The sequence below is a fragment of the Bacillus sp. bc15 genome, assembly GCF_900142585.1.
Lineage (GTDB): Bacteria > Bacillota > Bacilli > Bacillales > Bacillaceae_G > Bacillus_A > Bacillus_A cereus.
In genome coordinates this window covers 173,014-230,684 of the sequence record NZ_FRBJ01000007.1, presented here as the reverse complement: position 1 = coordinate 230,684, position 57,671 = coordinate 173,014, and the positions used below count along the sequence as shown (strand labels likewise).

The following is a 57,671-nucleotide window of genomic DNA, read 5'->3' as shown; positions in this document are numbered from 1 at the left end:
ATTTTAAATTATTTATATAAAAATACAGATTTGCAAATTCCATATAACTTTAATATGGTAGCGATTAATAATCGTCGTCCAACACTTATGACATTACCAAAAATTTTGGATGCTTATATTGGACATCAAAAAGAGGTTATTACGAGACGTTCGCAATATGAATTAAGAAAAGCAGAAAATCGTCAACATATTGTAGAAGGTTTAAAGAAAGCATTATCGATTTTAGATCAAGTAATCGAGACAATTCGAGCTTCAAAAGATAAACGTAATGCGAAAGATAATTTAAGTGCAAAATTTGGCTTTACAGAAGCACAGGCGGAAGCAATTGTTTCCTTGCAATTATATCGCTTAACGAATACAGACATTACGGCGTTACAAGAAGAAGCAGATGAGCTTAATAAGAAAATTCTAGAGCTACAGTCAATTTTACAAAGTGAAAAAAGATTACTTCAAGTCATTAAAACTGATTTGAAGAGAGTTAAGAAAACATATAGTGATGATCGCCGTGCTATTATTGAAGAACAAATTGAAGAAATTAAAATAGACGTAGAAGTGATGATTCCACAAGAAGATGTCATCGTTACTGTAACGAAAGAAGGATATGTGAAACGTACTGGATGGCGCTCACATAATGCATCAAACGGCAAAGACTTCGGTATGAAAGAGGGTGACATCTTACTTGAACGATTCGATACGAATACGACTGAAACAGTTCTTTTATTCACAAGTAAAGGGAACTATATATATCTTCCAGTATACGAAATGCCAGATATTCGTTGGAAAGATTTAGGTCAGCACGTTGCAAATATCGTTTCACTCGACCGAGATGAAACGATCATTTGGGCAACGGTTGTACCGAACTTTGAGGAAGAAAAACGATTTATCGTATTTGTAACACGAAATGGTATGATAAAGAAAACAGAATTAAATCAATATAAAGTTCAGCGTTATTCAAGGGCATTCGTTGCTGTAAACTTGAAAAAAGATGATGAAGTTGTCGATATATTTGCGACAGATGGAACGAGTGATATCGTTCTTGCTACACATGGTGCATATGCACTTATTTTCCATGAAGATGAAGTAAGTCCAGTCGGTGTAAGAGCTGCTGGTGTGAAAGCAATTAATTTAAAAGAAGATGACTATGTCGCTTCTGGTAAACCGTTAAATGGTGATAAAGATCAACTTATTCTCGTAACGCAGCGTGGTGCTGTAAAACGTCTAAAAGCATCAGAAATTGAAAAATCAACGAGGGCGAAGCGAGGTCTTGTTATTTTCAAAGAGTTAAAACGTAATCCGTACCGCATTGTCGGTATTGAAATTGTTCGGGACGATGAATTAGTTTACATGAAGACAGAGAAAAACATTGTAGAAGAGATTGATCCGAAAGCGTATCGAAATAAAGACCGGTATAGTAATGGTAGCCTAGTGCTAGATGTAAATGATACTGGTGAAGTAGTAGAAACGTGGACGAAAAAACGACCGGAGTAAAAAAAGCATCTTGCTATGAATAGTAGCAAGATGCTTTTTTCTAGGCAATTTATTATGTAAATAATAATAATCTTGTTATAATAACTGAATGAAATCGTTCTCATAAAGTGAAACTTTAATCAATGGGGATTTTCTTCATCCTCACTGATTATTAGTTGAACTAATCGGGCTTTAACAAGCAGTTGATTCCTCACCTAATTCCTTAGCTTTCACTGAATTTTGGGTTAGGAATCTTACTGCCCATTAAAGCGGCACAAATGGAGGGGCAACATGAAAAAAATAGGTGTAGGGATTGTAGGATTTGGTTTTTCTAGTACGACATTTCATATCCCACTATTACAAACAATAGAAGAATATAATATTCGAGCTGTATTATCCTCAAAAGAAGAGGTAGTAAAAGAAACATTACCAAACGCTAATGTTGTTAGTACAATTGATGAATTGGTGAAGCGAGCTGATGTTGACTTAGTTGTTATTACCTCACCTAATACAACTCATTTTCCATATGTAAAAGAAGCAATTTTAAACGGTAAGCATGTTGTTGTAGAAAAACCATTTGTTGTTTCAATTGAAGAAGGGGAAGAGCTTATTACATTAGCAGAGCAGCATAATGTAATGTTAAGCGTATATCATAATCGTCGTTTTGATAATGATTTCTTAACAATTAAGAAATTGTTAGGAGAAAACAGAGTAGGGAATGTATACGCATATGAATCAAATTTTGATCGTTTCCGTCCACATGTACGTGATCGATGGAGAGAAAAAAATCTACCAGGTTCCGGTATATTATACGATTTAGGATCGCATTTAATTGACCAAGCGTTATCAATATTCGGGAAACCAGATGCGATAAGTGCAGATGTAATAAAACAACGACCAGGTGCAGAGGTGGATGATTATTTCCACATAGTACTGCATTACGGAGTTAAACGTGTCATTTTACGTAGCAGCAGTTATGTGAAAAAAGCTGGACCGCATTTTATAGTGCATGGAGAGAAAGGTTCTATCGTGAAGTACGGTATGGATTCGCAGGAAGAGCAATTAAAAAATGGAATGAAGCCAGGCAATAACGGTTATGGGGTAGACGATGAAGAGAATTTTGCTACTTTAGAAACAGAAGAAAGCTTAGAGCGTATTCCAACAGAAGTCGGTTGTTATGACAATTATTATAAAGGTGTACGAGATAGTATATTAAATGGTGAGGAACTACCTGTAACAGCAAAAGAAGGTTTAGATGTTATTAAACTGATTCAATTAGCGATTGAAAGCAGTGAAAAGGGTAGAGTCATTTCTATAAAATAAAAAGACACGAATTTCGTGTCTTTTTTATTAGGAATATGTGAATATGATTAATTAATTAGTTTAGTCGTTTATCATACATTAATTGGATTTGTATGCCATAAGGATCTTCAATAATACCATATGCTTCACTAAATATATTTTTTTCTAGCTGAGAGATTATTTTCACATGCTTATCGGAAATTAAATTATTATAAAACCTTTGTATTTCTTCTAAATTAGCGCTTTGAATGCAAAGTGACATGTTATTTCCAACGTTATAACGTTCATTAGTATTCATTGTATCTTCTGCTATCATTAGCTTTGTATTCCCAATTTGTAAAACAGAGTGAGCAATATGATCTTTATTTTCACTTGTAATTTTAAAAGAACTATCTCTTTTCGCCAGTTCTTCATACGTAACAATCATTAACTTTTTGGCTTCTAAATTACGTATATAAAAATTAATCGCCTCCTTTGCTTGCCCATTCATTGAAAGAAAAATAGCTATTTCTAATGTCATAAATATATAACTCCTTTATTAGTTGATAATTATAATATAGATTAAAAGGGTTTCAATACATGACACCTTTTTGGGAGGGAAATATGAAAAAAACGGAACGAATAAATGATATGCTTATTTTCTTAAAGAATAAAAGATATTTTAATTTAAAAGATTTAATGACTAGATATGATATTTCTAAAAGTACCGCGTTGCGAGATATTCAATCATTGGAAGAAATAGGTGTACCCATATATTCTGAACTGGGTAGAAATGGAAGTTATAAAATTATAGAAAATAATGTGTTATCACCAATTTATTTTAGTGTGGATGAAATGTATGCGTTATACTTTTCAATTCTTACGCTAAATGGATACAAGACAAAACCATTTAATGTAGAAAGTATTGCGCTTGAAAATAAATTTAAACATGTATTACCTGATAATGTGAGTAAAAATATTTCAATCATGGAACTAACGCTTTCCTTTGAAGTAACAAATCATAGTAATTTTAGTCCGTTCTTAAAAGAAATTTTACAGGGGATTTTTGCTGAGCGAGTTTATCATTTAACATATTTAAAAAAAGGTGAGGAGAAAGCATTGGTTGCCCAATTTATTCGAATAGAATCTAAATTTGGCCAGTGGTATGCTAAAATCTTTAATTTTGAGACAAATCATGTTCAAATAATTAGATGTGATAAAATTCTTTCTATTGTGGAAACAAGCAATGTTCATCCAAAAAATCTTGAAGAATTATTAAGTTATCTTACTACTTTTCACAGGAAGCCTGATGCAATTGATTTTAGCGTCATTGTTAATCAAAAAGGAAAAGACATTTTTGATAAAGAGAATTACCCTTCCATGAGGTTGCAAAATGAAAATTACATTATAACAGGCTATTTTAACAAGCAAGAATCTGATTTTATTTCAAATTATTTTCTGAATTTCGGTGAAACGATTATTTCGATTCAGCCTGTTATGCTAAAAGAGTTAATCTATAATAAGGTGTTATCTATAAAGCAGCATTTAACTTCTTTAAGATAAAGTTAGTTTTAGCTATTTATTTGATATGAGAAAGCCCTTGAGATTTAAATATCCAAAGGGCTTTTTGGTGATTGTATTTGTTTTTTAGAAACAATTATTTTTCTGGGACGGACAGTCCATAAAAGAACATCGTGACGATATCTTGTATATGTTTTTCGCGATTTCCTTCAAGAAGTTGTGCCCCAAAATCATCACCTAATTTAGTAAACATTTGAATGTAAAGTAACATCATTTCTTTAGTAAGGTGTGGATTAATTTCGTTTTTGCGCTGAGCTTGTTCTAATATTTCTAAATACCAGGGCAGGATTTTTTCATTTTGATAACTATAAATAAACTTACGGAGTTCTTCATCCCTTTGCATCATTTGCAGTAACATATCAGGTTGAAATAACCCGCCAGTATTCATTTTTCTTAGAATCATTTTTTGCATCATATCATGAAAAGGTAATTTTTCTTCTGCAAGCTCTTTATAATATTGAAATTCAGATATGATAAATTCTTGTATAAGCTCCCTAAATAACGCATCTTTACTTCCGAAATGATTATAAATTGTAACTTGAGAAACGTTTGCTTCTTTTGCGATATGTTCTATTTTCACTTCATTAAATCCACGTTCTGAAAATAATACGAATGCTGCTTCTTTAATGGCACGCTTTTTCTTTTCTTTTACTCTTTCAAAGCCGTTCAATGCAATCACCTCACTTAAAATATACAAGAAAAAATAATGGAAAACAATAATTTTGAAATATGGACTAATAAATATTTCAAAAAGTTGTTGCGAATATGGAAGATGAGGAGTACAATAATTTTGAAATATCACATATTCAATATTTCAAAAAATGAGGTGGAATTATGATTTCAGTTCAAGATGTCACAAAACAGTTTTCGAATGGAAAAGGTTTGTTTCATATTACATTTGATGTAAAAGAGGGAGAAGTATTTGGTTATTTAGGACCGAATGGTGCCGGAAAATCAACGACGATTCGTAATTTAATGGGATTTATAAAACCGACAGCTGGTAAAGCGACAATTTTTGGATTAGATTGTTGGAATGAAGCAGCGAAAATTCAAAGGGAAGTTGGTTATCTACCGGGTGAAATTTCTTTTATTGAAGGAATGAACGGATTAGAGTTTTTAAAATTAATGCAGGGAATGCGTGGATTAAAGGATACGAAAAGACGAGATGAACTGATAGAGCGTCTGCAATTTGATGTGAAAACACCGATTCGCAAAATGTCTAAAGGAATGAAGCAAAAAGTAGGGATAGTCGCTGCATTTATGCACGATCCAGAGGTGTTAATTTTAGATGAACCAACATCTGGACTTGATCCACTTATGCAGCAAGTGTTTATAGATTTAATATTAGAGGAAAAGCAAAGAGGAAAAACAATCCTAATGTCATCACACATTTTTACTGAAATTGAGAGAACTTGTGACAGAGTAGCTATTATTAAAGATGGTCGACTCGTAACGGTTGAAAATATTCACGATTTACAAGGAATGAGAAGACAGGTGATAGATGTAACAGTATCATCACAAGAAGAGATTGAGTCCCTTACAAAGTGTAATTTGCAATTTGAAGCGGTAAAAGGCAGAGAGGCATCTATCATTGTACAAGGAAACTATCAAACTGTTTTACAAACACTTTCAAACTATAATGTAACGGCACTTCAAACGAGAGCGATGGATTTAGAACATTTATTTATGCATTATTACGATAAGAAAGAAGGGGTAACGCATGAATAAGCAATTGTTTTTAGCTAGTTTGAAAGAAACACAAAAAAGTATTTTGAGTTATGCGTGTGGTGCGGCTTTATATTTGTGGTTATTAATTTGGATATTCCCGTCAATGGTATCAGCGAAAGGGCTAAATGAATTAATAGCTGCCATGCCTGATAGTGTGAAAAAAATCGTTGGTATGGAAAGTCCGATTCAAAACGTAATGGATTTTCTAGCGGGCGAATACTATAGTCTATTGTTTATTATCATTTTAACAATTTTTTGCGTAACAGTTGCGACACATTTAATTGCTCGTCATGTAGATAAAGGAGCAATGGCATACTTGCTAGCAACACCTGTATCTAGAGTGCAAATTGCTATTACACAAGCTACTGTTCTCATATTGGAACTTCTGATTATTGTATCTGTTACGTATGTAGCTGGGTTAGTAGGTGCAGAATGGTTTTTACAAGATAATAACTTAAATAAAGAATTATTTTTGAAGATAAATATAGTCGGAGGGCTCATATTTTTAGTCGTTAGTGCGTATTCATTTTTCTTTTCTTGCATATGTAATGACGAAAGAAAAGCACTAAGTTATTCAGCGAGTTTAACTATCCTATTTTTCGTATTGGATATGGTAGGGAAGTTAAGTGATAAGTTAGAATGGATGAAAAACCTATCATTATTCACGCTGTTTCGTCCGAAAGAAATTGCTGAAGGATCATATAATATATGGCCGGTAAGTATAGGTTTAACTGCTGGAGCGCTTTGTATTTTCATCGTAGCAATTGTAGTGTTTAAGAAGAGGGATTTACCGTTATAAAGTAGAAAGTCCACTGAGAAAGTGGGCTTTTTTTATTTGTAAATTTAAACTAGTATTGTTTATCGCATAACACTTATAAAGGGTATTTATCTTTTGGATTACAAAAATATTCAAAAAATTGAACCTTTTTCTGGGTTCATACGTCTAATACATGTAAAGTTAAATTGGAAGTGATGAAGTGAGGATGAAACAGGAGGAGCAATTGTGAAAGTAATCCCTTTATATAAAATAATTATAAAAGAAGAAACGGATGTTGCTTTAGCGAAAAAAGGTGATCATGAAGCCTTTATAGCGCTTATACATACAGAAAAAGTGAAGATGTATCGAATAGCAAAGGCGATGTTACGTGATGAGACAAATATAGAGGATGCGATACAGACAACAATTTTAAAGGCCTATGAAAATATAAAAAAATTAAAAAAAGAAGAATTTTTTCAAACTTGGTTAATTCGAATACTAATAAATGAGTGTAACAATATTATTAGAGCGTATAAAAATGTAATTGTGACAGAAGAGAATGATTACAATATGAGTGCGTGTGATCAGTATGAAGATATAGATTTGTGTAATGCGATTCAATCGTTACATGAAGAATTAAGAGCTGTTACGGTGCTTTATTATTATGAAGATATGAATCAAGAGAGTATAGCAAAGCTGTTAGAAATACCGAAAGGAACAGTGAAATCAAGATTGTCACGCGCGAGGGAACAACTACAAAAACGATTAAAGATGGAATAGGGGGTGTAAAGGATGGATAATGAAAAATTATTTGATGAGAAATTAAAAAAGAGAATAAAAGATGAAAATGTTATAGTACCTCCAGAGTTAAATGAAAAAATTAATGGCACGCTACATAATCTTAAGGTAAAAAAGAAGAGTTACAAAATTCATATGATGATAATTAGTGCAGCGGTTTGTATACTTTCGGTGGTATCTATGTCTGAGTTTTCTATACAAAGTTTTGCGCAAAATGGTGGAGTATTTGAATATGTAAAGAAAAAAGCGTTTTCTGATTTTGAAAATGAAGAAGAAATAAAATCGAATGTACATTATCCAGATAAAGAAAAGATTCATCAAAAAATGCTAGATTCTATTGATTATTTTAAAAATATTTCAGGACAATTTGAGGAATATTCTAGCTCATCAAGAATTGCTACAACATATAAGTATGCGATTGATACGGAAAAACAAAGAGGTATCTCTTCGAAAGAAGATAAACTAGCGAAAAAACGAACAATTATATATAACGAGGGCAAGAAAAAAGAGTTTGATGATGAGAAGTATACCTATAAAGAGACAAAATGGAACCCGAAAGAAAGAAACAATGAACTATTAAAATTAAATCCTACGGAAAGGTTATTGAAAAAAGCAGGTGAAAAAAAGCGATATGATGATGAATATATAGGGCTAGCTAAATATAGTATTCAATCAGAATTCGCAGATTTGTTAATTCGATATAAAGATTGGAATTATAAAGAAACGAAATATCTTGGATTAGATTGTTACAAAATTGAAGGAGTCATCAACATAGAGATGCCTGTTAGCACCTCTGAAGATTTAAGAGGGAAATTCGAAATGGTTGTGGAGAAAAATACAGGGATTATGTTGAAATTTCTTAGTTTTCAAGAAGGCTTGATTCAATATTCAGTTACGACTGAATGGATACAAATAGATAAGGGATTGAAAGAAAGTATGTTTCAAAAGGATAGCGCTAAATATGAAAGAATGAAAAACATATTGGATGAATAGAAACAGGAGGAGAGTAAATGGAGAATCATTCATCTTTAAGAGAAGAGAAAAATAAGCAAAAATATAAAAAGAAAACGATAATAAGTTTACTACTGGCGGTATTACTATTTGGTGGAATTGGCTATGGAGCCTATGTATATATGAAAACTTCTAGTCTCGTACAAAAATCTAATTTGAATTTAGCACGAGGTGAAAAATCCAATTTACGTGAGAAATCTGTAAAGCCAATTGCAAATCATGTTTCACTTTTAATTATGGGAATTGATGAAAATCAAGAACGACAAAAGGAATATAATGGTGCATTTCATACAGATGCATTATTGTTAGCGACTTTTAATAAAGACGATAAAACAGTGAAATTAACGAGCATACCGCGTGATACATATACATATGTTCCAGTTGAAAAGAAAAAAGATAAAATAACCCATGCATATGGAAGTGGTTTCGTTAAAAATGGTACAGATGGAGGACCGCAAGCTTCTGTGGAAGCGGTAGAAAAATTGTTACAGGTGCCAGTTGATTATTTTGTGAAATTTAATTTTGGTTCCTTTACTAAAATTGTTGATGGGTTAGATGGTATTGAAGTGGATGTCCCGGTTGAATTTACGGAGCAAAATAGTAAAGATGAACCTGATGCGATTCATTTGAAAAAAGGATTACAAAAATTAAATGGCGAAGAAGCACTTGCACTAGCAAGAACGCGCCATATTGATAGTGATGCAATGAGAGGACAGCGCCAACAACTTGTTATTGAAGCGATTTTAAGTAAATTAAAAAGTGTAGGATCGATTACGAAGCTAGAAAAAATAGTTGAGGCGGTTGATAGTGATTTTAAAACAAATTTAGTAATGGATGATATTTTATCTTTTTATAAATACGGTTTAAACGGTTCAGTTGAAAAAATACAATTAGCTGGTGATGATTTATACTTACCTAATGGCCCAAACGGGCAACGTGTATATTATTATAATCCTAATAAAAAAGATCTACAGAGTTTGAGTAATACTCTTAGAACACATCTAGGGTTAAGTGAAAAGCAAATTGAGGAGAATTAAAGCAGACGAAATGTCTGCTTTTTTATTTTTGTAGAAAAGAGGTTTGTTACGATATACATTATTTATTAACAATAATTTACAAGTTATTTTATAGTGAAGGGATATAAAGACTATTAAATCAATACATAGAATTCCATGAGGTATAGTGTTTCGAAAGGTTAAGTAATTTTTATGAATATTACTGTAAAAAAATAATTTTTTAAAAATTTTCAATAATAACACTTTACAAAACTCAAAAAATTAGTAGAATAATAGTTAATAAGAATCTTCTGATAAATATATAAAGAAAAACAGAATTATCAGAAAATTCTTAAATGAGAGCGTTAAGAATTAGGGAGGGTACAGAAAGTGAAAAAGAAAAAAATGAAAAAACTAACAGCGGTTGTAGTACCAGTTTTAGCAATGAGTATGGCATTAACAGCATGTTCTACATCAGGTGGAGATAAGAAGACAAGCACAAATTCTAGCTCTGGTGGAGATAGTAAATCAGAAGGAAAATTAGCAGCAAAACAAGTACTAAATCGTACTGAAACAAATGAGATTCCAACAATGGATACTTCTAAAAATACAGATACATTAGGTTCTCAAATTTTAGGGAACACAATGGAAGGTTTATATCGATTAGATAAAGATAACAAACCAATCCCAGCTGCTGCAGAATCAAGCACGAAGAGTGAGGATGGTAAAAAATATACATTTAAACTACGTAAAGATGCAAAATGGTCAAATGGTGATCCTGTAACAGCGAAAGATTTTGCATATGCATGGCAACGCTTATTAGATCCAAAAACAGCTGCTGAGTATGCATTTATTGCATTTCCAATTAAAAATGCGGAAGCGGTGAATAAAGGTGAAAAACCTGTAGCAGAGCTAGGAGTAAAAGCGGTAGATGACTATACGCTTGAAGTTGAGTTAGAACAAGCAGTACCATACTTCTTAAACTTAGTAGCGTTCCCATCGTACTATCCATTAAATGAGAAGTTCGTGAAGGAAAAAGGAGATAAATATGGTTTAGAGTCTGATACAACAGTATATAACGGACCGTTCGTTCTTACTGATTGGAAGCATGAGCAAGGTTGGAAATTAAAGAAAAACGACCAATATTGGGATAAAAAGACTGTAAAACTAGATGAAATTAACTATAGTGTAGTAAAAGAAGTAGCTACAAGAGTAAATTTATATGATACAAATGCAATTGATTTTGCACTTCTATCAGGTGAATTCGTTGATAAGTATAGAAATAATAAAGAAGAGTTTGGCACATATTCACAAGTAAGCACATACTTCTTACGTCTGAACCAAAAACGTGGCGGACAAGATACACCGTTAAAGAGCCAAAAATTACGTGAAGCAATCGCGCTTTCTATTGATAAGAAAAATCTATCAAATGTAATTTTAAATGATGGATCTAAACCTGCGGACTTCTTAGTACCAAAAGGATTAGCAACCGGACCTGATGGTAAAGATTTCCAAGAAACATTTAAAAATGGTATTAAGCCAGATGCGAAAAAAGCAGCAGCTGCATGGAATGAAGCGAAAAAAGAACTTGGAAAAGACCAAGTTACAATTGAGCTATTAAACTATGATACTGGTAATGCGAAAAAAGTTGGAGAATATGTAAAAGACCAGATCGAGAAAAACTTAAAAGGTGTAACAGTTAATATTAAACTTCAGCCATTCAAACAAAAGTTAAAATTAGAAACAGAGCAAGATTATGATTTATCATTTGCTGGTTGGGGACCTGACTACGCTGACCCAATGACATTCTTAGATATGTTCCAGTCTAATCATTCTCATAACCAAATGAGCTTCGCTGATTCTAAGTATGATGATATGATTAAAAAAGCTGGTGGAGAATTAATGGGTGACGCGAAGAAACGTTGGGAAGAGCTAGGAAAAGCTGAGAAATTACTTCTTGAGAAAGATGTAGCACTTGTACCTTTATACCAACGTGGTGATGCATATGTTCAAAAACCAAATGCAAAAGGCATCGTTCACCATAACATTAGCCCAGAGTATAGCTTCAAGTGGGCATATATGACTGAAAAAGATGGAAAATAATTTTTAAACAGTAATGTTATCTTTAAGTGGATGTATACAAGTTTCTTAGCTTATTTTGTAGTGAGAATCTCGTACAATAGAAAGATAAATGATAGAGCATTCCAAAAGTAGACTATTTACTTTTGGAATGCTCTTTTTATTATGAGATTACATGTAAATAAATCGATAGATGTAAGGAAGAATTTGTATCATGACAATTGTAAAAAATACGTTTTACTATAATAAAAAAATAATTTTTAGAATATTTTAAAAATAACTTTACAAAAGCGGAAAAATTAGTAGAATATTAATTAATAAGAATTTTCTGATAACTAGTTATTAGAAAGTCTATCAAAAATGGTTTCGTACATATAATTGGGGAGGGTACAAAAATGAAGAAAAAGATGAAAAAGTTCACGGCGGTTGTAGCGCCAGTTTTAGCAATGAGTATGGCGTTGACAGCGTGTTCTGGATCTGGTGGGGAGAAGAAATCAACTACGACGTCTAGTGGTGGTGGGGAAGAGAAAAAAGCTGAAATTAAATATGCAGCGAAACAAGTATTAAATCGTACAGAAAATCAAGAAATTCCGACGATGGATGTTTCAAAATCTACTGATACATTAGGTTCTCAAATTTTAGGGAACACAATGGAAGGTTTATATCGATTAGATAAAGATAATAAGCCAATCCCAGCTGTGGCAGAATCTAGTACGAAAAGCGAGGATGGCAAAAAATATACATTTAAATTACGAAAAGATGCAAAATGGTCAAACGGTGATCCTGTAACAGCGAAAGATTTCGTATACGGATGGCAGCGCTTACTCGATAAAAATACAGCTGCAGAATATGCGTTTATCGCTTTCTATATTAAAAATGCAGAAGCAATTAATAAAGGTGAAAAACCTCTAACAGATTTAGGAGCAAAAGCGGTAGATGATTATACGCTAGAAGTAGAATTAGAAAAGCCAGTACCGTATTTCTTGAATTTAATGGCATTCCCATCGTACTATCCTTTAAATGAAAAGTTCGTAAAAGAAAAAGGAGATAAGTTCGGTTTAGAAGCAGATACAACGTTGTATAACGGACCGTTCGTTATGGCTTCATGGAAACATGAACAAGGATGGCAATTAAAGAGAAATGATCAGTATTGGGATAAAAAGACTGTGAAATTAGAAGAAATTAACTATAGTGTAGTAAAAGAAGTTGCGACGAAAGTAAACTTATATGATACAGGATCAATTGATTTTACACTATTATCAGGAGAATTCGTTGATAAATATAAATCGAACAAAGAGGAGTACGGTGAGTATTCAGAAGCAAGTACATTCTTCTTACGTTTAAATCAAAAGCGTAACGGACAAGATACACCGTTAAAGAGCAAAAAACTACGTGAAGCAATCGCATTATCAATTGATAAAAAAGGTTTAGCGAACGTTATTTTAAATAACGGTTCAAAAGCAACAGATCAATTAGTACCAAAAGGGCTTGCGACAGGGCCTGACGGTAAAGATTACCAAGATACATTTAAAAATGGTCTAAAATATGATCCGAAAAAAGGTGCAGCAGCTTGGGAAGCAGCGAAAAAAGAACTTGGAAAAGATCAAGTGACAATTGAACTACTAAGCTATGATGATGGAACTGCGAAAAAAATTGCTGACTATTTTAAAGATCAAATTGAGAAAAACTTAAAAGGTGTAACGGTTAACACGAAAATTCAGCCGTTCAAACAAAAACTGAAATTAGAGTCAGCGCAAGATTATGAAGTTTCATTTGCAGGTTGGAGCCCAGATTATTCGGATCCAATGACGTTTATTGATATGTTTGAATCGAAGAGCCCATATAACCAAATGAGTTATTCGAATCCAAAATATGATGAAATGGTAGCGAAAGCAGGTAATGAATTATTGTCTGATCCCAAGAAGCGTTGGGAAACGTTAGGAAAAGCAGAGAAATTGTTCCTTGAAGAAGATGCAGGATTAATTCCTTTATATCAAACAGGTAGAGCGTATGTAATGAAACCGAATGTTAAAGGAATTGTGAAACATAACATCAGTCCAGAATATAGCTTTAAGTGGGCTTATGTAACGGAAGGGAAATAATAAATAAGAGCGTTTTAAAGGTAGATAATGACTTTTAGAACGCTCTTTTACTATTAAATTAAATAGAGAAGAATAAGAAAAGTGGTACTTACATATAGTAGATGTGGGAGAATTCGTATAGTAGTAATAGATTGTTATTGAAGTAAATAAATTAATTATTATGAATATTTTTAAAAATACTTTACAATTCGAGAAAAATTAGTAGAATAATAATTAGTAATAATTTTCTGATAATTTAAATTGGAAATCTCTCAAAGTTAGTTTCGTACATATAATTGGGGAGGGTACAAAAATGAAGAAAAAGATGAAAAAGTTTACGGCGGTTGTAGCGCCAGTATTAGCAATGAGTGTGGCGTTAACAGCATGTTCTGGATCTTCTGGTGGGGAGAAGAAAACGACTACGACATCTAATAGTGGCGGGGAAGAGAAAAAATCCGATATTAAATATGCGGCAAAGCAAGTAATGAATCGTACAGAAACGAATGAAATTCCGACGATGGATACTTCTAAAAATACAGATACGTTAGGTTCTCAAATTTTAGGAAACACGATGGAAGGGTTATATCGTCTAGATAAAGATAACAAGCCAATTCCAGCGGCGGCAGAATCTAGTACGAAAAGCGAGGATGGCAAAAAATATACATTCAAATTACGAAAAGATGCAAAATGGTCAAACGGTGATCCTGTAACAGCGAAAGATTTCGTATTTGCATGGCAACGTCTAGTAGATCCAAAAACAGCTGCTGAGTATGCGTTTATTGCTTACTATCTTAAAAATGCAGAGGCAATAAATCAAGGGAAAGCAGAAGTTTCTACATTAGGTGTAAAAGCGGTAGATGATTATACGCTGGAAGTTGAACTAGAGAGACCAGTACCATATTTCTTAAATTTAATGGCATTCGCGTCATACTATCCATTAAATGAAAAGTTCGTAAAAGAAAAAGGAGATAAATACGGTTTAGAGTCTGATACGACAGTTTATAATGGACCGTTTGTACTTACTGATTGGAAGCATGAACAAGGTTGGAAATTAAAGAAAAATGATCAGTATTGGGATAAAAAGACTGTAAAACTAGAAGAAATCAACTATAGTGTAGTAAAAGAACCAGCTACAAGAGTAAATTTATATGATACAGGTGCGATTGATTTTACACTTTTATCAGGTGAATTTGTTGATAAGTATAGAAATAATAAAGAAGAGTTTGGTGCATATTCAGAAACAAGTACGTTTTACTTGCGTCTAAATCAAAAACGTGGTGGGCAAGATACACCGTTAAAGAGTAAAAAATTACGTGAAGCAATTGCATTATCAATCGATAAGAAAGCTTTAACGAATGTCATTTTAAATGATGGTTCAAAACCAGTGGATTATTTAGTACCAAAAGGTTTAGCAGCTGGACCAGACGGTAAAGATTTCGCAGAAACGTTTAAAAATGGTTTTAAACAAGACTCTAAAAAGGCAGCAGCAGCCTGGGAAGCAGCGAAAAAAGAACTTGGAAAAGATCAAGTGACAATAGAGCTATTAAATTATGATACTGGTAATGCGAAAAAGGTTGGGGAGTATGTAAAAGATCAAATTGAAAAGAATTTAAAGGGTGTAACAGTAAATATTAAACTTCAGCCATTTAAGCAAAAACTAAAATTAGAATCAGACCAAGATTATGATTTCTCATATGGTGGCTGGAATCCAGATTATGCGGATCCAATGACATATCTTGATATGTTTGAAACGAAAAATTCACAGAATCAGATGAGCTATTCAAATTCAAAATATGATGACATTATTAATAAAAGTAAGACGGAATGGATGGCTGATGCAAAAAAACGTTGGACAGAGCTAGGGAAAGCAGAAAAATTGTTACTTGAAGAAGATGTAGCGCTCGTACCTTTATATCAAAGTGGTAGATCGTATGTTATGAAACCAAATGTAAAGGGAATTGTAAAACATAATATTAGTCCGGAATATAGTTTCAAATGGGCGTATGTAGAAGAGAAATAGTAAAAGAAAAAAGCGTTTTCAAGTTGCAACATTGCACTTGAAAATGCTTTTTTTTCTGTGCACTATTTTTTTGAGGATGAATATATGTATTATAGAAAACTTGAAGGAGAGTCCTATGAAGCGAAACACATACATCGATTTCCTAGCTTATTACGGAATAGGAAGTGCTCATCCTGGTGGTTTTACGTTAACAAAACAATTGTTAGCACAACTGCCTTTTAAATATGGAGCGAATGTCCTTGAAATAGGTTGCGGTACGGGAAAAACAGCGGCATATATGACAAGGGAATTTGGTTATAAAGTAACAACTGTTGAAAAGAATGAAATTATGATTCAAAAGGCAAAAGATAGATGGTTGTTTGAAGGGTTAGCTATACAATTAATTGAAGGAAGTGTAGAGCAATTACCTTGTTTGAATAACTCATTTGAGTTCGTACTTGGAGAATCAATCATCGCTTTTACAGAGAAAGAAAGGGTTATCTCGGAGTGTTATCGTGTATTACAGCAGGATGGTAAGCTTGTTGTCATTGAAATGATTATTGATAGGCACATTGATAAGGGTGAGGAAGAAAAAATCGCCCAATTATATGGCATGAAAGAACTATTAACTGAGAATGAGTGGGTACAATTATTTCAGAAAGCAAATTTTAAAAGAATCACAATTGCTGGCGGTGGCACGATTGCAGAAACAATCTCTGGCTATGTAGAAGAGCCAGAATGGAATGTATCCTCACATATTCCGAATGAGTTATATGAGGCGTGGGTACAGCATGAAAATGTACGGCTTATGTACCAACACATTTTAGGGCATCGTATTTTTATATGTGAAAAATAAAGAAAAAGAGTTGGCTAAAGGTAGCCAACTCTTTACTATGTTAAATGAAAAATAATGCAGCTAATGTGATTCCGAAGATGAAACCAAATCCGAGTTCAACACCCCAGCCACAACCGCCGCCACCCCAGCCGCCGCCACCACAACTACCGCAACCACGGCCACCACATCCGCAGCTGCTAAATCCACCACCGCATCCAAATCCGCAACTATCACATCTGCTAAGGCCGCCGCAAAGGTCACAACCACCGTTTGCATAAGCATCATAGTATCCGAATCCTGAATCAAAAGATGAGCGCTGTTGCACCGGTTCGATCCATACAGAGTTTTGTGTCAAATCAATTATTTTACCTAAATGTATACGGCCATCACGGTCTTCAATCCGAACAACTTTTCCGAAATAACGTCGGCATGTATCATAACATTTTTGTCTATGCATGTTCTTTCCTCCTTCCGCATTACAGTAATACGATATGTAAGGGGGACAAGTGCGGCTTGTACGAATGTCCTATCTATCATAATTGTTATAGGAAAGGGGAAATATAAGAAGAGGATATATAAGGAGGAAAAGGCATGAAATCTACAGATCAGTTTCAGACATACGAAGTACCGTGGGAAGAATTTATTGAAGCGTTGCGAGAGGAAATGAAGAAGCAAGTAGGAGCAGATATTATTGATACAGTAGTTTGCAATTTAGAAGATGGTTTTGAAGTGTATACATATGTGCAGGGGGATTTAGATTTTGAATATAAGGAAGGGCTTGAGAGAAAATATGGAAGTGATGCGAAGATACCTAATGTGTTAACGATAATGTTATTAGCTAGTATTTATAATACAAGTGAAGCGAATATACGCTTGCATGCGGATAATAAAGAGAATCCGATTGTTGAAGTGTATGTAAAGCAATGAAACACGCTGTGAAAAGCGTGTTTTTTATTTGTATGATAAAATGTTAGAAAATTGAGAAATGAGGTGGGGGATTGGGAATTAAACATCTTAATTTAACAGTTACAGATGTAACAGCATCTAGAGAGTTTTTAGAGAGGTATTTTGGTTTAATTTGTAGTGGAACAAGGGGGAATGCCTTTGCAGTTATGCGTGATAATGATGGATTTATACTAACTTTAATGAAAGGAAAAGAAGTTCAGTATCCAAAAACATTTCACGTAGGATTTCCACAAGAAAGTGAAGAACAAGTAGATAAGATAAATCAAAGATTGAAGGAAGATGGATTTTTGGTCGAGCCTCCTAAGCAAGCCCATGCGTATACGTTTTACGTTGAAGCACCCGGTGGATTTAAAATAGAAGTGATGTGTTAAGTTAAAAATCAAACTTTTTGTTATGTGTTTTTAAAATAAAAAGTAGGAAAAGTCTGTTTTAAGCGTGGAGCTTAAACAGGCTTTTTTACTTATATAATTGGATAGAGAATGCTAGAAGGAATATTACCAAGTGTATAATCTATTTACATAATAAAGTTATGGTGGGTTAGTTGTCCTAAAATACAAGTCATATATCTTGTTTCCTCTCATAAATTTAAACATAGGAATTTGTCTACAAAGGTGGCGAAGCCTCATCATGAAAATCCGAATTTGTGCCACGTTCATGCTGTTTCTATTTATATGTTTACCTTTATCAGCTTTTGCAAAAGGAGAGGAGGCAAAGGAAAGGGTCGTTTCACTTGTATATGACGATTCGGGCAGCATGAGAAATAACGATCGCTGGAAATATGCCAATTATGCTTTGCAAAGTTTAGTTGCGCTATTAGATGAAAAAGATAAATTTTCTTACGTTCCAATGAGTAAGCCGAATGATCCATTAAACATTTCGTTAACGAAGGATAAAAGGCAAACAGAAATTGAGGGAATTGGAGCGTGGAAAACGTATTTAAATACTCCATTTAGCGCGGTAGAAACGGCGATGCAATCTATAAAAAAGGAAGCAGATATAGATGGAAAACGTGAATTTTGGCTTATTGTATTAACTGACGGGGCATTTAATGATTTAGAGAAAGATAAGGTTGGCGGAAAAGAACAAATTTTGCAGAAATTAGCCCAGTTTAAGAAAGAAATGGATGCAAAAAAGATATCATTACACCCAGTCTTAATTACGATGGAAGAAGATTTAGGACAACAAGAAAAAGAACAATTAAACACGTTTAAAGAAATATGGAAGAAAGAGATAAATGGTGTTACGATGCCGTCAAGCGGAGAAGATGGCATTGTAAAAAGTGTAAATCAAGTGGCAGCATTAGTTGCAAATCGTGATCCATTCTCCTCTGTTGAATCGATTGTAAAAACGAAAGTAGTGGGGAAAAGAGTAGAGATTACAACACCGTTTCCATTAAAGCGTATGACGCTTGTACGACAATCGCCTTCTCTGCCCGATTATCAGGTCACACAAATTTCTAAACCGTTACAATTACAATCTTCTTTTTCCATACATGCACCAGGAGAAGCAAAATTGTTCGGAAATATAGTTCATATAAGTACGGAAAATCAGGAAGTTATTAAACCAGGAACTTATACGATAGAAGTAGACCAGGACATTGAGAAAGAAGGACTACAAGTACTAGTTGAACCAGCGCTTAATTATACGGTTTCTACTTATGACAAAGATGATAGTAGTCAAAAAAATGTAGAGGAAATGCACGAAGGGGTTACTGCTGTTATTGAAGCGAAGCCTACGGAGTTGCCAGTTCAGTCTTCTTACTTTCAGGCAGAAGTAGAAATAGACGGAAAACAATATCCGATGAAGTGGGACGATAAAAGGCATGTGTTTTATTATGAAACTAAGCTTGGTAAAGGGTTAGTACGCGGGAAAGTTCATATGAATATAAAGGGGTTTTATAGACAGACGAAAGAATTTAAAATTGAAACAGCTGAGAAACCAAAATTATCACTTCAAACTGTTACAAAAGATTATGAAGAAAAAGTGACAAATTTAGAGAATAGTAAACCATTTGTTTTGCAGCCACAGTTAGATGGTAAGCCGATGACAGAAGAAGCTGTAAAAAAACTATTAAAATCTACTGGTGTCACATCTAAACAATCAATCAATTATGAAATAAAGCAACATGGAAATCAGATCTATGTTTATCCTCGTCCCTATTACTCCGACACATTTAATTTTACAGATACCGGCACCGTAGAAGCTACCATCGTAATGCAGGATTCAAAATTACAAGAAGTAAAGAAAAACATAACATTCCATATTCAAGATGCTCCGTTTTATGAAAAATATGCGCTTATTTTTAAGTTTGTCATTCCTATCACTTTATTACTGCTAGTAGTAGGAATCATTGTTTTAGGATGGATTGTTCGGCCGAGATTTCACCGGAAGGCACTACTGTATTATGAATGGGATCAAGAGGTAGCGAAAGATTGGCTATATCAATCTGAGCCAGAATTACTTCGAAATAAATGGTGGAACCATTATTTTGGTATCCCATTTAGAGCAGAAAGAAAAACAGTGCAATCCGTTACGTTTATAGCGAAGAAAGGTTCGAAATCTGTCTTTGTAGCGAAAGAATCACAAGTAGTTGGAATGATTATTGATGGGATGTTTATAACAAAAGATGAAGTAGGAATGGAACATAAGACACTATATCCAAATGAACTTTTACTAATTGATAGAGGATATGGTAAGGAGATTTACAAGTATGAATGTGAATAGTAGATAGGGATAAGACGGGGATGGAGTATTGATTCTCTTTCCCTTTTTTCAAACAAGCAAGAATAGGAAGGTGGTTCACATGACATTACAAGTTCCAACAATATTAATTGGTTTAGGTGGAATCGGTAGTACTGTGACGCATCAAATATATGAAAAATTGCCTGAAGAGCGCCGGAAAAAGGTAGCAATGCACGTATTTGATACAGATGTGAATACATTAAGTAAATTTGATCATATTCGAAAGTTTAAGACACAAACAAGTTCTAGTAAAACGCCTAGGGAGTATATTGCGGGAGATCCAACGATCCCAGAGTGGTTTCCGATGGATCCGACTATACTTGATAAGCCATTAACAGAAGGAGCAGGACAGTTACGCGTCATTTCACGTTTAGCGTTACGTGCTGCGATGAAAGAAGATAAATTGACGTCTTTTTGGCAAGAAATCGAGAAAATTTTTCCGGTTACAAGTGATCAAACGGAATATGGTGTGCGTGTCATTATAGTAACATCACTAGCAGGCGGAACAGGTTCAGGGATGTTTCTGCAAATTGCATTATATTTACGTGAAATGCTTCGGAAGAAATTGCAGCATCATAACATTTTAATACGCGGTGCGTTTTTAATGCCGGATGTTTTAGTAAAGACGAGAACGGTTAGTGCGAAAGAATTTGAAACGGTGCAAGCAAATGGCTATGCATCGTTAAAAGAATTACATGCTATTACGCTCGGTTCTACTGGAGAATTATCAAAACGCGGTGGTGTAACAATTGAATTAGAGTATCGCCCTGATCAAGTAGATGAAGACGGAAGAACGAATCATACAATTAAACAACATCATTTACCGTACAATTATTGTTTCTTATACGATTACGAAAATCTACATGGACACCATTTACACAATTTATCAGACTATATGGAACAGATGGCAAATACAATTTATTTACAGTTATTTAGCCCGATGTCTACAAGTCATTTTGCACAAGAAGACAATCAAATTCAGCAATTAGCAGAATCAAGTGGAAAAGGACGATATTGCGGGGCAGGAACGGCAAAACTCATTTATCCATATGAGCATGTGTTAAAATATTGTGCTTTAAAATGGGCGGTGCAAGGTTTAGATGAATCGTGGCTGCATTTAGATCAACTGTTTCAAGAGAAGAAGCAAAGATACGACCAAGATGTAAAACGTGGGATGCAGCGTGAAAAGCCGGAGAGAGGTAAAAGTTATTTAGAGGACTTGGAGCATCTTGCTACCCGTCCAGAGCAAGCTCATATTTTCTATAGACAAATGTACAATGAAACACGTGAAGGGGCAGAGGGTGGTAAGCTCGGAGTTGCGAAATCAAAACTGTTTTTAGAAGCTGTAGAAAGTTATGTACAACGAACGGTGCAAAAAGATGAGGAATTAAATCGTCTGCAACATGAGTGTAAAATTTCAGCTGCGAAACTGAAAATGATGGAACAAATGAAAGGTGAAGTGGCAAGAGTGGATCATGCGGTTCGCTTATATGCATATGCGATTCCGAGCCGTGTACATGAACATGTAACGACACTTTTATATGACATGATTGAATCAGACCGCTTTTCACCAAGTGGTTCTGAAGGGCAGTCCTATCAATTAAATACATGGTTTTTAAAGAAAACAGATCCAGTTCACCCAGTAGCAGCACGTTTTATGTTATATGAAATTCGAAAACAGTTAGTAGAAAAAATGAATCGATTACATGAAAATAATGAACAAAAGCGTAATGTAATTCAAAACTACGATAAAAAATTTAATGTAGGTAATATCGATGGCACGGTAACGGCTGTACGCCGAGTAGAAATTGCTCAACAACAAGGCTGGTTCGGAAAAATGATTAATAATCAGCAACGTTTATTCAAAAGAGAATTTGAAGACATCGTAACGCAATATGTACACAAATTAAATGAATATCGAAAAGAAATGCTATTAGAACTTGTGTATCAATCGCTATATCAGGCAGTTAATAAAATGATTCAATATTGGGAAAGATTTTTTGATAATTTACATGAAACACGTGAAAATTTATTGTTTGAAATCCAAAAGCGCAGTAAGGAATTTGAAGGGAAAACAAACCCGACGAATGTTTATGTATTAGCAGAGGAACAGCTGCAAGAAAAGATATGGCAAGATATGCAGCAACATTTAAATTTAGGTGTACTACCGAAAGATATATCAGCGGAAATTTATATGAGTTTGTATGGGGAATATTGTCGTGATGCGAAAACAGAAGAGATTCAGTCGAAAAAGGTAGAGGATTTCTATCGCGAACATATACTGAGCTATTGTTATGACGAACTGCAAGTACGCTATCGTGATAAATTAGAATTGAATATTATTGAAGCGTTGCGAAAAGAAGCAGATTATAAGAAACGTGATCGCGATGAATACGTGCGTGAAAAAATTGAAGACCTGTTCCATTTAGCAAGTCCATTCATTCCGAAAGTTGCTCATCATAGGGAATTACAATATTGGGGTATACATCCTTCTTTAAAGAAAGAGCTACAAGAGGAATTGATTCAAGAAATGTTTAAAGAAAAAGATACAGTACACGAAGCCTTTTCGCCATTTGAAGTGATCTGTTATCGAGCACATTATGGCTTATCGCTGCAAGATTTTCCTAAATTATCATCAGGACATATTTCAAACGGATTTATGAATGATAAAGGGGACTATTTCCAATCGTATTATCGCCGTGTAAACAAATTAAATAGTAAAAAATCTAGTTTAACGCCGCATTTAGATAAGTATTGGCACTTACCAGCCTTTATGCCAGATTTGAATGCGACTCAAACAAAATTAGATTATGATAAATGTAATCGTGCATTACTATACGCATATATGTATCGCTGGATTAGTTTAGTTGCTGTTGATGGACAGTTTGTGTATCAATATAACGGTGTGGGACGTAGCTTTTTAATTCAGTCGATGGGAAAAAATATTTCAAGCGAAAGTTATAAATTACACAGAGCATTGCTTCATAATCCGTTTATTTATGAAAACATCTTGTCACGATTTGAAGAAGAGCAAGAAAAGGCGATGATACAAGGTGGACATTTATATACACATCCGTTCGTATTAGGAGCCCAAGATGTAAGATGGCTTAGAAAAGAACATGTCCACAATCTTTTAGACATGATTTTAATGTATGACCGTGAAGCGAAGTATGATCCGACGTTAGAAGAAACATCAGATGAATTATTAAGACTATTCCTTGATGAAATCGAGTTGTATTTCCAGAACTATTACGGTACAGGTGCTGATATGGTTGCAAAGAAAGAGAAAGAAATGTTTATTAAACAATTGTGGGATCGCTCGCATGCGAAAGGATATGTAGATCCAAATAGCGCTCCGTATAAAAAATGGCAAAATTTATTAAGTATTCAAGATGAAGAAGAAACGCCAAAAACGAATGTATAGTGAATGAAAAGGGAATCCTTAAAAGTGGCAATACAACTTTAGAAAAGAGGGATTCTGATGCCGTTTTTAGGAAGTGTATATCAAATATTTGGGTTATATCCGGAACTTTATTATGGGATGATTTCAGCAGAGTTGCAAGAGGAAGCTCAGAAGGAGCATCTTGAAAATAGTAGTGCAGAAGCTGAAGTGGAAGAATAAAAAAAGTGCAGATGAAAATCTGCACTTTTTTGTTAGTATTAAAATGGTGAAATAACCTCAAATTAATTATTATTTTTGAATAATAATTAATTTGAGGTTATTATGATTTTCATTACATTGTATGTAATGAAAATCAATGTAATAAAATGAATATGAATATTAAGGTGGAAAACAACAATGTTTTTAAGAAAATAATTATGTATAAAAATAACATTTGATACATAATCAACCGATTATTTTTGAGTGATTTATTATTGACAATATAATTAATTGTATGATAAATTCAATCAGCATTCTTAATGGTTTTTTGGTATGATTAATATTTTGAAAATTCAATACGGTATAAAGAGATTGAATTTTCTGTTTTTTATGAGGTGGGTTACTAAGTCTATAGGGGAAGTGAACTATGTATATTTTTATTTTTAAAATAGAACAGTAATAAAGAATGTAACAAGTAAGAGATAAACTTGAAAAAGAGGTTTCAAAGAATGAGTCTTTTCATAAAGAAAGCAATGGATGAAGAAAAGAAAAAAGTATTGAATCAAACTTTAGGAGCGATTGATTTAACTCTTTTAGGTATTGGAGCAATTATTGGTACAGGTATTTTCGTATTAACTGGTATTGTAGCAGCGAAACATGCTGGTCCGGCGATTGTATTATCTTTTGTATTAGCGGCAATTATATGTGCATGTGTAGCTTTCTGTTATGCTGAATTTGCATCTACAGTTCCAGTTTCGGGAAGTGTATATTCATATACATATATGACACTAGGTGAGATTTTTGCATTTATAGTTGGCTGGTGTGTTATGCTGGAGTATTTATTAGCGACTTCTGCGGTTGCAGCAGGCTGGTCAGCATATTTTCAGTCACTGCTACTAGGTTTTAATATTCACATTCCTACGGTTTTTGCTTCGGCACCAGGAATGGAGAAGGGTGGAATCATTGATTTACCAGCAGTTCTTATTATTTTAGTTGTTACATTTTTATTAAGCCGTGGTGCAAAAGAAAGTGCACGAATTAATAATATAATGGTTATTATTAAACTGGCTGTTATTGTAGGATTTATTGTCGTAGGGACACAATATGTAAGACCAGAGAATTGGCAACCATTTCTACCGTTTGGTTTTCACGGTGTGGTAGGGGGCGCTGCTACTGTATTTTTTGCTTTTTTAGGATTTGATGCAGTTGCAACAGCCGCAGAGGAAGTGAAGCGTCCACAACGTAACGTGCCAATTGGGCTACTTGTTTCCTTGTTCATTTGTACCGTTCTATATGTAGGTGTTTCATTCGTGCTAACTGGAATGGTTCCGTTTACGGAATTAAATGTTGCTGATCCGGTTGCATATGCGTTGCGCACTGTAGGAGAAGATAGAATTGCTGGGTTGTTATCGGTGGGAGCGATAGCGGGGCTAACAACAGTTCTGTTAGTAGCTATGTTTGCATTTGTTCGTGTATCTTACTCGATGAGTCGAGATGGACTGTTACCAAAAAGACTTTCAAGTGTCCATAAACGTTTACAAACTCCATTTTTTAATACGTGGGTTACAGGTATACTAGCAGCTTTATTAGCGGGATTAGTGGATTTGAATTTATTAGCTAATTTAGTGAATATGGGAACGATAACAGCATTTGTGTTTGTATCTATAGCTGTCATTGTATTAAGAAAGACGCATCCTGATATGAAGAGGCCATTCCGTGCCCCTCTAGTACCTTTTTTACCTATCGTTTCAATAGTAAGTTGTATATATTTGGCTTTGAACCTTTCTAAGCTTACTTTAATTAGTTTTGTGGCATGGATTATAATAGGCGTTTTCATATATTTTGTATATGCTAAAAAACATAGTAATGTTAGAAATGGAAATAGAGTATAGTCCATTGAAATAATACTTGTAATGGAAATGAAAACACGCTACTTATTCATATAAGAACAAGTAGCGTGTTTTTTCTATTTAATAATCCCATTTTCTAAAATTTTAATAGTTGGTGCCACTTTCACATTAGCTTTTGAAAAGGAACTTGGCCAATCATCTTCAACTTGTTTCCATTCTTCATATTGAAACGCTCTCGCATAATCACCAAATCCGAATGGATCAAGCTGCTGTTTTTGAATTTTGTGGATTAAATCGTTTAAATCATTGTTTAGTTGTTTTGTAATAAGAGAAGTTAATTTTTTTCTATCATTTTCTATATCCATGTTGAATGTAAGTTCAGATACGGCAATTTTTAAATCCATTTTAATATTAAATTTGAAGCGGTTATCGCTATAGTCTGTACCGATATCATGACTCATACTAAGAACATTTATTGTTATAAAATCGTCGCCTTTTGTATCTTTTAGATGGCTATTACTTTCAACTAAATTAGAGGGGATTTTCATTGTAAGTGAAACGGGTATATTAGCTTTCTTTTGCACCATAAGAAGAAGGGCACTTTCGTAGCGATTTAAAGACATCTTATAAGTTCCACGAGAGGTTAATAGTGCCGAACCGGTAACAATAACATCTTTCTTCCCTTTTTTTATTTCTGAAATAGCAGGAGTTACGCCTTTATTAAAAGTTTGTCTATGAAATTCATGGAATGTCGTAAACACGGTCCGATTGTATAGTTTGTTCGTATTAATTAAATCTGTTAAATATTCAGGAAGAGCAGGCTTATCTTTGAAATTATTATATATAACAGAAGAAATGGGGCCATCTACTGCAACCATGCGCATATTCCCTGTATTTTTAGGGTCGCGATACCAAACATCCAGATAAGGCATAGCTCCTTCTTGTTTTAAAAAATTCGTGCTAAACAATATAAGCTGTAACTTTTCTGTGGACACTAAACCGCTGCTTGAACTGTTAAACGTATCTTTTGCTTCTCGGGGTGTATGTACTTTCGCTTCATGAATTTCGTACTTTTTCTCTACATCTTCATTGAAAATAGGGTTTACGTGATACACAATTAATTTTCCTTTTGCTTTTGCGTCAAAACTGTAAATTAATGAGATGGATTGTTTTTCTAAATCAAGCCGATCTTCACAACCTGCTAAAAAAATTATGAGAAAACAAAATATAATAAAATGAATAAAGCGTCTCATTTAAACTTTTCTCCTTTTCCAATGCTGATAAAGTGTCATGTATAAGAGAAATACAACTGGGAATAGAAAAACGATAAAATAACTAGCAGTTCCCCAAAATTCCCGCAACGAACTTATCTGATAAGAAGAAGGGATATAAAAGAATAAGATGAAAATACACCCGAATAATAAAAAATAAATAGGTAATGAACTGCCTTTTTTGTTAAGTAATTGATTAATACCATCTGAAGCAGTAAAAATATAAGGAATACAGGAATCAAAAATAATAAAGAGATAAAATGACAAAAAGATAATTTCAAACCGCTCAAGAAATGAGAAATGAAACGGTGTAACAAGAGAAAGAGTTGGCCATAAAAACTTTGTTATACCATCTGGACTAAAATAAATAAAAGAAACGAACGTGATTTGAAGATAAATAAATAACGTAATCAAATTTGCAATAACAATTCCTTTTTTTGCAGATGCTTTGTTAGTTAAATAAGGATAAAGGACAAACGCAAACTCGAATCCGAGAAACGCAATGATAGTTGATTTTACGGTGTTTATAATTGGTAGCCATCCTTCCTTGATAAGAGGAAGAAGATATATAAAATGCCCATCTTTAAGAGGAATAAATAATAATAATGGCATCCAAAGTGTAAAGATGACAGTGAAAACAGCAAAACGACTAATAATAAGTGCTCCTTTACATGCAAGCATAAGCATTGGAATAGATAGCAAAATCATAATTAAAGACATAGGAGATCTAGGTAAAATCCAAATATGAATAACGTATAAGAGGGAAAAAATTAAGGAAACAGCTGCGAGTACAGCATATAAAATCCAAAAAATCATTACTACTCTTCCTAGCCATTTTCCAAGATAGCGTATCAGCACATCAAGTAAAGTATATCCTGGATGTTTTTCCATGATTTTTACAATACATAGACTGACTAAAGTAGTAATGACACATCCGATAATAATAGACATCCAGCCATCTGTATTCGCTCCTTGTGCAACTTCACGCGGGAGTGTAAGTACGCCGAATCCGACTTGAACACCACTAATAGTTAAAATGTATTGAAATAAGGTGATTTCCCTCTTTGCACGTTTTGTCACTTATTCTCCTCCTTTTCCTCAACATCTCTTTGCCGGTTATCTTGTTTTAATTGTAGAGATAGTGGCCGTTTCTTCATAATCTTCCAGGGGAAACGTACAAGGGTATCTTTTAAATCCGAAGCATATGACGGAGAAAAAGGACTACCATATGGCACACCAAGTGATTCCATAGAAAGAATATGGATGATAATGATTGCCATTCCAACCATAATTCCAATGACGCCAAATAAAGAGGCAGCTATCATCATTGGGAATCGAAGAAGCCGAATTCCTGCTGACATTTCTAAGTTAGGAATAATGAAAGAGGCAACCGCAGTAATTGATACGACGATAACCATAACGTTACTAACAATCCCAGCTTGAACCGCAGCTTGTCCAATTACAATTCCTCCTACGACGCCGATTGTTTGTCCAACAGGCCCAGGAAGCCGAATCGCTGCTTCTCGGAGCATTTCGAGAACTAATTCCATTAATAAAGCTTCTAATATGGGGGGAAAAGGAATTTTGGCTCGAGATTCTCCAATCGTTAACAACAATTTGAGCGGAATCACTTCATAATGGAAGGAAATCATAGCAATATAAAGAGCAGGAGCAAATATTGCAATAAATAACCCAGTGAAACGAAGGAGTCGTATAAAAGATGGAATCATAGGTCTGAAGCTGTAATCATCTATCGTCTGGAAAAAGGATGAAAAGGTCATCGGTCCTATTAATACGCCTGGTGAGCGATCTACAACAACAGCAATTCGCCCATTCAAAATATGATGTGCCGTTGTGTCAGGACGTTCAGTGATAGACAATTGTGGGAAGAGAGTATAGGAATTATCTTCAACAAACCCTTCTAATTCACCGGTAGTAAGAATAGCATCTACTTTGATTGATTCAATGCGGCAGGCCATATCTTGTACAACATCTTCGTTTGCAACATCTGCAAGATAAAGTAAAAAAACTTTAGAGGTTGCTCGTTCGCCAACAGTGAATTCCTTCACTTTTAATTCGCGATTTGGAATATAGCGACGAATAAGTGCGATACTATCACTTGCCACTTCATTAAATCCTTCGTGTGAGCTTTTTATGGAAGTCTCTGTTGTAGGTTCTTCAATACTCCTTTTTGGCGCCGCTTGCGTATCTAGTTCTAAAGCTGATAATTGCCCGTTTATAAATAAAATACTTTTGCCATGTAAGAGAGATTGCTCAATGTCTATCCACTTCTGAACTTTTTTAATATTCCCTATAGAAACAGAAGATTCCCAAAAATCATCTTCATTCCATTCTTTAAATAAGAGAGGACGAAGAATATCTACATTAATAACAGTTTTATCTACAAGTCCTTCCATATATATAAGAGCAGCTTCTTTTCCGTTTTTTAACGGGAAAGTGCGTGTAATTAATTCTGGAATACCACTAAATAATTTGGATAAGTGTTTAAGATTAAGCGGCATGGAGGAAGAAATTTCTTTATTTAATACAGTTTCAGATTGCTCATGTGTAGAGAAAGATTTTTCGCCCCTTATCCATTTTCGAAAAGATCCCATATATTCACCTTATTCCTCGTTGAACTTTATATGGGTTATTATGGATAGTTACATACAGACATATGCGCAGTTTAAAATTTATATTGTATATTTGTACATTTAACGCTATAATTATAGTGTTAAAGATGGAATCGTGATATGACCTGTTATGAATCTATCGTTTTATTTATGAATAAATGGATTGGTATTTTAGCAAGATGTGCTAATAAACTACTCCACCATGATGATAGCGTGCCCAAAATGTGGTGCGTATATTTTCGTGGTGGAGTTTTTTTATTCTCAAAAAGGGGGAAAGACCATGAATGACAACATGGTTCATATTACAATTGACGGAAAAAAGTATACAGCGGAGCCTGGTTCAACGATATTGGGTGTTATTAATGAGAACGGGATTGAACATCCGCAAATTTGTTACGTGCCGGAAGTAGATCCTATTCAAACATGTGACACTTGTATTGTAGAAGTTGACGGAAAGTTAATGCGTTCTTGTTCGACGATAGCAACGGAAGGTATGAACGTTGAGCGTGCTTCTGTTCGCGCAAAAGAAGCACAAACAGAGGCGATGGATCGGTTACTAGAAAATCATTTATTATACTGTACAGTATGTGACAACAACAATGGGAACTGTAAACTGCATAATACAGCAGAATTAATGGAAATTGAACATCAAAAATATCCTTATGAACCGAAAGTAGATGTAAGTGAAGTTGATATGACGCATCCGTTTTATCGCTATGACCCTAATCAATGTATTGCATGCGGTCAATGCGTTGAGGTGTGTCAAAACTTACAAGTAAATGAAACGTTATCGATAGACTGGGAAGCGGAACGTCCACGAGTTATTTGGGATGAAGGAGTAAATATTAATGATTCTTCATGCGTTAGCTGTGGTCAATGTGTAACGATTTGCCCTTGTAACGCTTTAATGGAGAAAACGATGCTCGGTGAAGCTGGATTTATGACGGGATTAAAACCAGATATTCTTGAACCGATGGTAGATTTAATTAAAGAAGTTGAGCCTGGATATAGCGGTATTTTTGCGGTATCAGAAGTGGAAGCGGCCATGCGTGATACTCGTACGAAGAAAACGAAAACAGTATGTACATTTTGTGGTGTAGGTTGTTCGTTTGAAGTGTGGACGAAGGGGCGTAAAATCCTTAAAGTACAGCCATCTTCAGATGCACCAGTTAACGCAATTTCCACTTGTGTAAAAGGGAAATTTGGTTGGGATTTCGTAAATTCTAAAGAACGAATTACAAAACCTTTAATTCGTAAAAATGGAACGTTTGTTGAATCTACATGGGAAGAAGCACTGAATGTAGTTGCAAATAAATTAGGTACTATTAAAGAAGAGTACGGTAAAGATTCTATCGGATTTATTTCTTCCTCTAAAATTACAAATGAAGATAATTATGTAATTCAAAAATTAGCTCGACAAGTATTTGGAACGAATAATATTGATAACTGCTCACGTTATTGCCAATCACCAGCAACGGATGGTTTGTTCCGTACAATTGGTATGGGCGGTGATGCAGGAACGATTAAAGATATTGCGCAATCTGGTCTTGTTATTATTGTAGGATGTAATCCGACAGAAGGTCATCCTGTTTTAGCTACACGTATTAAACGTGCACATAAATTACACGGACAAAAGTTAATTGTAGCTGATCTTCGTAAAACAGAAATGGCAGAGCGATCAGATGTCTTTATTAGTCCAAAACAAGGAACAGATCAAGTTTGGTTAATGGCTGTTACAAAATATATGATTGATCGAGGTTGGCATGATCAGGAATTTATTAATGAGAATGTAAACTTCTTTGAAGATTTCAAAGAAAGTCTAGAAGAATATACACTTGCATATGCAGAAGAAGTAACAGGTATTTCAAAAGAAACACTTATTCAAATGGCTGAAATGATTCGTGATGCAGATGGTACATGTATCCTTTGGGGTATGGGGGTAACGCAAAATACAGGTGGTTCTGATACTTCCGCTGCAATTTCAAACTTACTTCTTGCAACAGGGAACTATCGTCGTCCAGGAGCAGGTGCATACCCACTTCGAGGTCACAATAACGTACAAGGTGCTTGTGATATGGGTACTTTACCAGGATGGCTTCCAGGATATCAGCACGTTACTAACGAAATGGAACGTGCGAAATTTGAAACTGCTTACGGAGTGAAAATTGATAGTGAACCAGGTCTTAATAATATTGAAATGCTTCACGCAATTGACGAAGGAAAAATGAAAGCAATGTATCTTGTCGGAGAAGATATGGCTCTTGTAGATTCTAATGCAAATCATGTACATGAAGTGTTGTCGAGCCTTGATTTCTTCGTTGTGCAAGATGTTTTCCTTTCTAAAACTGCTCAATATGCAGATGTTGTATTACCAGCAGCGCCATCTCTTGAGAAAGAAGGTACTTTCACAAATACAGAGCGCCGTGTCCAAAGATTATATCAAGTTCTTCCTACGCTAGGAGATGCGAAACCAGACTGGTGGATCGTCCAGGAGGTTGCGAATAAACTAGGGGCAAACTGGAATTATAGCCACCCAAGTGAAATCTTTGCTGAAATGGCAAGTTTATCACCATTATTCTCGCAAGCGAACTATGAAGTGCTTGAAGGATGGAACAGTTTCCATTGGGGAAGTTTTGATGGAACCAATACACCACTTCTGTTCCAAGATGGATTTAACTTCCCAGATAAAAAAGCTCGTTTTGCGATTGCTGACTGGATACGTCCAGCTGAATTTCCAGCTGAGTTCGACCTTCACATTAACAACGGTCGTATGCTTGAGCATTTCCATGAAGGGAATATGACAAATAAATCAACAGGTATTCAAACGAAAGTACCTGGTGTTTTCGTTGAAGTCTCTCCAGACCTTGCAAAAGAACGTGGCGTAAAAACAGGTTCGTTAGTTCGTCTTGTCTCTCCTTTTGGAGCATTAAAATTACGTGCACTCGTTACAGATCGTGTAAAAGCGAATGAGTTATATTTACCGATGAACTCTACAGATAACGAAACGGCAATTAATTTCTTAACAGGTCCTGCTGTGGATGTACGTACGAATACACCTGCGTATAAACAAACGAAAGTGCGTATGGAAGTGTTAGAAGTTGATGGCGAAAATCCGATGCCAAAAGCGAACCCACGCAATAAAAAACGTCACCCTCAAGCTGGAATTGAGGTACATCGTAAGTGGGCACGTCCAGGGTATGTGCATTTAACGGATAAGTAGGAGGAGAAAACTATGGCTGCACCTATAAAAATGATTCAAAAACAAGAATTAACTGAGGAAGAAATAAAACAGCAAAAATTAGATGATTTAAAGGAGCTTTTAACAAATAATGAAGAAGCTCTAAATCAGATGTTTAATATAGTAGGGGAATTAAATGACATTGGAATGCTAGAAGCTGCAAATTCTATGCTGAAAGCGAAAGAACCAATTGCAAAGATTGTTCTAGGTCAAGTAACTCGTGAGCCTGTTACAAATTTAATTAATAATATGATGGGTGCTGCAGGTGCGTTAACTGAACTTGACCCAGAACTTACGAAAAAGCTTATAGGTAGTTTATTAGTCGGGCTAGAAGAAGGTAATGAACATCTAGAAAGTAATAAAAAAGTAGGGGTATTCGATCTTATGAAAGTATTGAAAGACCCAGATATTAACCGCGCTATCGGGTTTGGGCTTCATTTCTTAAAAGGAATGGGGAAAGGGTTAAAAGACGAATAAACTTCATGAAGTGAACCTTTCCGCCCAAATATTTGTAGGAAATAGTTTGGGCGGAAGGCTCATTTTGGTAAAATATATAATAAAGTAAAATGAGGCTTTTGGGAGGTATAATTGTATGTCAAAAAAAGTACATGAATTTAATGATATGATCCGAAAACTTCGAAAGGAACTTTTCGGAAAAGGACCAGAACGAATTCATACTGTTTTTGCGGAAAATATGGCTATAGCGACTCTTTATGGAAACTTAACACCTACTGAAAAATTTATTTCAAGTACGATGGACGGTGCGGAAATGGTTCATATGGCTAGAACGAAAATGATTCAAGAAGTGTATGCTGCGAATTCCCGTGAACATTTGGAGGAACTTGTTGGAGCAAAATTAGTGAATTTGTTTTCAGATATGAAAGTAGAAGAAGATATTGCAGTTTCGGTATTTGTTTTCGATAAAAATATAACGTGAGAGAAGGATACTGATCGTGAAACCGATACAGGTAGAAAGAGAAATCTTTCGTTATGAACAAGGGGCGTTTAAGCATATAGAGGACAGCATTGTAACAGAGTTTCCTGTTACCATTAAAATGAACGGACAGGAGTTTGTTACAATGGTTAGTACTCCAGAATATATAGAAGATATGGTAATAGGCTTCTTGGCGTCTGAAGGAATCATTCGGAAGTATGAAGATATTGATAGCATATGGATGCAGGAGAAAGAAGGATTTGTACATGTAACAACGACAAAAGTAAATCCGTATTATGAACAAATGCAAAATAAACGATATATTACGTCTTGTTGTGGTATGAGTAGGCAAGGGTTTGTTTTTGCTAATGATGCACTAAGTGCAAAAAAAATGAAGGGTGTCCATGTACAGGTTGCGGCAGAGGATTGTTTTCGGTTAATGAAAGAAATGCAGCAATCTGCGGATACGTTTCATCATACTGGCGGGGTTCATAATGCAGCTTTATGTGATGTGAATGGTATTATTTTAAGCCGAATGGATATTGGTAGGCATAATGCACTAGACAAAATTTACGGTTATTGTTTAAGAAACGATATTTCTATAAAAGATAAAATCATTGTTTTTAGTGGTCGTATTTCTTCGGAAATATTATTGAAAGTTGCAAAAATCGGTTGTGAAATTATACTATCAAAATCAGCTCCAACTGAGTTAGCTTTGCAACTAGCGGAAGATTTAGGTATTACGACAATAGGGTTTATTCGTAATCACTCCTTAAATGTATATACCCATCCAGAACGTGTTTTAAATATAAAATAAAAGTGAGGCAATGAAGATGAAATCAGTTACATTAGACAAGTTGCAACGTCCGTTAAAGGATTTACGTATTTCAGTTACTGATCGCTGTAATTTTCGCTGCCGATATTGTATGCCAGAAGAAATATTTGGTCCTGATTACTCGTTTTTGTCTAATGATAAAATTTTATCTTTTGATGAAATTGAAAGGATAACACGTATTTTTGTTTCTTTAGGTGTAAGAAAGTTACGAATTACGGGCGGAGAACCGTTACTTCGAAGAGGTCTTCCAAAGCTTATTGACCGCCTTAATAAAATTGATGGTGTAGAAGATATCGGTTTAACAACCAATGGATCGTTACTTAAAAAGTTTGCTCCTGATTTATATAAGGCGGGACTATCACGTGTAACAGTTAGCTTAGATTCCTTGGAAGAAGATCGGTTTTTCTATTTAAATGGTAATAGGAGCAAAGTGCAAAGGGTTCTGGAAGGAATACAGGCTGCTGCTGAAGTTGGTATGAAAATTAAAATAAATATGGTCGTTCAAAAAGGGAAAAATGAACAAGATATTTTGCAGATGGCGCAATACTTTAAAGAAAATAAGCATATTCTTCGGTTTATTGAGTATATGGATGTTGGGAATTATAATGGCTGGGAGTTAGGTGAAGTTATTTCCAAACAAGAAATAGTAGATACGATTCATCAAGTTATGCCGTTAGAACGGATAGAAGCAAATTATTCTGGTGAAGTGGCTACTAGGTATCGTTATATAGGAAGCGATGAGGAAATAGGTATTATTTCATCAGTAACAGATTCTTTTTGCTCATCATGTACGAGAGCTCGTATTTCTGCAGAAGGAAAATTATATACTTGCTTATTTGCTTCTAAAGGAAATGATTTAAGAGAATTGCTTCGTTCTGAACATACAGATGAGGACATTACAGATGTAGTACGCGATATATGGAATAATAGGGAAGATCGTTATTCAGATGAACGCTTAAATCATACAAATAAGAAAGCAATACCTAAAATTGAAATGTCACATATCGGTGGTTAATATATAAAGCTAGCTTCATAGTGAAAAATGGAAAATTTACAAGAGTTGTGGATTTTCTATTTTATAGTAAAAGTGATGATTGATATCTATGTAAAAGATGTGCAGAGAAATTAAGCAGCATTCAAAAACCTTTATTTGAGGAGGTTTTTTGAAGCTGCTTTTTTATTTGGAGAAAATGGAGGAATGGGTAATGGCATTTCATAAGCCGGAACAAATTGCTGAGCTTGTCATTGAGGCCGGTGTTCAAAAAGTAAGACAGACATTGCCAGCGATGCTTATTCTCGGTTTTTTAGGAGGAGCGTTTATTGCGATAGGTTTTTTACTTAACATTCGAGTTTTAGGGAATTTACCTGAGCGCTGGGGAAGTCTAGTGAATGTTTTAGGAGGAGCAGTATTTCCTGTTGGACTCATGCTCGTAGTATTAGCAGGAGGAGAATTAATTACGGGAAATATGATGTCACTGTCTATGGCGCTTTATGCAAAGAAAATTACATTGATAAGTGTACTGAATAACTGGGTTTGGATTACTCTCATGAATTTTATTGGGGCAATTTTCGTTGCGTATTGCTTTGGGCATCTTGGCGGATTAACAGAGGGAGAGTATTTAAATAAAACGGTAGCGATAGCGGAAGGGAAGTTACATGAATCATTTGGAAGAACTTTAATTTTAGCAATTGGTTGTAATTGGCTCGTTTGTCTTGCTCTTTGGCTCGCTTACGGGACGAGTGATTTTGTCGGAAAAATCATCGGAATTTGGATTCCAATTATGGCATTTGTAGTGATTGGATTTCAGCAAGTAGTAGCAAATATGTTTGTCATTTCCGCTGTTATTTTTGCTGGTCATCTAACGTGGATGGATTTGGCTAAAAATTTTGTTCCTGTTTTTATCGGGAATGTAATTGGAGGAGCTGGGTTTGTTGGTTTTGCTTACTTTGCTTGTTATCAGAAACAACATTCTAATATGAAATAGAGTTCTTGAGAGGAAGGGTATGTAATGGCTGATCGGTATTCACGACAACAGTTGTTCAAACCAATTGGGAGTAAAGGACAAGAAAAAATTCGAAATAAAAATGTGTTAATTGTAGGGGCAGGCGCATTAGGAAGTGCAAGTGCCGAAAGTTTCGTACGTGCAGGTGTTGGCAAGTTGACGATTATTGATCGTGACTACGTTGAATGGAGTAATTTACAAAGGCAACAATTGTACTCTGAACAAGATGCGAGAGAGAAAATGCCGAAAGCAATTGCTGCAAAAAATCGGTTAGAACAAATTAATTCGGAAGTACAAATACATGCTTTCGTAATGGATGCAACTTCAGAAAATATGGAAGGTCTATTAAAAAATGTAGATGTAATCATTGATGCAACAGATAATTTTGATATTCGATTTGTAATAAATGATTTATCACAAAAACATAATATTCCTTGGGTATATGGTTCTTGCGTTGGATCGTATGGTATGAGTTATACAATTATTCCGCAAGAGACACCGTGTTTACATTGTATGCTGAAAAATATTCCTGTTACAGGTGTGACATGTGATACCGCTGGAATTATTAGTCCGACTGTTCAAATCGTCGCAGCATATCAAGTGGCAGAAGCACTCAAAATTTTAGTGGGAGATTTCTCAGCAATTAGAAAAACATTTTTCATGTTTGATATATGGAGTAATCAAAATCATTTTATAAAATTAGGGAAAATAAAAACAGACACTTGTCTCTCATGCGGTTTGAATCGAACTTATCCTTATTTATCATACGAAAATCAAACGAAAGCAGCTGTTTTATGCGGAAGAAATACAGTTCAAATTAGAACAGTAGACAATAGGAAATACAATTTTGATGATATAGAAAAAGTATTACAAAAACTGGGAAAAGTAGATCGGAATCCGTATTTACTATCTTGCCAATTCGATGATTACCGCGTGGTTGTTTTTCGAGATGGTCGTGTTTTTATTCATGGTACAAATGATATTTCGAAAGCGAAACAACTATATTATCGCGTATTCGGTTAATAGAGAGGGTGTCAACAATGGAAAGAAGAGTGCCAATTACGGTTGAAGAAGCTGTTCGTAAAGTGATGGGATTTGCTGATAAAGGCTTAAAGGAGCTATTACCAATTGAATTAGCTTATGGACGTATATTAGCAGAGGATTTAGTAGCTGACCATGATGTACCGTCATTTAATCGTTCGCCGTATGACGGATTTGCTATTCGAGCAGAAGATACTAATTTAGCAAGTTATGAAACGCCAATTGTATTTGAAGTAGTGGGTGAAATTGGTGCAGGATCGCTATTCCATGAGAAAGTAGGTCCGTTTCAAGCAGTTCGAATTATGACGGGAGCACAAATTCCGAATGGCTGTGATGCGGTTGTTATGTTAGAGCTGACTCGTCAATATGAGAAGAATGGCAACAATTATATGGAAGTGAAGCGATCATTCAAAACGGGCGACAATATTTCTTTTCAAGGTGAAGATGCTCGTAAAGGAACGGTTCTTGCAAAGAAAGGATCGTACATTAATCCAGGTATTTCAGCTCTTCTTGCTACATTCGGTTATAGTGAAGTACCAGTTGCGAGAAAGCCTGTAATTGGACTGTTAGCGACTGGGAGTGAATTGCTCGATGTCGATGATTCATTACAGCCAGGGAAAATCCGAAACAGTAATACGTATATGATATTGTCTCAAATTCGAAGAGCGGGCGGCAGAGTAAAATATTTTGGGAAGTTTAGTGATGATTTTAATACGTGTTTTACAGCTGTGAAAGAAGCGCTTGGCCAAGTAGATATGTTAATTACAACGGGCGGTGTATCAGTAGGAGATTATGATTATTTACCAGCTATTTACGAAAAGTTAGGTGCATCTGTTCTTTTTAATAAAGTTGCAATGCGACCAGGAAGTGTTACGACTGTAGCACAATTAAATGGCAAGTTATTATTTGGTTTATCAGGAAATCCATCAGCTTGTTATGTAGGGTTTGAATTATTCGTAAGACCGTGTATTCGGACGTATATGTTTAGTGAAAAAGTACATTTAAAAAGAGAAAAAGCGTTATTAGGAGAAGATTTTCTAAAACCGAATCCATTTACAAGATTTGTACGAGCAAAATTGCAATATGATGAGGGGAAATTAATCGCTTATCCATCAGGGTTTGATAAATCTAGCTCAGTTTCTTCATTGGCAGAATCAAATGCGTTTATCGTATTGCCGGGCGGGACAAGAGGATATAAAAAAGATATGTTTGTTGATGTTCTTTTATTAGAAGATAACGAAGGTAGTGAATGGCCTTGGACATTTCATAAAGTGAGAGGTGGTTCTAATGGGACAAGCGCTATTTGAAATTGTAGATAATCCGATTTTAGTTGAAGAAGTAACGAATAAAGTCGCAAGAAGGGAAGCAGGTGCGATTACAACATTTATTGGTACGGTGAGAGAATTAACAAAAGGAAAACGAACGCTACATTTAGAGTATGAAGCATATAAACCGATGGCAGTAAAACAACTTATGAGAATTGGTGAAGAGATTAGTGAAAGATGGCCGGATGCAAAAGTAGCAATTACGCACCGTGTAGGGCGGCTAGAAATAATGGATATTGCGGTAGTCATAGCAGTTTCATCACCGCATCGTAAAGTAGCTTATGAAGCGAATGAGTACGCGATTGAACGTATAAAACGAATTGTTCCAATTTGGAAAAAAGAATTTTGGGAAGATGGAACGATGTGGATTGGAGATCAACTTGAAAACACACCATATCCAGAAGGAAAACCAAAGAAGGAAGAATGAGAAAATGATTACAATTTTATTATTTGCAAATTTGAGTGAGGAAGTTGGATCGGATCGATTAGTAATTTCAGAAAAGCAAGAAATGACAGTGCAGCAATTAAAAGAATGGCTCAAAGTCAGCTATTGTTTACAATGGCTGGATAAAGTAATGGTGGCTGTTAATGAGGAGTTTGTAATGAATGAAGAGATGATAAAGGCTGGAGATATAGTCGCATTAATCCCGCCCGTTAGCGGCGGGTAATAAGCTTTTTCACCAGATGAAGCGCCAAGAAGATGTTGTATATAAATTAGAATAAGAGAAGGGATGAGTTCCATGCTTACTCAAGAACAAATAATGAATGCATTAAAACATGTAGAGGATCCAGAGTTACACAAAAGTGTTTTAGAATTAAATATGGTTAGAAATATACAAATGAACGGAACAGAGGTTAAACTTGAAGTAGTACTAACAATCCAAGGTTGTCCGTTAAAAGCAAAAATTCAACAAGATATTGAAGAATCACTTCACGCAATTGGTGCTTCTAAAGTGGAGATAACATTTGGTTCTATGACACAAGAAGAACGTGCAGCTTTAACAGAGAAGTTAAAGAAAAATACTAGAACAGAAACTGGTATGCCGAGCATGCTTCGCACGGATTCAGGAGTACGTTTTATTACTGTAACGAGCGGAAAAGGCGGAGTTGGAAAATCAACGGTGACAATTAATCTTGCAACTGCACTAGCTCGTATGGGGAAAAAAGTGGGGATATTAGATGCGGATATATATGGTTTTAGTATTCCAGCTATGATGGAAACGAATAAGAAACCAACGATGATTGATCAAACGGCAATTCCAGTCATTAGTCACGGTGTTAAAATCATGTCGATGGGATTTTTTACAGAAGGAAATAACCCAGTTATGTGGCGCGGTCCGATGCTAAATAAATGGATTCAAAATTTCCTTGCGAATACGCACTGGGGAGAATTAGATTATTTATTACTTGATTTACCACCAGGTACAGGAGATGTTGCGATTGATGTTGCAGCGATGATTCCGCAAGCGAAAGAAATAATTGTTACAACTCCGCACAATGTAGCTTCATTCGTTGCTTCAAGAGTCGGTGTAATGGCAAAACATACGAAGCATGAGATTTTAGGTATTGTGGAAAATATGGCTTATTATGAAGAGCAAGATGGATCGAAAAATTATCTCTTCGGAAAAGGCGGTGGCGAAATGTTAGCAGAACAATTGCAAACAGAAGTAATCGCACAAGTACCTTTTGCAAAACGTGAAGAAAATAGCGGTTCATCTGTATATGATGAAGATTCTCTTGTTGGAGAAGTGTTTACATCGTTAGCTGAGGATATTATTTATAGAGGATAGAGGGGGAAGTTTAGTATGGCGTGTAACATTGATCATTCTATTGAAGATGTGATGAATAAGCTCGAAAGTCAAAAGAATTCTTTACCTGAAGGGATCTTTAAAGAGTTAAAGAGTTTTTTACAAGGTAATCATTCGCAGAAATTATTAAATGATATTTTTCACCTTCTAAAAAAGTATGATTTAGTCAGTGAGGAAGAACGAGAGACGAGAAACGCACAATTATTGCACATTTTGAATTAAGTACTCTTTGGCTTTAGAATTTTTTCAGAAGGGGTGAATGTGATGGATATGAAAAAGATGATTGAAACGATAGAAGTAACTAGAGTGACTGACGAGGAATTATCGATTTCGAATTTACATCCAAAGCTTGTGAAGTTGTATAGTCAAAAAGATAGTACAGAGTATACGAAGCTATTAAAATATATTTTATCATTATCCGTGCAGTTGAAGCTGAATCTCGTATTGAAATATTTTGGTGTGCGTCCGATTGTTGCTGCAGACGAGCGTATGCAATTTCAAGAGATATTTAAATGCTTAGCTAAGAAAGATGAGAATGGGGAATGGTTTCTAAATTTGGTTTCTTTATATGTAGGGCTAATTGTAGTTCTTCATTTTGAGGAGAAAGTGATTGAGAGCAGTTTTTTTGATGATATGGTAGTGGGTGAATGTAATGAAATATAAGATTCTGCTCATAACATTTTTCTATTTAAATGCTTTAATTGCGATTTTAGTTGGTTTTGTAAATATGAAGGTAACTAATTAAGAAAAAGGAATGAAACTAGTTTGATAAAAAGAGTTCTTCAGTTGTTTCCGGCGTTTTTTCGTGTTACCATTAAGCGAATTTTTCATAAGGAGAGAAAGCGATGAAATGGATTTATTTTCTTATTATTAACGTTATAGCTTTTAGCCTTATGGGGCTTGATAAACGAAAAGCAAAGAAGAAACAGTGGAGAACGCCAGAAAGTACGCTGTTTTTATCAGCGGCAGCTGGGGGAGCAGTTGGAGCTTGGATCGGTATGTATATGTTTCATCATAAAACTCATAAAAAGAAATTTGTTTTCGGCATACCGTTACTTGTTGTAATAACGGTATGTTTATTATTCGTTGTATGAGAAATGTCGAAAGAAATGCAGATTGATTATTGGTAAAGTGAGCATGTGAGACCGTATAATGGAGAAAAAATGAGAAGAGGAGAAAAAGGAAGATGGGGAGTCAATCAGCAGAGCAAAAAAAAGGGATACTATATGCGGCTGGTGCTTATACGATGTGGGGAATTCTACCGATTTATTGGAAATGGGTTGAGGAAGTTCCAGCAGATGAAATATTAGCACACCGCATCGTTTGGGCATTTGTTTTTATGTTACTTGTATTAGGTGTTACGAAGAGGTTTCGCCAGTTTATTGGGGAATTTGTGAATCTTTTTAAACGACCTAAATTATTAATGTCATTAACAATAGCTTCAGTCTTGATTAGCGGAAACTGGTTTGTTTACATATGGGCCGTTAATCATAATCATGTTATTGAAGCGAGTCTTGGCTATTATATTAATCCGCTTATTAGTATTTTACTTGGTACAGTCGTTTTAAAGGAAAAGTTAAACTTTTGGCAATATGTTGCAGTTGGTTTAGCAGGAGTAGGGGTTGTCATTTTAACAGTACGTTTCGGATCTATTCCGTGGGTTTCTCTTTCACTTGCCTTTTCATTTGGATTATACGGATTAACGAAAAAACTGTTAAACTATGATGCCACAATTGGACTTACGATGGAAACGATGTTAGTGACGCCGTTTGCAATCATTTATCTTGTTATGACAGGAGCACATGGTTTCGGCTCATTTGGATCTATTTCAATGTTATCAACGTTACTTTTAATAGGAGCAGGTATTGTAACGGCATTACCACTATTTTATTTTGCAAAAGGAGCACAACTTATTCCGCTTTATATGGTGGGATTTTTACAATATATTGCGCCAACAATTAGCTTAATTTTAGGTGTATTTGTATTTGGTGAACATTTCACATCTACACATATGATTGCATTTTTCTGTATATGGGTTGCTTTATTTGTATTCTCGGTAGCGAAGACAAAGTTTTTAGTGCAGAAACAACCGAAATTTATAAAAAATAAATCAGCAAAAGTATCATAATGCGTAGTATTTTCTACGCATTTTTCTTTATACTGATACTATATAGGATTTCCATCATAGCTAGTAGGGAGCTGAGAACGTGGAAACAATTTTACATAATGATCCGCTTATGGCCGCTGTAATTTCATGGTTTTTAGCACAATTAACGAAAGTAGTCTTTAAATTAGTCAAAACGGGTGAATTTGATTTTGCAAAGTTTTTCGCTTCAGGTGGGATGCCGAGTTCTCATGCTTCAACTGTTACAGCACTTGCTACAGGAGTTGGGGTAGTAGAAGGTGTGGAAAGCTCGATGTTTGCGGTTGCTACTATTTTTGCCATTATTGTTATGTATGATGCTTCAGGAGTAAGGCTTGCAGTAAGTAAACAAGCAAAAATATTGAATGAGTTTTTTCACGGTAGAGAAACAGAATATAAGAAGTTAAATGAACTTGTTGGGCATACACCGTATGAAGTAGTAGTTGGTGCTTTATTAGGGATTATTGTCGGAGTAGGATATTGTTTATGAGCGGAACATTTTATATGTTCTGCTTTTCTTTGTTTTTATACATATTCAGCTACCTTTTTGAATATCGTTATACGGATTTCGAAAGGGTGGGTGAGTAACTTGTTATTATATGAAAAAGTGCATGAAGAAATAGCGAGAAGAACAACTGCACTTCAAACAATGCAACGGCAAGATGGTACGTGGCAGTTTTGTTTTGAAGGAACGCCACTAACAGATTGTCATATGATTTTTTTATTAAAATTATTAGGTAGAGATAAAGAGATAGAACCGTTTGTAAAAAGATTAGCATCACTTCAAACAAATGAAGGAACATGGAAATTGTATGAAGATGAAATGGGTGGTAATTTATCTGCTACAATTCAATCTTATGCTGCCTTACTTGCATCGGAAAAATATACAAAAGAAGATGCGAATATGAAGCGAGCGGAAATGTTTATAAATGAGCGCGGGGGGGTAGCGCGTGCTCATTTTATGACGAAGTTTTTATTAGCAATTCATGGAGAATATGAATACCCTTCTCTCTTTCATTTGCCAACACCAATTATGTTTCTGCAGAATGATTCCCCTCTCAGTATTTTTGAACTGAGTAGCTCAGCACGTATTCATTTAATTCCGATGATGTTGTGTTTAAATAAAAGATTTCGAGTAGAGAAAAAGTTATTGCCAAATTTAAATCATATTGCAGGCGGGGGCGGAGGATGGTTTCGGGAGGACCGATCTCCGGTTTTTCAAACATTATTAAGTGACGTGAAGAAAATTATAACGTATCCACTTTCTTTGCATCATAAAGGATATGAGGAAGTAGAACGTTTTATGAAAGAGCGTATTGATGAAAATGGAACATTATATAGTTACGCAACTGCCTCGTTTTATATGATTTATGCTTTACTTGCATTAGGACATTCTATTCAATCACCAATTATTCAGAAGGCTATAACGGGAATCACATCTTATATATGGAAGATGGAGAGAGGGAGCCATTTGCAAAACTCTCCGTCAACTATATGGGATACAGCTTTACTCAGTTATGCTTTGCAAGAAGCTCAAGTTCCGAAAGCAAGTAAAGTGATTCAAAATGCATCAGCGTATTTACTAAGAAAACAGCAAACAAAGAAAGTAGATTGGAGTGTACATGCACCGGATCTCTTCCCAGGTGGTTGGGGCTTTTCGGATGTGAATACGACGATTCCAGATATTGATGATACAACTGCTACGTTAAGAGCATTGGCGCGAAGTAGAGGGAACGAAAATGTAGACAATGCTTGGAAGCGAGCGGTTAATTGGGTTAAAGGATTGCAAAATAATGATGGTGGTTGGGGGGCTTTTGAAAAAGGGGTAACGAGCCGTATATTAGCAAATTTACCAATCGAAAATGCAAGTGATATGATTACAGATCCTTCTACACCAGATATTACAGGAAGAGTGTTAGAATTTTTCGGGACGTATACGCAAAATCAATTGCCCGAGAAACAAAAACAAAGTGCGATAAATTGGTTAATGAATGTACAAGAGGAAAATGGATCGTGGTATGGGAAATGGGGAATTTGTTATATATATGGTACGTGGGCAGTGTTGACGGGTTTACGGTCACTCGGAATACCATCTAGCGATCCATCATTGAAACGAGCAGCTTTATGGCTTGAACATATACAGCATGAAGATGGTGGCTGGGGAGAATCTTGCCAAAGTAGTGTGGAAAAAAGATTTGTTACTTTGCCATTTAGTACACCATCCCAAACAGCATGGGCGTTAGATGCCCTCATTTCTTACTATGATAAAGAAACGCCAGTCATTCGCAAAGGTATTTCATATTTGCTCTCCAACCCTTATGTAAATGAAAAATATCCTACTGGAACAGGCTTGCCAGGTGGGTTTTATATTCGTTATCATAGTTATGCTCATATATATCCGTTGCTTACTTTGGCTCATTATGCAAAAAAATATAGAAAATAAACCGAGAGATGTCTCTCGGTTTATTTTGTTGGGTAGTAGGTCCCTTTTGAAAAGAATAAGGTTGTGATGTACCTTATTTTTCGGTTGATTGGCGTTTTTGACGTGCATCAGCGGCATTTGCACGTGCGTTTGCTTCTAAGTCATTGTGGTCAGCGAGTTCGCGAGAGAACTCAACATCAATGCCATCAGTTGCTTTGCTTTGTTTGAAATTCTTTTTGTTCATTCGACATAATCTCCTTGCACTTTATGCGACGTTGCAAAGTTAGTTTGACACAAATAGACTTTTTTATACAAAGAGGAATTGAAAAGCAAAAAGCCGAAATATACAGTATAAGTAATAGAAATGGGGGATAGGAATGGAGTTTTTAAATGGGAAAACAGCTGTTGTAACAGGAGCTGCACAGGGAATTGGAAAAGAGATTGCAAGGGTTTATGCAAAACTAGGGGCGAAAGTATTAATTAGCGATGTAAATGAAGAGAATCTACAAAAAACGACACGTGAGTTATCAGATGAAGGATATGAAGTGTGCTCATATCGATGTGATGTGAGTAATCAAAATGAAGCGAAGTCGTTAATTGAATATGCGGTTCAAAAATTCGGTACATTACATATTTTGGTGAATAACGCCGGGATTACAAGAGATGCAATGTTACATAAAATGGAGAAGTCTGCTTGGGAACAAGTATTACAAGTGAACTTAACTGGTGTTTTTTATTGTATGCAACCAGCGCTTCTTTACATGAGACAACAAGGGTATGGACGCATTATTAATATATCTTCAATTAGTAGAGAAGGAAACATAGGTCAAGCAAATTATGCGGCTACAAAGGCAGGAGTTGTCGGTTTAACGAAAACAGCAGCGAAAGAAGTTGGAAGCTTCGGTATTACTTGTAATGCGATTTGTCCGGGTTTTATGGATACAGATATGACAAAAACGATACCAGATAAAGTGAAAGAAAAGATGGTTGGTGCTATTCCAGTTGGTAGAATTGGAACGCCAGAAGATATTGCGAACGCAGCAGCTTTTTTAGCATCAGAATACGCATCTTATATTACAGGTGAAGTATTAAATGTGAGCGGAGGACTGCAAGTTTAAAGGAATACATAATGAAAAGAACCTGACCAGGTAGGTCAGGTTCTTTCTCATTAATTTAAGTTAAGCCAAACGCTCTTTACTTCTGTATAGTTATTTAATGCGTAAGATCCCATTTCACGGCCAAGACCAGATTGTTTAAATCCTCCAAATGGAGATGCTGCATCAAAGACGTTATAACAGTTTACCCATACTGTACCTGCACGTACTTTACTTGCAACATAGTGTGCTGTTTTAACATTTTCTGTCCACACACCAGCCGCTAAGCCGAATTGTGATTTATTTGCACGTTCAATTACTTCATCAATATCGTTAAACGGTATTGCAGAAATAACTGGACCGAAAATTTCTTCTTTTGCGATCGTCATTTCATCATTTACGTCAGCGAATACTGTAGGAGAAACGAAGTAGCCTTGATCGAATGGATTACTTCCTCCGCATAGTACTTCAGCTCCTTCTTCAATCCCTTTTTCAATGTAGCCCATTACACGTTTTTGTTGTTCTTCAGAAACGAGAGGACCAATTGTTGTTTCAGGGTTAAGACCGACACCTTGATTTAGTTTTTTAGAATAGAGGACGAGATCAGCCATGACATTATCATACATTTTCTTCGGAACAAATAAGCGTGACCCAGCAGAGCATACTTGTCCTTGGTTAAACATAACACCAGAAAGTGCACCAGGAATCGCGCGAGATAAATCAGCATCTGGCAAGATGATATTTGGTGATTTACCGCCTAATTCAAGTGTAACGCGTTTTAATGATTCGGATGCTTGTCGCATAATTTGTTTACCGACAGGAGTAGAACCGGTAAATGCAATTTTATCAACGAGTGGATGATTAACGAGAGCTTGTCCAGCTGATTCACCGAATCCAGGTACGATATTAATAACACCTTTCGGGAATCCAGCTTCTTCAATTAATTCAGCTAAGTATAGAGCAGATAGTGGAGTTTGTTCTGCAGGTTTTAAAACGATTGTACATCCTGTAGCAAGCGCTGCTCCCATTTTCCACATTGCCATAAGAAGCGGGAAGTTCCAAGGGATAATTTGACCAACGACACCAACAGCTTCATGGCGTGTATAGTTAAAGTAATCACCGGAAACAGGAATTGTTTGACCAACGATTTTCGTAGCCCATCCAGCGTAATAGCGCATATGCTCAATTGCAAGTGGTATGTCTGCTGCCGTTGTTTCACGGATTGGTTTTCCGTTATCTAATGTTTCGAGCTGTGCAAGCTCTTCTTTATGTTCTTCCATTAGATCAGCTAACTTGTACATGAGACGGCTTCGCTCAGCAGTGCTCATACGAGACCAAGGACCTTCGTCAAAAGCCATACGAGCTGCGACTACAGCTTTATGAATATCTTCGCGACCAGCTTCAGAAACGACGGCAAGTGTTTCACCAGTTGCTGGGTTAGGTGTTTTAAACGTTTTACCGGAAGCGCTTTCAATGAAAGATCCATTCACATATAACTTTTTTGTACCTTGAAGAAACTTTTCTACCTTTTCATGAAGATTTACAGCTAGTTGACTCATTGTATAACCCCCTTGAAAATATAATGTAAACGCAGTACGAGACGGCGCTTATTCCGAAATCAAGGATGTGGAAACTAGATGGAAAGCCTCTAATTAAAATCATAATTAATAAATACTGAAAATTCAAATTTCATTTGTGTTACAATTGTAAAAAATATGTAATGTAAGAGAAGCTTCTATATGATTATAAAAAATCCTGCTTGTTTTTGCTTTCTAGTAGGAAAAACTAGAAGAACAATGGTACAATAATACATCGTGAGAGGAGGGGGAAAAATGAAAGATTATCATGATGATCCACGCTTTCGAATAGCCCATAGAGAAGCGTTAATTGGTCTTGGACTTGCTATTATTAATTTTATAATATGGTACGGATTTGCTTATGGGCTTGGTAGTAAAGATCCAAGTGAATATACATATGTATTAGGTTTTCCCGCATGGTTTTTTTATAGCTGTATCGTTGGATTTATCGTTATGGTTATTTTACTTAGTTTAGTTGTTCGTTTTGTATTTCAAGATATTTCACTCGATGAGGAAGAAAAAAGTGAGGAATAATAGATGAATTGGTATGTAATCATTCCAATGATAATTTCGTTTATCGTTGTATTTTTAATTGGTGTATATGCTTCAAGACGCGTGCAAGCAACAGCACATAATAAATTTTTACAAGAATATTTTCTTGGTGGGCGTGAGTTAGGCGGTTTATTATTAGCGATGACAATGATTGCTACGTACGGTAGTGCAAGTAGCTTTATTGGTGGTCCCGGTATTGCTTACAATATGGGGCTTGGATGGGTACTATTATCTGCAATTCAAGTTGTAACAGGATATATCGTTTTAACGGTTATCGGTAAAAAGTTTGCAATTATTGCTAGGAAGATGGAAGCAATTACTCTTATCGATTATTTAAAAGGGAGATACAATAATAAAGCAGTTGTTATACTCTCTGCGTTATGTATTATTATCTTTTTATTTTCAGCGACAGTAGCCCAGTGGGTCGGCGGTGGACGATTAATCGAGTCACTAACGGGTCTATCGTATACAACAGCACTATTTTTATTTACTTTTTCTGTACTTGTGTACGTATTAATTGGTGGATTTCGTGCAGTCGCGCTATCAGATACATTATTAGGAATCATTATGTTAGTTGGAACGACAATCATTTTAATTGCTACTGTCATTGCTGGTGGTGGAATTGAAAAGATTATGCAGGAACTTGTTCAAATTAATCCAAATTTAATTACACCATTCGGAGCAGATGGCAGTTTAACGAAATCATATGTTACATCATTTTGGATTTTAATTGGAATTGGCGTTGTAGGTTTACCGCAAATTAGCGTGCGTGCCATGTCTTATAAAAATTCAAAAGCTATGCACCAAGCTTTAATAATTGGAACAGTTGTCGTTGGTACAATTATGATTGGTATGCATTTAACAGGTGTATTTGCAAGAGTAGTACTTCCAGGTATAACGGTACCAGATAAAGTAATGCCGCTACTCGCGATGGAAGTGTTGCCACCTTGGTTAGCTGGAGTTTTCTTAGCTGCACCAATGGCGGCGATTATGTCTACAGTAAACTCTTTATTATTACTTGTAAGCTCGTCAATTATTAAAGATATATACGTAAATTACATAAATAAAGATGCAGCAGACAGTACGATAAAAAAAGGAAGTTTGTGGATTACTGGTATTGTAGGGCTACTCGTTTATGCAGCGGCGATTAAACCACCAGATTTTTTAATATGGCTAAATTTATTTTCTTTCGGTGGATTAGAAGCAGCATTCATTTGGCCAATCGTATTAGGGTTATATTGGAGAAAAGGAAATGCTACGGGAGCGCTTGCTTCCATTTTCGTTGGAGTAGGTTCATATATGTGTATTCATCTTTTCTATCCAAATCCGTTCGGTATACATACAGTTGTCTTCCCAATTTGTTTTGCGTTTATCGCTTATGTTATTGGAAGTATGAGTGCTGTAAAAAAAACAGTATAGGTTAGCTGAAGAACGTAGTCCTTATAAGACTGCGTTTTTTCGTATGAATTTGTTCTTTTTTATTCTGTATATCCACGTTTATTCATAAATTAATAACAACTGAGGGGATGGAGTTGAGGTCGATGAAAAAAGTGTTATTTTTAGGAGACCCAGGCATTGATGACTCTTTAGCAATTATGTATGGATTGTTGCATCCTGATATTGATATTGTTGGAGTAGTAACTGGATATGGAAATGTAACACAAGAAAAGGCGACAAGTAATGCCGCATATTTATTGCAAATGGCAGGAAGGGAAGATATACCTGTTATTAATGGTGCGAAAATTCCTTTATCCGGAGATGTTACAACGTATTATCCAGAAATTCATGGGGCAGACGGTTTAGGGCCAATTAAACCTCCAAAAACTTTTTCGCCAAATATAAAGCCTTTTTGTGCATTTTTTGATCTTCTTGAAAAATATAAAGGGGAATTAATAATAGTCGATGCTGGTAGATCAACAACACTAGCGACGGCATTTATTTTAGAAAAGCCGATGATGAAGTATGTGAAAGAATATTATATAATGGGCGGTGCTTTCTTAATGCCTGGCAATGTAACACCAGTCGCAGAGGCGAATTTTCATGGTGATCCGATTGCGTCGCAATTAGTTATGCAAAATGCTAAAAATGTGACATTAGTACCACTTAACGTTACATCTGAAGCAATTATTACGCCGGAAATGGTAAAATATATTACGAAACACTCTAAAACGAGTTTTAATAAGTTAATCGAGCCGATATTTACGTATTATTATAAAGCTTATAGAAAGTTAAATCCGAAAATAAAAGGAAGCCCAGTACATGACGTCGTTACAATGATGGTTGCGGCAAATCCATCCCTTTTAGACTATGTATATCGTCGTGTCGATGTAGATACAGCTGGAATTGCAAAAGGAGAGAGTATTGCTGATTTTCGGCCTCAACCTGATGCAAAAGCATTAAAAAATTGGGTGCGAATTGGTTGGTCGTTACATTATAAAAAGTTTCTTGAGGATTTTGTGAAATTTATGACGTAGACATAATAGGAGCATACAAGTTAAAATAATGGAGATGGTTATTTAAATGACCATCTCCATTATTTTGTTTTTTAATCATAAATAGAGAAGAGTTACACAATAGGAGAGGAATTTTACTTGAAAAAAACTATAGTATGCGCAGTAATTGTGGGTATTTTTGTTTTGCTAATATCGGGTAACTTTTTAGTGAAAAAAGTGTGGAGTTCAAATAATGATGATGCACAGTATATTGCATCTTTTATTGAAGAACATAAAGATGAAAAAAATAGTGCGCTTCTAGTAAAGAGAAATGATAAAGTTGTTTATTCTGTAAACCCAAATGTTGTATTGCCAGTTGCTAGTACGATGAAATTAATTGTGGCGCTTGAATATACGAAACAAGTTACTGAAGGGAAAATTGATTCGTCTAGTTTTGTGTCGATTAACGATGTGAATCGCTATTATGTGCCGAATACAGATGGTGGTGCACAAGATAGATGGCAAAAGTATTTGGAGAAGACGGGCAAGATAACTGAAGGAGCGGTTTCTTTAGAAGAAGTGGCAAAAGGAATGGTTAAGTTTAGTTCGAATGCAAATGCTGAATACTTAATGGAATTGTTAGGATTAGACAACATCAATCGAAATTTACAAAGTTTATCACTTCCTGCACATCAACCACTATTTCCAATCGTTTCATCTTTGTATATCCCGGGATATTTGCATAAAGAATTACATGTTCCAAAATATAAAATAGAGAAAAAGTTAAAAGAAATGTCTCAAGAGCAATATCGTGAATATTCGATGATTATTCATGAACGCTTAAAGAAGAAGGGACCATTATTACAGAAGGAAATTCCGCTTTATTTAGAGGAACGTTACGACAAAATTTGGTCAGATAGATTACCAGCAGCTTCTGCAAATGATTATATGGTATTACTTCAAAAGGCAAACCATAAAGGTGGCTTGACAGAAGCTGAAGAAAAAGTGTGGGCAAATATCGTTGAAACAGACATGAGTGCTAAGAAATACCGTAAAACATTTAGACATGCTGGACAAAAGAATGGTTACACACCATGGACGGTTACAAAAGCGGTTTACGCTATGGATAAACGTGGAAACTGTACAGAAATTGTGTTTTTGGCGAACAATTTAAATGAAGACGATAGTGCGGAAATACGGAAACATTTAGCAAACTTACATTTCCAAGTGTTGCAAAGTGATAAGTATGATGCGACTTTTATTAAATAAACTCGGTGCAGAGAGCACCGAGTTTATTTTTATGTACAGGCACTTTTTTTCTATCAATGGGTATGATGGGTAGTAATACTTAGGTGAGAGGGGAAAAGGTGATGAAACAGAGTAAGGAAGAGTTTATAAAGAGTGAAGGCGCTGATTTCCCTGGAAAAACATATGTGGATTGTGTATTACAACATGTATTTGATTTTCAACGAAATTACTTATTGAAAGATATGTTTCAAGTGCATAAAGCACATATTACGATGCTGACTGAAGAAAGTTTAATAAAAATAGAAGAAGCTAAAGTTATATTAAACGCACTTAGAAAAGTAGAGCGAATACCAAAAGATAAATTGGTATATACAGAGCAGCATGAAGACCTCTTTTTTTTAATCGAACATTTAATTTCTCAAGAAGCGAAATGCGATTTTGTAAGTAATATGCATATTGGTAGAAGTAGAAATGATATGGGTGTAACGATGTATCGCATGAGTTTAAGGCGGTATATATTACGATTAATGGAACATCATTTGCTATTGCAAGAAAGTGTACTGCAACTTGCTGATGATCATAAGGAAACGATCATGCCAGCTTATACACATACACAACCGGCACAGCCAACAACATTTGGTCATTATACTTTAGCAATTTATGATACGATGCAAAGAGATTTAGAACGAATGAAAAAAACGTACCAGCTTTTAAATCAGTCTCCAATGGGGGCGGCTGCACTCTCTACAACAAGTTTCCCGATTAAACGAGAACGAGTTGCTCATCTACTTGGGTTTACAACTGTAATTGAGAACTCATATGATGCTGTTGCCGGAGCGGATTATTTATTAGAAGTTAGCTCGCTACTTATGGTAATGATGACGAATACGAGTAGATGGATTCATGACTTTTTGTTGTTAGCAACGAAAGAATATGACGGTATTACTGTTGCAAAGCCATATGTACAAATTAGTAGTATTATGCCGCAAAAACGAAATCCGGTTTCAATTGAACACGCTCGTGCAATTACGAGTAGTGCTTTAGGAGAAGCATTTACAGTATTTCAAATGATTCATAATACACCATTTGGTGATATTGTCGATACGGAAGATGACTTGCAGCCATATTTATATAAAGGGATTGAAAAGGCGATTCGTGTTTTTTGTATGATGAATGCAGTGATCCTAACGATGAAAGTAGAAGAAGAAACGTTAAAAAGTCGTTCCTATAAACATGCAATAACGATAACGGATTTCGCTGATGTTTTAACGAAAAATTATGAAATTCCATTTCGGCATGCTCATCATGCAGCAAGTGCTATTGTAAATATGTCATTGGAGCAGAAAAAAGAACTACATGAATTACACTTCAAAGATGTAAATATGTATTTGCAAGAACATTTTAAAATAAATTTATTAGAAAAAGAGTGGAAAGAAATTATATCGCCAGAAGCTTTTATTCAAAAAAGAAATGTATACGGTGGACCGAGTAAAAAAGAAATGAAGCGTATGATTAAAAATCGAAAAGAGTCCTTTCGAAAAGAAGAAGATGTATTTGAAAAGGAAAAACAGAGAATTTTACAAGCTGAAAATGCCTTGAATACATTAGCTTTGAATATTATTGAATCGTAAAAGAGGGATTTAATGAATTAATCGCCAATACTTAATTAAAATATAAATAGAGAGAAGAGATTGTCGATGATTCAATTACATGTATATGAAGAGATTTTTCATTTTAAAGAAGATGTTACACCATTTCTAGAAAAGAATGAGCAGGAAAACAATCTCATATTAGGTGTATTACAAATGGTTCAAGAACCGATATTTATGGGGATAGCGAAACAAGGAGAAGACATTGCGGTTGTATTTCTGCAAACAGAAGAGAAGAAACAAATCATTGTTGCAACTTCTGAAATTTCGGGAGTAGCTATTGAGGAACTTGCAAAAGAGTTAACGAAAGTATATCCGGATATTCCTGGATTGATCGGTAATAAGAAAATTGTACAGAAATTAGCGGAAGAGATTGCGGTATTAGAAAATAAGAAAATGAATGTTGCAATGGAGCAAGGTGTGTATGAGCTGAACAGAGTAAAGAAGAAGTGTAATGCGAACGGACTTTTCCGGGCGGTAAATAATGATGAATTACCATTAATAGAACAGTGGATATATCAATTTTGTGAAGACGTAAAGCTTCCTACTACGAAAGAAGAAGCAAAACAAAATGCGCATACATTAATAACTACAAATCGACTGTTTGGTTTGGAAGTAGATAGGAAACTTGTTTCTGTAGCTGCAAAAACGAGACCAACGAAAAATAATATAACAGTTAATTTCGTATACACGCCGAAAGAAGCAAGGAAAAAGGGATACGCATCTAATTGTGTAGCGGCACTTAGTCAACGTATGTTAGATGAAGGGTACAAGACGACTACGTTATATACTGATCTAGCGAATCCAACATCTAATAAGATTTATCAAGAAATCGGTTATGAGCAAATTGCGGAGTCTGTGCTTATATTTTTAGAGAAGTAAAACAAAAAGGTGTGCAATTTTAGCACACCTTTTTGTTATTCATCAATTCTAATAATCTCGCCTTGAGGGAAGTCCTCAGTTTCTAGTAAGTTACGAATAGCTTTCGCAACATATTCAGGTGATAATAGTTTTCCTTCTTCTTTTAATGCAATGAAGCGATCCAAATTTATGAAATCTTCTTTATTTGTTTCACGAATTTGTGATTGCATATTTGTATCAACAACACCAGGTGCAAAAGCGACGATTTTTACTGGATATTCTTTTTCTACTTCTTCAGTTGCTACGCACTGTGTAAACATATTTACACCAGCTTTCGTTGTACAATAAGCGCCCCAGCCAAAGTAAGGGTTTTTTCCTGCACCAGATGAAATGTTAATAACGCGTTTATCTACTTTCCAGTCTTTCGTATGTTTCATAAATATAGATGTAAGAATCATAGGTGCAAGTAAATTAATGTGAACGTTCGTAATGAATTGTTCGCTTTCAGCTTTTTCAATTGGCTTCATAGGTGCAACTGTACCCGCATTATTAATTAAATGAATAGAGGATACATTGTCTTTTTTAATAGATGAAATGATCTCTTTAAAGTTAATTTCTAAGTTATGTACATCTTGAAGATCTAGGGAATGAAAAATGCAATTGCTGTTATATTGCTCTGCAAGTTTTGTAAGCTCTTTATTTTCTCTTCTAGAAATAGAGATGACAGTTGTATTTTTTTCTAATAATTGCGTAGCGATTGCCTCACCTAAACCTTGTGAAGTTCCTGTTATGATAACGTAGCGCATAGTTTTATAAACCCCTCTCATATGTGCGGAATTTTGTTGGACAACGTACATTGTATAGTTTGTCTACATTTTATAGTATAGAGCACTTTTTACTATAATTGAAATGAGATGATTGTGTGCCTTTTATAAATAGGTTTACGACAACAGTACCTGGTGCCGTCACGTTTACTGGGAATACGCTGGGACTTAGCCCTACATCACCTGCACCAGGTAATATTTTTGGTACACTTGCTGTGTTTACGACAGTAAATACAGCGTTGCAAGTACCAGGATTCCCAGCAGGGACAACAGATGAGTGGCAATTGAATTCTTCAAGTGCAATTTTAAATCTTCCAGCGGGGAGCAGTGTGTTATATGCAGAATTAGTTTGGGCTGGTACTTTCCGGACTGATACGGAAGATGTTTTACCATTTTTAAATGATAACATTACATTTACAACGCCAGCAGGGACGTTTTCTGTTACGCCAGATCCTGCTACCGCGCAGCAAGGTTCAGTAGGAAACCAGTTTTATTATGCTCGCTCTGCCAATGTAACGAATCTTGTTAGTGCAGGTGGAGCAGGCACATATACAACAGGTGCCGTGCCAGCTGCAAGAACTTCAGCTGACCCGACAATCAGTCGTTCAGCTGGATGGACGCTTGAGGTTGTGTATCAAAATGCAAGTTTACCACTTCGAAATTTGTCAGTATATGCAGGCCAAGAAATTATTGATGCTTCATCACCACCAGTTGATGCTACTATTTCAGGATTTGCTACGCCGGCAACAGGAGCTGTTACAGGAAGAGTGCTCGTAACTGCTCAAGAAGGCGATTCTAACATTGTTGGAGATCAACTTCGCTTTGGACCGAATGCAAATGCTACAGTTGCATTATTCGGACCGAGAAATCCTGCGAATAATTTCTTTCAGTCACAAATTTGTAATGATAGTGGAAATTTAGATACGAGCGGCACGTTTGGAGATTTGAATCAGCCGTTAGGGGTAGCTTTGGCCGTCCGAAGACAAGGGTGGGATATTACGAATGTAGATGCCTCCTCATCTTTAGTAAACAGTCAAACATCAGCAACGGTTCGATTTGTTACAAATGGAGATGGATACGCAGCAGCTGGTTTTGGTGTTCAAATTGATGCAACAGGTCCAATTATTAATCCTGTTAAATCAGTTAATAGAACAGTCGCGGGGGTAGGGGATACTCTCACTTATACAATTACGGTCCCAAATACAGGAACAGGAAGTGCAGAAAACGTTGTATTACGTGATAGTATTCCGAACGGAACGACGTTTGTTGCAGGTAGTGTTACGGTAGGGGGAGTAACACAGCCGAATGCAAACCCTGCTAATGGAATTAATTTAGGTACAATCCCAAATAACACGCAAAGAATCGTTACATTTCAAGTTCGAATAACATCATTCCCGAATCCCAATCCTATTTTAAATCGTGCAATGGTGTCATATCAATTCCGTCCCTTCGTTGGTAGTCCTCCTATTACAAGTACGTCTTCTTCAAACACAGTACAAACGACAGTGAACCAAGCAACTATTAGTATGCAAAAATCTGTAGATTTACAGACGGCAACACTTAATGATGTATTAACGTACACAGTTAATGTCACAAATAATGGAAACGTCACTGCGAACAATGTTATTTTTGTTGATAGTATCCCTGCTGGAACAACATTTGTCGCAAATAGCGTTACGGTAAATGGAGTAGCGCGTCCAGGAGCGAATCCAGCAAGTAGTATTAATCTTGGAAGTATTAATGCATCGCAAACGACTGTAGTGCGCTTTCAAGTTCGAGTAACATCGAACCCTCTTGTCAATCCAATTCCAAACCGTGCGAGTGTAACATTTAACTTTACTCCAGTGTCTGGTCAACAACCAGTTTCAGGGCAAGCGACAAGTAATACTGTAGTTACGACAATTAATATAGCTGATATAACAACGAGAAAAACAGTGGATAAAGCTTTTGCAACGGTTAACGACGTTCTTACGTACACGGTAACAATTCAAAATACAGGAAATGTACTTG

The 57,671-nt window shown here is 35.4% G+C and carries 52 protein-coding genes (2 of these 52 only partly in view); 43 read left to right on the top strand and 9 right to left on the bottom strand.

Annotated features, from left to right (window positions below):
• Both parC and BUA87_RS21670 read left to right on the top strand, forming a co-directional pair.
• A protein-coding gene (gene parC, locus BUA87_RS21675; protein ID WP_001147467.1) for a DNA topoisomerase IV subunit A crosses the window boundary here: on the top strand, window positions 1–1,488 show its 3' portion. Its footprint begins 936 nt before the window's first position; the window shows 1,488 of its 2,424 coding nt (coding positions 937–2,424); its start codon lies beyond the left edge, outside the window; it ends in the stop codon at window positions 1,486–1,488.
• Between the two features lie 270 nt (window positions 1,489–1,758).
• Window positions 1,759–2,790, top strand: a complete 1,032-nt coding sequence (locus BUA87_RS21670; protein WP_000719780.1) for an oxidoreductase — start codon at window positions 1,759–1,761, stop codon at window positions 2,788–2,790.
• A 55-nt stretch (window positions 2,791–2,845) separates the two neighbouring features.
• On the opposite strand, the gene BUA87_RS21665 is transcribed toward BUA87_RS21670, so the two are convergent.
• On the bottom strand, window positions 2,846–3,289 hold the full coding sequence (locus BUA87_RS21665) for a VOC family protein (RefSeq protein ID WP_000171338.1): 444 nt from the start codon (window positions 3,287–3,289) through the stop codon (window positions 2,846–2,848).
• 59 nt (window positions 3,290–3,348) lie between these two features.
• On the opposite strand from BUA87_RS21665, the gene BUA87_RS21660 reads away from it, so the two are divergent.
• Entirely contained in the window at window positions 3,349–4,311 is a 963-nt protein-coding gene (locus BUA87_RS21660) for a helix-turn-helix transcriptional regulator (RefSeq protein ID WP_072940773.1), read from the top strand.
• Window positions 4,312–4,405: 94 nt separating this feature from the next.
• Here the strand turns inward: BUA87_RS21660 and BUA87_RS21655 are convergent, their stop codons facing one another.
• Window positions 4,406–5,008: a TetR/AcrR family transcriptional regulator gene (locus BUA87_RS21655; protein ID WP_072940770.1), complete on the bottom strand. Its 603-nt coding sequence runs from the start codon at window positions 5,006–5,008 to the stop codon at window positions 4,406–4,408.
• A gap of 155 nt (window positions 5,009–5,163) precedes the next feature.
• Here BUA87_RS21655 and BUA87_RS21650 point away from each other — a divergent pair, with 155 nt between their 5' ends.
• The 9 genes from BUA87_RS21650 to BUA87_RS21610 all read left to right on the top strand — a co-directional run bounded on the left by BUA87_RS21650 (window position 5,164) and on the right by BUA87_RS21610 (window position 16,633).
• Window positions 5,164–6,057 (top strand): ABC transporter ATP-binding protein, encoded by an 894-nt coding sequence (locus tag BUA87_RS21650; protein ID WP_025118000.1) that lies wholly within the window; start codon window positions 5,164–5,166, stop codon window positions 6,055–6,057.
• Window positions 6,050–6,856 carry an ABC transporter permease subunit gene (locus BUA87_RS21645; protein WP_001041424.1) on the top strand — a complete coding sequence of 269 codons (807 nt, stop codon included), beginning with the start codon at window positions 6,050–6,052 and terminating at the stop codon, window positions 6,854–6,856. The genes BUA87_RS21650 and BUA87_RS21645 overlap by 8 nt, the downstream gene beginning before the upstream one ends.
• A gap of 204 nt (window positions 6,857–7,060) precedes the next feature.
• A complete protein-coding gene (locus BUA87_RS21640; protein WP_065229191.1) occupies window positions 7,061–7,594 on the top strand; it encodes an RNA polymerase sigma factor in 534 nt (177 codons plus the stop codon).
• 12 nt (window positions 7,595–7,606) lie between these two features.
• Window positions 7,607–8,605: a hypothetical protein gene (locus tag BUA87_RS21635; RefSeq protein ID WP_000368239.1), complete on the top strand. Its 999-nt coding sequence runs from the start codon at window positions 7,607–7,609 to the stop codon at window positions 8,603–8,605.
• A 17-nt stretch (window positions 8,606–8,622) separates the two neighbouring features.
• Window positions 8,623–9,660 carry an LCP family protein gene (locus BUA87_RS21630; protein ID WP_000427599.1) on the top strand — a complete coding sequence of 346 codons (1,038 nt, stop codon included), beginning with the start codon at window positions 8,623–8,625 and terminating at the stop codon, window positions 9,658–9,660.
• 348 nt (window positions 9,661–10,008) lie between these two features.
• Window positions 10,009–11,721, top strand: a complete 1,713-nt coding sequence (locus BUA87_RS21625) for a peptide ABC transporter substrate-binding protein (protein ID WP_000727534.1) — start codon at window positions 10,009–10,011, stop codon at window positions 11,719–11,721.
• Window positions 11,722–12,092: 371 nt separating this feature from the next.
• A complete protein-coding gene (locus BUA87_RS21620; protein WP_000728443.1) occupies window positions 12,093–13,799 on the top strand; it encodes a peptide ABC transporter substrate-binding protein in 1,707 nt (568 codons plus the stop codon).
• A 292-nt stretch (window positions 13,800–14,091) separates the two neighbouring features.
• Window positions 14,092–15,798 carry a peptide ABC transporter substrate-binding protein gene (locus BUA87_RS21615; RefSeq protein WP_000728481.1) on the top strand — a complete coding sequence of 569 codons (1,707 nt, stop codon included), beginning with the start codon at window positions 14,092–14,094 and terminating at the stop codon, window positions 15,796–15,798.
• A 115-nt stretch (window positions 15,799–15,913) separates the two neighbouring features.
• Complete coding sequence (locus tag BUA87_RS21610) at window positions 15,914–16,633, top strand: class I SAM-dependent methyltransferase (protein ID WP_071714658.1); 720 nt, start codon at window positions 15,914–15,916, stop codon at window positions 16,631–16,633.
• 40 nt (window positions 16,634–16,673) lie between these two features.
• On the opposite strand, the gene BUA87_RS21605 is transcribed toward BUA87_RS21610, so the two are convergent.
• Window positions 16,674–17,069 (bottom strand): hypothetical protein, encoded by a 396-nt coding sequence (locus BUA87_RS21605; RefSeq protein WP_053563839.1) that lies wholly within the window; start codon window positions 17,067–17,069, stop codon window positions 16,674–16,676.
• 134 nt (window positions 17,070–17,203) lie between these two features.
• On the opposite strand from BUA87_RS21605, the gene BUA87_RS21600 reads away from it, so the two are divergent.
• From BUA87_RS21600 to BUA87_RS21575, 6 genes are all read left to right on the top strand, one after another.
• Window positions 17,204–17,539 (top strand): hypothetical protein, encoded by a 336-nt coding sequence (locus BUA87_RS21600; protein WP_000842905.1) that lies wholly within the window; start codon window positions 17,204–17,206, stop codon window positions 17,537–17,539.
• A 71-nt stretch (window positions 17,540–17,610) separates the two neighbouring features.
• A complete protein-coding gene (locus tag BUA87_RS21595; RefSeq protein WP_000511529.1) occupies window positions 17,611–17,949 on the top strand; it encodes a VOC family protein in 339 nt (112 codons plus the stop codon).
• Window positions 17,950–18,205: 256 nt separating this feature from the next.
• The gene (locus tag BUA87_RS21590) at window positions 18,206–20,302 is read left to right on the top strand and encodes a vWA domain-containing protein (RefSeq protein WP_061660597.1); all 2,097 of its coding nucleotides are present in this window, start codon (window positions 18,206–18,208) and stop codon (window positions 20,300–20,302) included.
• Between the two features lie 79 nt (window positions 20,303–20,381).
• Entirely contained in the window at window positions 20,382–23,744 is a 3,363-nt protein-coding gene (locus BUA87_RS21585; RefSeq protein WP_000175110.1) for a tubulin-like doman-containing protein, read from the top strand.
• A 57-nt stretch (window positions 23,745–23,801) separates the two neighbouring features.
• Window positions 23,802–23,942, top strand: coding sequence for a hypothetical protein (locus BUA87_RS21580; protein WP_001116193.1), 141 nt, complete (start codon window positions 23,802–23,804; stop codon window positions 23,940–23,942).
• Window positions 23,943–24,430: 488 nt separating this feature from the next.
• Window positions 24,431–25,813, top strand: coding sequence for an APC family permease (locus tag BUA87_RS21575; protein WP_000051659.1), 1,383 nt, complete (start codon window positions 24,431–24,433; stop codon window positions 25,811–25,813).
• A 74-nt stretch (window positions 25,814–25,887) separates the two neighbouring features.
• Here BUA87_RS21575 and BUA87_RS21570 read toward each other — a convergent pair whose 3' ends face one another.
• Genes BUA87_RS21570 through BUA87_RS21560 form a run of 3 tightly spaced genes read right to left on the bottom strand, consistent with a single transcriptional unit; the run spans window position 25,888 to window position 29,657 of the window.
• Window positions 25,888–27,024, bottom strand: a complete 1,137-nt coding sequence (locus tag BUA87_RS21570) for a Ger(x)C family spore germination protein (protein ID WP_072940768.1) — start codon at window positions 27,022–27,024, stop codon at window positions 25,888–25,890.
• Complete coding sequence (locus tag BUA87_RS21565; protein WP_000166524.1) at window positions 27,025–28,122, bottom strand: endospore germination permease; 1,098 nt, start codon at window positions 28,120–28,122, stop codon at window positions 27,025–27,027.
• Window positions 28,119–29,657, bottom strand: a complete 1,539-nt coding sequence (locus BUA87_RS21560) for a spore germination protein (protein ID WP_000534547.1) — start codon at window positions 29,655–29,657, stop codon at window positions 28,119–28,121. The genes BUA87_RS21565 and BUA87_RS21560 overlap by 4 nt, the downstream gene beginning before the upstream one ends.
• A 298-nt stretch (window positions 29,658–29,955) precedes the next feature.
• Here BUA87_RS21560 and fdhF point away from each other — a divergent pair, with 298 nt between their 5' ends.
• The 17 genes from fdhF to BUA87_RS21475 all read left to right on the top strand — a co-directional run bounded on the left by fdhF (window position 29,956) and on the right by BUA87_RS21475 (window position 45,445).
• Window positions 29,956–32,895, top strand: a complete 2,940-nt coding sequence (gene fdhF, locus BUA87_RS21555; RefSeq protein ID WP_072940765.1) for a formate dehydrogenase subunit alpha — start codon at window positions 29,956–29,958, stop codon at window positions 32,893–32,895.
• A 12-nt stretch (window positions 32,896–32,907) separates the two neighbouring features.
• Window positions 32,908–33,390: a helical membrane plugin domain-containing protein gene (locus tag BUA87_RS21550; protein ID WP_000729897.1), complete on the top strand. Its 483-nt coding sequence runs from the start codon at window positions 32,908–32,910 to the stop codon at window positions 33,388–33,390.
• Window positions 33,391–33,505: 115 nt separating this feature from the next.
• Entirely contained in the window at window positions 33,506–33,850 is a 345-nt protein-coding gene (locus BUA87_RS21545; protein WP_000039582.1) for a Na-translocating system protein MpsC family protein, read from the top strand.
• 16 nt (window positions 33,851–33,866) lie between these two features.
• Window positions 33,867–34,664 (top strand): formate dehydrogenase accessory sulfurtransferase FdhD, encoded by a 798-nt coding sequence (gene fdhD, locus BUA87_RS21540; protein ID WP_063548306.1) that lies wholly within the window; start codon window positions 33,867–33,869, stop codon window positions 34,662–34,664.
• A 16-nt stretch (window positions 34,665–34,680) separates the two neighbouring features.
• A complete protein-coding gene (gene moaA, locus BUA87_RS21535; protein WP_072940762.1) occupies window positions 34,681–35,697 on the top strand; it encodes a GTP 3',8-cyclase MoaA in 1,017 nt (338 codons plus the stop codon).
• 190 nt (window positions 35,698–35,887) lie between these two features.
• Window positions 35,888–36,667: a formate channel gene (locus BUA87_RS21530; RefSeq protein ID WP_000863998.1), complete on the top strand. Its 780-nt coding sequence runs from the start codon at window positions 35,888–35,890 to the stop codon at window positions 36,665–36,667.
• Window positions 36,668–36,691: 24 nt separating this feature from the next.
• Complete coding sequence (locus tag BUA87_RS21525; protein WP_072940759.1) at window positions 36,692–37,708, top strand: molybdopterin-synthase adenylyltransferase MoeB; 1,017 nt, start codon at window positions 36,692–36,694, stop codon at window positions 37,706–37,708.
• Window positions 37,709–37,725: 17 nt separating this feature from the next.
• Window positions 37,726–39,033 carry a molybdopterin molybdotransferase MoeA gene (gene glp / locus BUA87_RS21520; protein WP_000442198.1) on the top strand — a complete coding sequence of 436 codons (1,308 nt, stop codon included), beginning with the start codon at window positions 37,726–37,728 and terminating at the stop codon, window positions 39,031–39,033.
• The gene (gene moaE, locus BUA87_RS21515) at window positions 39,014–39,478 is read left to right on the top strand and encodes a molybdopterin synthase catalytic subunit MoaE (protein WP_065229179.1); all 465 of its coding nucleotides are present in this window, start codon (window positions 39,014–39,016) and stop codon (window positions 39,476–39,478) included. Before glp ends, moaE begins: the two co-directional genes overlap by 20 nt.
• Before the next feature lie 4 nt (window positions 39,479–39,482).
• On the top strand, window positions 39,483–39,719 hold the full coding sequence (gene moaD, locus BUA87_RS21510; RefSeq protein ID WP_071714651.1) for a molybdopterin converting factor subunit 1: 237 nt from the start codon (window positions 39,483–39,485) through the stop codon (window positions 39,717–39,719).
• A gap of 72 nt (window positions 39,720–39,791) precedes the next feature.
• Window positions 39,792–40,841, top strand: a complete 1,050-nt coding sequence (locus BUA87_RS21505; RefSeq protein WP_071714650.1) for a P-loop NTPase — start codon at window positions 39,792–39,794, stop codon at window positions 40,839–40,841.
• A 15-nt stretch (window positions 40,842–40,856) separates the two neighbouring features.
• A complete protein-coding gene (locus BUA87_RS21500; protein WP_000752378.1) occupies window positions 40,857–41,081 on the top strand; it encodes a hypothetical protein in 225 nt (74 codons plus the stop codon).
• Between the two features lie 42 nt (window positions 41,082–41,123).
• Complete coding sequence (locus tag BUA87_RS21495) at window positions 41,124–41,522, top strand: hypothetical protein (RefSeq protein WP_000367304.1); 399 nt, start codon at window positions 41,124–41,126, stop codon at window positions 41,520–41,522.
• A gap of 182 nt (window positions 41,523–41,704) precedes the next feature.
• Complete coding sequence (locus BUA87_RS21490; RefSeq protein ID WP_000871349.1) at window positions 41,705–41,953, top strand: DUF1294 domain-containing protein; 249 nt, start codon at window positions 41,705–41,707, stop codon at window positions 41,951–41,953.
• 92 nt (window positions 41,954–42,045) lie between these two features.
• Window positions 42,046–42,987, top strand: a complete 942-nt coding sequence (rarD, locus tag BUA87_RS21485) for an EamA family transporter RarD (protein ID WP_000535541.1) — start codon at window positions 42,046–42,048, stop codon at window positions 42,985–42,987.
• A 79-nt stretch (window positions 42,988–43,066) separates the two neighbouring features.
• On the top strand, window positions 43,067–43,492 hold the full coding sequence (locus tag BUA87_RS21480; RefSeq protein ID WP_000447821.1) for a divergent PAP2 family protein: 426 nt from the start codon (window positions 43,067–43,069) through the stop codon (window positions 43,490–43,492).
• Between the two features lie 99 nt (window positions 43,493–43,591).
• On the top strand, window positions 43,592–45,445 hold the full coding sequence (locus tag BUA87_RS21475) for a terpene cyclase/mutase family protein (RefSeq protein WP_072940756.1): 1,854 nt from the start codon (window positions 43,592–43,594) through the stop codon (window positions 45,443–45,445).
• 73 nt (window positions 45,446–45,518) lie between these two features.
• On the opposite strand, the gene BUA87_RS21470 is transcribed toward BUA87_RS21475, so the two are convergent.
• Window positions 45,519–45,668, bottom strand: coding sequence for a YfhD family protein (locus BUA87_RS21470; RefSeq protein WP_001035815.1), 150 nt, complete (start codon window positions 45,666–45,668; stop codon window positions 45,519–45,521).
• Between the two features lie 133 nt (window positions 45,669–45,801).
• On the opposite strand from BUA87_RS21470, the gene fabG reads away from it, so the two are divergent.
• Entirely contained in the window at window positions 45,802–46,542 is a 741-nt protein-coding gene (gene fabG, locus BUA87_RS21465; RefSeq protein WP_000395038.1) for a 3-oxoacyl-ACP reductase FabG, read from the top strand.
• A gap of 50 nt (window positions 46,543–46,592) precedes the next feature.
• Here the strand turns inward: fabG and dhaS are convergent, their stop codons facing one another.
• Window positions 46,593–48,077, bottom strand: a complete 1,485-nt coding sequence (dhaS, locus tag BUA87_RS21460; RefSeq protein ID WP_071714648.1) for an aldehyde dehydrogenase DhaS — start codon at window positions 48,075–48,077, stop codon at window positions 46,593–46,595.
• A 273-nt stretch (window positions 48,078–48,350) separates the two neighbouring features.
• Between dhaS and BUA87_RS21455 the strand changes: the two genes are divergently transcribed.
• The 6 genes from BUA87_RS21455 to BUA87_RS21430 all read left to right on the top strand — a co-directional run bounded on the left by BUA87_RS21455 (window position 48,351) and on the right by BUA87_RS21430 (window position 54,858).
• A complete protein-coding gene (locus tag BUA87_RS21455; RefSeq protein WP_000656237.1) occupies window positions 48,351–48,629 on the top strand; it encodes a YhdT family protein in 279 nt (92 codons plus the stop codon).
• A gap of 3 nt (window positions 48,630–48,632) precedes the next feature.
• Window positions 48,633–50,066: a sodium/pantothenate symporter gene (gene panF / locus BUA87_RS21450; protein ID WP_001104824.1), complete on the top strand. Its 1,434-nt coding sequence runs from the start codon at window positions 48,633–48,635 to the stop codon at window positions 50,064–50,066.
• A 122-nt stretch (window positions 50,067–50,188) separates the two neighbouring features.
• On the top strand, window positions 50,189–51,121 hold the full coding sequence (locus BUA87_RS21445; RefSeq protein ID WP_000756465.1) for a nucleoside hydrolase: 933 nt from the start codon (window positions 50,189–50,191) through the stop codon (window positions 51,119–51,121).
• A gap of 117 nt (window positions 51,122–51,238) precedes the next feature.
• A complete protein-coding gene (locus tag BUA87_RS21440; protein WP_000751368.1) occupies window positions 51,239–52,348 on the top strand; it encodes a serine hydrolase in 1,110 nt (369 codons plus the stop codon).
• A 101-nt stretch (window positions 52,349–52,449) separates the two neighbouring features.
• Entirely contained in the window at window positions 52,450–53,958 is a 1,509-nt protein-coding gene (argH, locus tag BUA87_RS21435) for an argininosuccinate lyase (protein WP_072940753.1), read from the top strand.
• A 66-nt stretch (window positions 53,959–54,024) separates the two neighbouring features.
• Complete coding sequence (locus BUA87_RS21430; RefSeq protein WP_000615369.1) at window positions 54,025–54,858, top strand: GNAT family N-acetyltransferase; 834 nt, start codon at window positions 54,025–54,027, stop codon at window positions 54,856–54,858.
• A gap of 35 nt (window positions 54,859–54,893) precedes the next feature.
• Here BUA87_RS21430 and BUA87_RS21425 read toward each other — a convergent pair whose 3' ends face one another.
• Complete coding sequence (locus tag BUA87_RS21425) at window positions 54,894–55,643, bottom strand: (S)-benzoin forming benzil reductase (protein WP_001271054.1); 750 nt, start codon at window positions 55,641–55,643, stop codon at window positions 54,894–54,896.
• Between the two features lie 116 nt (window positions 55,644–55,759).
• Between BUA87_RS21425 and BUA87_RS21420 the strand changes: the two genes are divergently transcribed.
• On the top strand, window positions 55,760–57,671 hold the beginning of the coding sequence (locus BUA87_RS21420; protein WP_071714647.1) for a DUF7507 domain-containing protein. The gene runs 5,561 nt beyond the window's last position; the window shows 1,912 of its 7,473 coding nt (coding positions 1–1,912); it begins with the start codon at window positions 55,760–55,762; its stop codon lies off the right edge, out of view.

Excerpts from the sequence above, each read along its gene's own strand:
- moaE (WP_065229179.1), top strand. The coding sequence starts at position 39,014 with ATGGGACAAGCGCTATTTGAAATTGTAGATAATCCGATTTTAGTTGAA.
- BUA87_RS21525 (WP_072940759.1), top strand. The coding sequence starts at position 36,692 with ATGGCTGATCGGTATTCACGACAACAGTTGTTCAAACCAATTGGGAGT.
- dhaS (WP_071714648.1), bottom strand. The coding sequence starts at position 48,077 with ATGAGTCAACTAGCTGTAAATCTTCATGAAAAGGTAGAAAAGTTTCTT.
- BUA87_RS21585 (WP_000175110.1), top strand. The coding sequence starts at position 20,382 with ATGACATTACAAGTTCCAACAATATTAATTGGTTTAGGTGGAATCGGT.
- BUA87_RS21615 (WP_000728481.1), top strand. The coding sequence starts at position 14,092 with ATGAAGAAAAAGATGAAAAAGTTTACGGCGGTTGTAGCGCCAGTATTA.
- BUA87_RS21575 (WP_000051659.1), top strand. The coding sequence starts at position 24,431 with ATGAGTCTTTTCATAAAGAAAGCAATGGATGAAGAAAAGAAAAAAGTA.
- BUA87_RS21630 (WP_000427599.1), top strand. The coding sequence starts at position 8,623 with ATGGAGAATCATTCATCTTTAAGAGAAGAGAAAAATAAGCAAAAATAT.
- BUA87_RS21590 (WP_061660597.1), top strand. The coding sequence starts at position 18,206 with ATGAAAATCCGAATTTGTGCCACGTTCATGCTGTTTCTATTTATATGT.
- BUA87_RS21610 (WP_071714658.1), top strand. The coding sequence starts at position 15,914 with ATGAAGCGAAACACATACATCGATTTCCTAGCTTATTACGGAATAGGA.
- BUA87_RS21445 (WP_000756465.1), top strand. The coding sequence starts at position 50,189 with ATGAAAAAAGTGTTATTTTTAGGAGACCCAGGCATTGATGACTCTTTA.
- BUA87_RS21670 (WP_000719780.1), top strand. The coding sequence starts at position 1,759 with ATGAAAAAAATAGGTGTAGGGATTGTAGGATTTGGTTTTTCTAGTACG.
- fabG (WP_000395038.1), top strand. The coding sequence starts at position 45,802 with ATGGAGTTTTTAAATGGGAAAACAGCTGTTGTAACAGGAGCTGCACAG.
- BUA87_RS21455 (WP_000656237.1), top strand. The coding sequence starts at position 48,351 with ATGAAAGATTATCATGATGATCCACGCTTTCGAATAGCCCATAGAGAA.
- BUA87_RS21530 (WP_000863998.1), top strand. The coding sequence starts at position 35,888 with ATGGCATTTCATAAGCCGGAACAAATTGCTGAGCTTGTCATTGAGGCC.
- BUA87_RS21495 (WP_000367304.1), top strand. The coding sequence starts at position 41,124 with ATGGATATGAAAAAGATGATTGAAACGATAGAAGTAACTAGAGTGACT.
- argH (WP_072940753.1), top strand. The coding sequence starts at position 52,450 with ATGAAACAGAGTAAGGAAGAGTTTATAAAGAGTGAAGGCGCTGATTTC.
- moaD (WP_071714651.1), top strand. The coding sequence starts at position 39,483 with ATGATTACAATTTTATTATTTGCAAATTTGAGTGAGGAAGTTGGATCG.
- BUA87_RS21545 (WP_000039582.1), top strand. The coding sequence starts at position 33,506 with ATGTCAAAAAAAGTACATGAATTTAATGATATGATCCGAAAACTTCGA.
- BUA87_RS21505 (WP_071714650.1), top strand. The coding sequence starts at position 39,792 with ATGCTTACTCAAGAACAAATAATGAATGCATTAAAACATGTAGAGGAT.
- BUA87_RS21605 (WP_053563839.1), bottom strand. The coding sequence starts at position 17,069 with ATGCATAGACAAAAATGTTATGATACATGCCGACGTTATTTCGGAAAA.
- BUA87_RS21425 (WP_001271054.1), bottom strand. The coding sequence starts at position 55,643 with ATGCGCTACGTTATCATAACAGGAACTTCACAAGGTTTAGGTGAGGCA.
- fdhF (WP_072940765.1), top strand. The coding sequence starts at position 29,956 with ATGAATGACAACATGGTTCATATTACAATTGACGGAAAAAAGTATACA.
- moaA (WP_072940762.1), top strand. The coding sequence starts at position 34,681 with ATGAAATCAGTTACATTAGACAAGTTGCAACGTCCGTTAAAGGATTTA.
- BUA87_RS21490 (WP_000871349.1), top strand. The coding sequence starts at position 41,705 with ATGAAATGGATTTATTTTCTTATTATTAACGTTATAGCTTTTAGCCTT.
- BUA87_RS21650 (WP_025118000.1), top strand. The coding sequence starts at position 5,164 with ATGATTTCAGTTCAAGATGTCACAAAACAGTTTTCGAATGGAAAAGGT.
- glp (WP_000442198.1), top strand. The coding sequence starts at position 37,726 with ATGGAAAGAAGAGTGCCAATTACGGTTGAAGAAGCTGTTCGTAAAGTG.
- BUA87_RS21660 (WP_072940773.1), top strand. The coding sequence starts at position 3,349 with ATGACACCTTTTTGGGAGGGAAATATGAAAAAAACGGAACGAATAAAT.
- BUA87_RS21500 (WP_000752378.1), top strand. The coding sequence starts at position 40,857 with ATGGCGTGTAACATTGATCATTCTATTGAAGATGTGATGAATAAGCTC.
- BUA87_RS21470 (WP_001035815.1), bottom strand. The coding sequence starts at position 45,668 with ATGAACAAAAAGAATTTCAAACAAAGCAAAGCAACTGATGGCATTGAT.
- BUA87_RS21580 (WP_001116193.1), top strand. The coding sequence starts at position 23,802 with ATGCCGTTTTTAGGAAGTGTATATCAAATATTTGGGTTATATCCGGAA.
- BUA87_RS21550 (WP_000729897.1), top strand. The coding sequence starts at position 32,908 with ATGGCTGCACCTATAAAAATGATTCAAAAACAAGAATTAACTGAGGAA.
- BUA87_RS21645 (WP_001041424.1), top strand. The coding sequence starts at position 6,050 with ATGAATAAGCAATTGTTTTTAGCTAGTTTGAAAGAAACACAAAAAAGT.
- BUA87_RS21620 (WP_000728443.1), top strand. The coding sequence starts at position 12,093 with ATGAAGAAAAAGATGAAAAAGTTCACGGCGGTTGTAGCGCCAGTTTTA.
- panF (WP_001104824.1), top strand. The coding sequence starts at position 48,633 with ATGAATTGGTATGTAATCATTCCAATGATAATTTCGTTTATCGTTGTA.
- BUA87_RS21635 (WP_000368239.1), top strand. The coding sequence starts at position 7,607 with ATGGATAATGAAAAATTATTTGATGAGAAATTAAAAAAGAGAATAAAA.
- BUA87_RS21665 (WP_000171338.1), bottom strand. The coding sequence starts at position 3,289 with ATGACATTAGAAATAGCTATTTTTCTTTCAATGAATGGGCAAGCAAAG.
- rarD (WP_000535541.1), top strand. The coding sequence starts at position 42,046 with ATGGGGAGTCAATCAGCAGAGCAAAAAAAAGGGATACTATATGCGGCT.
- BUA87_RS21430 (WP_000615369.1), top strand. The coding sequence starts at position 54,025 with ATGATTCAATTACATGTATATGAAGAGATTTTTCATTTTAAAGAAGAT.
- BUA87_RS21570 (WP_072940768.1), bottom strand. The coding sequence starts at position 27,024 with ATGAGACGCTTTATTCATTTTATTATATTTTGTTTTCTCATAATTTTT.
- BUA87_RS21560 (WP_000534547.1), bottom strand. The coding sequence starts at position 29,657 with ATGGGATCTTTTCGAAAATGGATAAGGGGCGAAAAATCTTTCTCTACA.
- BUA87_RS21600 (WP_000842905.1), top strand. The coding sequence starts at position 17,204 with ATGAAATCTACAGATCAGTTTCAGACATACGAAGTACCGTGGGAAGAA.